General features: G+C 31.5%; 51 protein-coding genes and 1 tRNA gene (2 of these 52 only partly in view). 34 read left to right on the forward strand and 18 right to left on the reverse strand.

Annotated features, from left to right (window positions below):
* The 4 genes from ACFQ0S_RS11250 to ACFQ0S_RS11265 form a co-directional block, all read right to left on the reverse strand.
* Positions 1–1,775 carry the 5' portion of a Tex family protein gene (locus ACFQ0S_RS11250; RefSeq protein WP_379757758.1) on the reverse strand. Its footprint begins 382 nt before the window's first position, so only the first 1,775 of its 2,157 coding nucleotides appear in the window; it begins with the start codon at positions 1,773–1,775; the stop codon falls past the left edge of the window.
* Between the two features lie 67 nt (positions 1,776–1,842).
* A complete protein-coding gene (locus ACFQ0S_RS11255) occupies positions 1,843–2,730 on the reverse strand; it encodes a cation diffusion facilitator family transporter (RefSeq protein ID WP_379757924.1) in 888 nt (295 codons plus the stop codon).
* A 335-nt stretch (positions 2,731–3,065) separates the two neighbouring features.
* Complete coding sequence (rpiB, locus tag ACFQ0S_RS11260; RefSeq protein WP_379757761.1) at positions 3,066–3,494, reverse strand: ribose 5-phosphate isomerase B; 429 nt, start codon at positions 3,492–3,494, stop codon at positions 3,066–3,068.
* Between the two features lie 668 nt (positions 3,495–4,162).
* On the reverse strand, positions 4,163–4,396 hold the full coding sequence (locus tag ACFQ0S_RS11265) for a DUF2007 domain-containing protein (protein WP_379757764.1): 234 nt from the start codon (positions 4,394–4,396) through the stop codon (positions 4,163–4,165).
* Between the two features lie 111 nt (positions 4,397–4,507).
* On the opposite strand from ACFQ0S_RS11265, the gene rnr reads away from it, so the two are divergent.
* The 4 genes from rnr (at position 4,508) to ACFQ0S_RS11285 (ending at position 9,809) form a co-directional block, all read left to right on the forward strand.
* The gene (gene rnr / locus ACFQ0S_RS11270; protein WP_379757767.1) at positions 4,508–6,688 is read left to right on the forward strand and encodes a ribonuclease R; all 2,181 of its coding nucleotides are present in this window, start codon (positions 4,508–4,510) and stop codon (positions 6,686–6,688) included.
* A 2-nt stretch (positions 6,689–6,690) separates the two neighbouring features.
* Entirely contained in the window at positions 6,691–7,359 is a 669-nt protein-coding gene (locus ACFQ0S_RS11275) for a head GIN domain-containing protein (RefSeq protein ID WP_379757770.1), read from the forward strand.
* 35 nt (positions 7,360–7,394) lie between these two features.
* Complete coding sequence (locus tag ACFQ0S_RS11280; RefSeq protein ID WP_379757773.1) at positions 7,395–8,069, forward strand: LysE family translocator; 675 nt, start codon at positions 7,395–7,397, stop codon at positions 8,067–8,069.
* 192 nt (positions 8,070–8,261) lie between these two features.
* The gene (locus tag ACFQ0S_RS11285) at positions 8,262–9,809 is read left to right on the forward strand and encodes a retropepsin-like aspartic protease family protein (protein WP_379757776.1); all 1,548 of its coding nucleotides are present in this window, start codon (positions 8,262–8,264) and stop codon (positions 9,807–9,809) included.
* 392 nt (positions 9,810–10,201) lie between these two features.
* Here ACFQ0S_RS11285 and ACFQ0S_RS11290 read toward each other — a convergent pair.
* Positions 10,202–10,272: transfer RNA gene (locus ACFQ0S_RS11290), tRNA-Cys, on the reverse strand.
* Between the two features lie 117 nt (positions 10,273–10,389).
* On the reverse strand, positions 10,390–10,749 hold the full coding sequence (folB, locus tag ACFQ0S_RS11295; protein WP_379757779.1) for a dihydroneopterin aldolase: 360 nt from the start codon (positions 10,747–10,749) through the stop codon (positions 10,390–10,392).
* A gap of 119 nt (positions 10,750–10,868) precedes the next feature.
* Here folB and ACFQ0S_RS11300 point away from each other — a divergent pair, with 119 nt between their 5' ends.
* The 4 genes from ACFQ0S_RS11300 to ACFQ0S_RS11315 all read left to right on the forward strand — a co-directional run bounded on the left by ACFQ0S_RS11300 (position 10,869) and on the right by ACFQ0S_RS11315 (position 14,273).
* Positions 10,869–12,965 carry a glutamine--tRNA ligase/YqeY domain fusion protein gene (locus ACFQ0S_RS11300; RefSeq protein WP_379757783.1) on the forward strand — a complete coding sequence of 699 codons (2,097 nt, stop codon included), beginning with the start codon at positions 10,869–10,871 and terminating at the stop codon, positions 12,963–12,965.
* A 304-nt stretch (positions 12,966–13,269) separates the two neighbouring features.
* Positions 13,270–13,599: a YtxH domain-containing protein gene (locus ACFQ0S_RS11305; RefSeq protein WP_379757786.1), complete on the forward strand. Its 330-nt coding sequence runs from the start codon at positions 13,270–13,272 to the stop codon at positions 13,597–13,599.
* 41 nt (positions 13,600–13,640) lie between these two features.
* Entirely contained in the window at positions 13,641–13,991 is a 351-nt protein-coding gene (locus tag ACFQ0S_RS11310) for a competence protein (RefSeq protein ID WP_379757789.1), read from the forward strand.
* A 3-nt stretch (positions 13,992–13,994) separates the two neighbouring features.
* A complete protein-coding gene (locus ACFQ0S_RS11315; protein ID WP_379757792.1) occupies positions 13,995–14,273 on the forward strand; it encodes a DUF6327 family protein in 279 nt (92 codons plus the stop codon).
* 29 nt (positions 14,274–14,302) lie between these two features.
* Here ACFQ0S_RS11315 and ACFQ0S_RS11320 read toward each other — a convergent pair whose 3' ends face one another.
* A complete protein-coding gene (locus ACFQ0S_RS11320; RefSeq protein WP_379757795.1) occupies positions 14,303–15,280 on the reverse strand; it encodes an SPFH domain-containing protein in 978 nt (325 codons plus the stop codon).
* Positions 15,281–15,357: 77 nt separating this feature from the next.
* Here ACFQ0S_RS11320 and ACFQ0S_RS11325 point away from each other — a divergent pair, with 77 nt between their 5' ends.
* Complete coding sequence (locus ACFQ0S_RS11325) at positions 15,358–16,002, forward strand: outer membrane beta-barrel protein (protein ID WP_379757798.1); 645 nt, start codon at positions 15,358–15,360, stop codon at positions 16,000–16,002.
* Positions 16,003–16,035: 33 nt separating this feature from the next.
* Here the strand turns inward: ACFQ0S_RS11325 and gltX are convergent, their stop codons facing one another.
* The gene (gltX, locus tag ACFQ0S_RS11330) at positions 16,036–17,541 is read right to left on the reverse strand and encodes a glutamate--tRNA ligase (RefSeq protein WP_379757801.1); all 1,506 of its coding nucleotides are present in this window, start codon (positions 17,539–17,541) and stop codon (positions 16,036–16,038) included.
* A 152-nt stretch (positions 17,542–17,693) separates the two neighbouring features.
* Between gltX and ACFQ0S_RS11335 the strand changes: the two genes are divergently transcribed.
* From ACFQ0S_RS11335 to ACFQ0S_RS11365, 7 genes are all read left to right on the forward strand, one after another.
* Positions 17,694–21,053, forward strand: a complete 3,360-nt coding sequence (locus ACFQ0S_RS11335; RefSeq protein ID WP_379757804.1) for a hypothetical protein — start codon at positions 17,694–17,696, stop codon at positions 21,051–21,053.
* Entirely contained in the window at positions 21,046–21,471 is a 426-nt protein-coding gene (ybeY, locus tag ACFQ0S_RS11340) for an rRNA maturation RNase YbeY (RefSeq protein ID WP_379757807.1), read from the forward strand. Before ACFQ0S_RS11335 ends, ybeY begins: the two co-directional genes overlap by 8 nt.
* A gap of 116 nt (positions 21,472–21,587) precedes the next feature.
* On the forward strand, positions 21,588–23,459 hold the full coding sequence (gene mnmG / locus ACFQ0S_RS11345) for a tRNA uridine-5-carboxymethylaminomethyl(34) synthesis enzyme MnmG (protein WP_379757810.1): 1,872 nt from the start codon (positions 21,588–21,590) through the stop codon (positions 23,457–23,459).
* Complete coding sequence (locus tag ACFQ0S_RS11350) at positions 23,460–23,978, forward strand: hypothetical protein (protein ID WP_379757813.1); 519 nt, start codon at positions 23,460–23,462, stop codon at positions 23,976–23,978.
* Positions 23,978–24,832 (forward strand): class I SAM-dependent methyltransferase, encoded by an 855-nt coding sequence (locus tag ACFQ0S_RS11355; RefSeq protein ID WP_379757816.1) that lies wholly within the window; start codon positions 23,978–23,980, stop codon positions 24,830–24,832. The genes ACFQ0S_RS11350 and ACFQ0S_RS11355 overlap by 1 nt, the downstream gene beginning before the upstream one ends.
* Positions 24,833–25,077: 245 nt before the next feature.
* A complete protein-coding gene (locus tag ACFQ0S_RS11360) occupies positions 25,078–25,647 on the forward strand; it encodes an OmpH family outer membrane protein (RefSeq protein ID WP_379757819.1) in 570 nt (189 codons plus the stop codon).
* A 140-nt stretch (positions 25,648–25,787) separates the two neighbouring features.
* Positions 25,788–28,064: a helix-turn-helix domain-containing protein gene (locus ACFQ0S_RS11365; RefSeq protein ID WP_379757822.1), complete on the forward strand. Its 2,277-nt coding sequence runs from the start codon at positions 25,788–25,790 to the stop codon at positions 28,062–28,064.
* 5 nt (positions 28,065–28,069) lie between these two features.
* Here ACFQ0S_RS11365 and ACFQ0S_RS11370 read toward each other — a convergent pair whose 3' ends face one another.
* Together ACFQ0S_RS11370 and ACFQ0S_RS11375 are read right to left on the reverse strand one after the other, a co-directional pair.
* Entirely contained in the window at positions 28,070–28,453 is a 384-nt protein-coding gene (locus ACFQ0S_RS11370) for a DoxX family protein (protein ID WP_379757825.1), read from the reverse strand.
* Between the two features lie 5 nt (positions 28,454–28,458).
* On the reverse strand, positions 28,459–29,607 hold the full coding sequence (locus ACFQ0S_RS11375; protein WP_379757828.1) for a DNA polymerase III subunit: 1,149 nt from the start codon (positions 29,605–29,607) through the stop codon (positions 28,459–28,461).
* A 195-nt stretch (positions 29,608–29,802) separates the two neighbouring features.
* On the opposite strand from ACFQ0S_RS11375, the gene ACFQ0S_RS11380 reads away from it, so the two are divergent.
* The 5 genes from ACFQ0S_RS11380 to ACFQ0S_RS11400 all read left to right on the forward strand — a co-directional run bounded on the left by ACFQ0S_RS11380 (position 29,803) and on the right by ACFQ0S_RS11400 (position 36,768).
* On the forward strand, positions 29,803–31,500 hold the full coding sequence (locus tag ACFQ0S_RS11380; RefSeq protein ID WP_379757831.1) for a hypothetical protein: 1,698 nt from the start codon (positions 29,803–29,805) through the stop codon (positions 31,498–31,500).
* A gap of 86 nt (positions 31,501–31,586) precedes the next feature.
* The gene (locus ACFQ0S_RS11385) at positions 31,587–32,774 is read left to right on the forward strand and encodes a phosphoglycerate kinase (RefSeq protein ID WP_379757834.1); all 1,188 of its coding nucleotides are present in this window, start codon (positions 31,587–31,589) and stop codon (positions 32,772–32,774) included.
* 236 nt (positions 32,775–33,010) lie between these two features.
* Positions 33,011–35,287, forward strand: coding sequence for a LysM peptidoglycan-binding domain-containing protein (locus ACFQ0S_RS11390; protein WP_379757837.1), 2,277 nt, complete (start codon positions 33,011–33,013; stop codon positions 35,285–35,287).
* 49 nt (positions 35,288–35,336) lie between these two features.
* Positions 35,337–36,317 (forward strand): DUF4837 family protein, encoded by a 981-nt coding sequence (locus tag ACFQ0S_RS11395; protein WP_379757840.1) that lies wholly within the window; start codon positions 35,337–35,339, stop codon positions 36,315–36,317.
* A gap of 4 nt (positions 36,318–36,321) precedes the next feature.
* Positions 36,322–36,768 carry a GNAT family N-acetyltransferase gene (locus ACFQ0S_RS11400; protein ID WP_379757843.1) on the forward strand — a complete coding sequence of 149 codons (447 nt, stop codon included), beginning with the start codon at positions 36,322–36,324 and terminating at the stop codon, positions 36,766–36,768.
* Here ACFQ0S_RS11400 and ACFQ0S_RS11405 read toward each other — a convergent pair whose 3' ends face one another.
* The 3 genes from ACFQ0S_RS11405 to rnpA form a co-directional block, all read right to left on the reverse strand.
* Positions 36,769–37,584 (reverse strand): OmpA family protein, encoded by an 816-nt coding sequence (locus ACFQ0S_RS11405; protein WP_379757846.1) that lies wholly within the window; start codon positions 37,582–37,584, stop codon positions 36,769–36,771. It lies immediately after the preceding gene.
* On the reverse strand, positions 37,584–39,221 hold the full coding sequence (locus ACFQ0S_RS11410) for a S41 family peptidase (protein WP_379757849.1): 1,638 nt from the start codon (positions 39,219–39,221) through the stop codon (positions 37,584–37,586). The genes ACFQ0S_RS11405 and ACFQ0S_RS11410 overlap by 1 nt, the downstream gene beginning before the upstream one ends.
* A 117-nt stretch (positions 39,222–39,338) precedes the next feature.
* Positions 39,339–39,731 carry a ribonuclease P protein component gene (gene rnpA, locus ACFQ0S_RS11415; RefSeq protein WP_379757852.1) on the reverse strand — a complete coding sequence of 131 codons (393 nt, stop codon included), beginning with the start codon at positions 39,729–39,731 and terminating at the stop codon, positions 39,339–39,341.
* A 327-nt stretch (positions 39,732–40,058) separates the two neighbouring features.
* Here rnpA and ACFQ0S_RS11420 point away from each other — a divergent pair, with 327 nt between their 5' ends.
* Complete coding sequence (locus tag ACFQ0S_RS11420) at positions 40,059–40,796, forward strand: hypothetical protein (protein WP_379757855.1); 738 nt, start codon at positions 40,059–40,061, stop codon at positions 40,794–40,796.
* A gap of 523 nt (positions 40,797–41,319) precedes the next feature.
* Here ACFQ0S_RS11420 and ACFQ0S_RS11425 read toward each other — a convergent pair.
* From ACFQ0S_RS11425 to ACFQ0S_RS11435, 3 genes are all read right to left on the reverse strand, one after another.
* The gene (locus ACFQ0S_RS11425; protein ID WP_379757858.1) at positions 41,320–43,209 is read right to left on the reverse strand and encodes a M1 family metallopeptidase; all 1,890 of its coding nucleotides are present in this window, start codon (positions 43,207–43,209) and stop codon (positions 41,320–41,322) included.
* A gap of 58 nt (positions 43,210–43,267) precedes the next feature.
* Positions 43,268–44,869, reverse strand: a complete 1,602-nt coding sequence (locus tag ACFQ0S_RS11430; RefSeq protein ID WP_379757861.1) for a S8 family peptidase — start codon at positions 44,867–44,869, stop codon at positions 43,268–43,270.
* A 67-nt stretch (positions 44,870–44,936) separates the two neighbouring features.
* Positions 44,937–45,803 (reverse strand): MBL fold metallo-hydrolase, encoded by an 867-nt coding sequence (locus ACFQ0S_RS11435; RefSeq protein WP_379757864.1) that lies wholly within the window; start codon positions 45,801–45,803, stop codon positions 44,937–44,939.
* A gap of 205 nt (positions 45,804–46,008) precedes the next feature.
* Between ACFQ0S_RS11435 and ACFQ0S_RS11440 the strand changes: the two genes are divergently transcribed.
* The 5 genes from ACFQ0S_RS11440 to sufD all read left to right on the forward strand — a co-directional run bounded on the left by ACFQ0S_RS11440 (position 46,009) and on the right by sufD (position 50,514).
* Entirely contained in the window at positions 46,009–46,338 is a 330-nt protein-coding gene (locus tag ACFQ0S_RS11440; protein WP_379757866.1) for a HesB/IscA family protein, read from the forward strand.
* Positions 46,339–46,417: 79 nt separating this feature from the next.
* Positions 46,418–47,866, forward strand: a complete 1,449-nt coding sequence (gene sufB / locus ACFQ0S_RS11445) for a Fe-S cluster assembly protein SufB (RefSeq protein ID WP_379757869.1) — start codon at positions 46,418–46,420, stop codon at positions 47,864–47,866.
* Positions 47,867–47,930: 64 nt separating this feature from the next.
* A complete protein-coding gene (sufC, locus tag ACFQ0S_RS11450; RefSeq protein ID WP_379757872.1) occupies positions 47,931–48,683 on the forward strand; it encodes a Fe-S cluster assembly ATPase SufC in 753 nt (250 codons plus the stop codon).
* A gap of 82 nt (positions 48,684–48,765) precedes the next feature.
* Positions 48,766–49,155 (forward strand): four helix bundle protein, encoded by a 390-nt coding sequence (locus tag ACFQ0S_RS11455; RefSeq protein WP_379757875.1) that lies wholly within the window; start codon positions 48,766–48,768, stop codon positions 49,153–49,155.
* A 42-nt stretch (positions 49,156–49,197) separates the two neighbouring features.
* Positions 49,198–50,514, forward strand: coding sequence for a Fe-S cluster assembly protein SufD (sufD, locus tag ACFQ0S_RS11460; RefSeq protein WP_379757878.1), 1,317 nt, complete (start codon positions 49,198–49,200; stop codon positions 50,512–50,514).
* A gap of 77 nt (positions 50,515–50,591) precedes the next feature.
* On the opposite strand, the gene ACFQ0S_RS11465 is transcribed toward sufD, so the two are convergent.
* Complete coding sequence (locus ACFQ0S_RS11465; RefSeq protein WP_379757881.1) at positions 50,592–51,932, reverse strand: serine hydrolase domain-containing protein; 1,341 nt, start codon at positions 51,930–51,932, stop codon at positions 50,592–50,594.
* Between the two features lie 123 nt (positions 51,933–52,055).
* On the opposite strand from ACFQ0S_RS11465, the gene ACFQ0S_RS11470 reads away from it, so the two are divergent.
* The 7 genes from ACFQ0S_RS11470 (at position 52,056) to ACFQ0S_RS11500 (ending at position 56,555) form a co-directional block, all read left to right on the forward strand.
* A complete protein-coding gene (locus ACFQ0S_RS11470; protein ID WP_379757884.1) occupies positions 52,056–53,270 on the forward strand; it encodes an aminotransferase class V-fold PLP-dependent enzyme in 1,215 nt (404 codons plus the stop codon).
* Between the two features lie 10 nt (positions 53,271–53,280).
* Positions 53,281–53,715: a hypothetical protein gene (locus tag ACFQ0S_RS11475; protein WP_379757887.1), complete on the forward strand. Its 435-nt coding sequence runs from the start codon at positions 53,281–53,283 to the stop codon at positions 53,713–53,715.
* Positions 53,715–54,137, forward strand: coding sequence for a SufE family protein (locus tag ACFQ0S_RS11480; RefSeq protein ID WP_379757889.1), 423 nt, complete (start codon positions 53,715–53,717; stop codon positions 54,135–54,137). Before ACFQ0S_RS11475 ends, ACFQ0S_RS11480 begins: the two co-directional genes overlap by 1 nt.
* A gap of 31 nt (positions 54,138–54,168) precedes the next feature.
* Entirely contained in the window at positions 54,169–54,582 is a 414-nt protein-coding gene (locus tag ACFQ0S_RS11485) for a GxxExxY protein (protein WP_379757892.1), read from the forward strand.
* Between the two features lie 120 nt (positions 54,583–54,702).
* Positions 54,703–55,026, forward strand: coding sequence for an SUF system Fe-S cluster assembly protein (locus tag ACFQ0S_RS11490; RefSeq protein WP_379757895.1), 324 nt, complete (start codon positions 54,703–54,705; stop codon positions 55,024–55,026).
* A gap of 15 nt (positions 55,027–55,041) precedes the next feature.
* On the forward strand, positions 55,042–55,551 hold the full coding sequence (locus tag ACFQ0S_RS11495) for a DUF2480 family protein (protein WP_379757898.1): 510 nt from the start codon (positions 55,042–55,044) through the stop codon (positions 55,549–55,551).
* Between the two features lie 77 nt (positions 55,552–55,628).
* The gene (locus tag ACFQ0S_RS11500; protein ID WP_379757900.1) at positions 55,629–56,555 is read left to right on the forward strand and encodes a DUF3078 domain-containing protein; all 927 of its coding nucleotides are present in this window, start codon (positions 55,629–55,631) and stop codon (positions 56,553–56,555) included.
* A 60-nt stretch (positions 56,556–56,615) separates the two neighbouring features.
* On the opposite strand, the gene hflX is transcribed toward ACFQ0S_RS11500, so the two are convergent.
* Positions 56,616–57,671: the 3' portion of a GTPase HflX gene (gene hflX, locus ACFQ0S_RS11505; protein WP_379757903.1), read on the reverse strand. Its footprint extends 171 nt past the window's final position; only the last 1,056 of its 1,227 coding nucleotides appear in the window; the start codon falls outside the window, past its right edge; the stop codon is at positions 56,616–56,618.

Genomic DNA, 57,671 nt, shown 5'->3' on the forward strand with positions numbered 1-57,671 from the left:
GCTGTATTGGCAATTAAATTATGAACCGATAATTGTAAATCTTTTGCCATCTTTTCAACAATTCCGTAGGCTTCAGGATGAACAGCAGAATTGTCTAATGGGTTTTTTGCATTTGATATTCTTATAAAAGCTGCTCCTTGCTGATAGGCTTTTTCGCCTAAACGAGGCACTTTTTTAAGTTGTTTTCTATCCAGAAAAGGACCATTTTCAGATCGGTATTGCACAATATTTTCGGCAAGCTTCTCTCCTATTCCGCTTACGTAGCTCAGTAAATGTTTACTTGCCGTATTAATGTTTATTCCAACAGAGTTTACACATCGAATAACTGTTGCGTCTAATTCTTCTTTTAACTTATTTTGGTCTACATCGTGCTGGTACTGCCCCACACCTATTGCTTTGGGATCTATTTTTACTAATTCTGCTAAAGGGTCAGATAATCGTCTTCCAATAGAAACCGAACCTCTAACCGTAACATCGTAGTTCGGAAACTCTTCTCTTGCAATTTTTGATGCTGAATATACTGATGCGCCAGCTTCTGAAACTACAAAAACTTGAATTGGATTGGCTTCGCCCTGTTCGCCTTTGGCTCGAGTTTCAAATGCTATTTTCTTTATAAAAAATTCGGTTTCTCGACTGGCAGTTCCGTTACCTATAGCAATAGCATCAATTTTATACGAATTGACCATAGATCGTATTTTTTTCATCGCCATAAGATCTTCTTTTTGTGGCGCATGCGGATATATAGTTTCGTTGTACAACAAATCGCCTTTCTCGTCTAAACAGACTACTTTACAGCCCGAACGAAAACCAGGATCAATGGCTAAAATTCGTTTCTCACCTAAAGGCGGTGCTAACAATAATTGACCAAGATTTGTTGCAAAAACATGTATTGCCGTAGCATCTGCTTTCGCTTTAGCTTCTTGTAATGTTTCATTAGCAATTGCAGGGTGAAGTAATCGTTTGTAGGAGTCTTCGATGGCTAATTGCATCTGTGAGAATGCGGGAGAGTTGCCATTTTTTATGATAATTTCGTCTATCAAATCATACCCTTCATCGCTATCTACATCAATTTTTAGTTTCACGAAACCTTCATTTTCTGCACGAAGCATGGCTAGTAATCGATGTGATGGAGCTTTGCTTAAATTTTCGGACCAATCAAAATATTGAGAAAATTTTTGCGCTCTTTCGTCTTCAGCTTTCTTTTTTACAACTTTTGTTTCAATATTGGCTTTACGTTGATACAATCTTCGTAATTGCTTTCGAACATAAATATTTTCGTTAATCCATTCGGCAATAATGTCTCGAGCGCCCTGTAAAGCTTCGTCTTCATTTCGTACTTTTTCATTCAAATATTTCGATGAAATAAAATCAACATCGTCATTATTTTGAGCCATTATGATCTTTGCTAAAGGCTCTAATCCGTTTTCACGAGCGACATCGGCGCGCGTTTTTTTCTTCTTTTTATAGGGTAAATAAATATCTTCTAACTCTTGCAAATCGAAGCATTCGGTAATTTTTTTAGACAAATCTGGTGTTAATTGTCCTTGCTCGTCAATAGTTTTTAAAATGCTTTCTTTTCGCTTTATAATTTCATCATAGAGTTTAGAAAGTTTTGCAATTTGTTCAATTTGAACCTCATCGAGATTGCCCGTCGTGTCTTTTCTGTATCGAGAAATAAACGGAATGGTACAATCTTCAGAAAGTAATTGTACTGTATTTTTAATGTTTATTGCAGCTGTTTGAACAGTTTTGGATATGAATTGTATGTTGGTCATTTGGTTTATTTTAATCTCAATATTTGCCTTAGTGTTGTTGAATAAATTTATAAAAATTTAGCAGTACTTAATCCTGAACAATACTATCTTTTGAGTCTTCTTTCTTAAATTCGGGTTGAATATTAATGTGGTTGATATGGAATTTTTCATATAATACGAGTTCTATTTGATGAAGTAAATTGTTGAATTCACTCATTTTAATATCGTTCGAACAATCTAAATGCGCTTCAAGATGTAATTCTTCGTCATTTAAATTCCAAACATGAATGTGATGCAACTTCCCTACTCCTGAAATTTTGTGTACTTCACTTACTATTTCTTTTATATTAATGTGATCTGGGGTAAAAAGCATCAGCATTTTTGTAGAAGTTCTCAATAAATCTATACCAACAAAAATTAAATAAACTGCAATTAGAATAGTCATCACACTATCGACCCAAAACCATTGGAAATATTTCATCAACAACCCTCCTATTAACACCGCAACTGATGCTAACATATCTGTAAACAAATGCAAATAAGCCGACTTCATATTGATGTTATGCTCTGAATCTTTCTTAAGAATAATTGCTGAAATTCCGTTGAAAACGATTCCTAAAAAAGACAATCCTATTACTAAATTAGAACTAATAATAATGGGATTAGTGAAACGAATGAAAGCTTCATAAATAAGGAAAATCGCTACTATAATTAAGGTTATCGAATTGACAAAAGCGGCAATAATTTCGGCACGTTTGTAACCAAAAGTTCTATTCTCATTAGCATCTTTCTTTGATAATCGATGTGCAAAAAGACTAAGCACCAGAGAAATTACATCACTGAAATTATGCAAGGCATCTGATAGTAAGGCTAAACTTCCTGAAAGTATTCCACCAATTACTTGTGCAACCGTAATTAAAATATTCAGTAAAATAGAAAAAAGTAGATTCTTATCTTTTACTTCGTGGGTGTGTATGTTAGACAATTGAAGATGAAATTAAATGATATATTTTAAACCCTAAATCAACATATAAAAATCCAATAGGAATATTAAGAAAAAGTAAAAAAAGTGCCGCTAATATTGGCTTTCTATAATCCTTATTATTGCTATAACTAATCAAAAGTTGAATTGTAAAAAATGTATTTATAAAAAATGCACTTACCATAAATAAAAGTGAAAAATATATAGTTCCGTGAAAATGTGTAAGATAATAAAGTAATAAAATAATGCTTCCTATAAGAAAAGTAAAAAAAGCTACTCGCTTACTTATATAAATTTGAACTTTACAATCTTTAGAAAAAAAATCCATTTTAACAACTTATTTTATCCACTCTATTTTGATGCCTTCCGCCCTCAAAAGCAGTACTTAAAAACGTTTCCACCATTTCAACCGCCTGAGGAATCGATGTAAAACGTGCAGGAATACTTATAATATTGGCATCATTATGCTGACGTGCTAAAGCTGCAATTTCTTTGGTCCAACATAAGGCAGCGCGTACTTTAGGATGTTTATTTACCGTCATAGCAATTCCGTTTCCGCTACCGCAAATTACTATACCAAAATCTACTTTCCCATCAGAAACATCATTTGCAACAGGATGTCCAAAATCTGGATAATCAACACTATCTACTGTATCGGTTCCGTAATTTGTTATTTCGTATCCTTTTGCCTTTAGCATATTTACAATGGCTATTTTATAATCTGGACCTGCGTGATCGTTTCCTATAGCGATTTTCATTTTATATTTTTTAAGTTGTGCTATGCAAATTTACCAAAACTAATTTGTTTATTTCGATTACCAAAAACAAATAAACAAAAGGAAAATTTAACTTTCTTATAATAAGCGTAATAGTATCTTTAATGTATTTACATTTAAATATAAAACTCTATAAATCAATAACTTGAAAATTTTAAAATTCGTTATGTTAACAATTAAAACTAATTACTTGATAATCAGTTAACTTTAAATTAACATTATATGTTAACAACTTTAGATAGAATTTTAGAACTATTTCTTGTTTGTATCGGTTTAAATTGTAATCCAAAACCGAGATGAAAAAACCTAATTTAGTTTCTTGAATTTTTATAAAAGTTATAAGCTGTTTTAAAACATTTGTTAACAAAAAAGAGGTGTTGAACTTATTTACAAAAGGAATGTTTTTTCATTTATTAACAGTTGTTAATTGTTTTTTGAAATGACTTTGAAATGAAGCTTTTAAACTAAAATAAGTATGTTAACAAGTCTTTATAAATAAGTATAACTATAAAATCACTATTTTAAAATTAAAGTTATTGTACCTATTAACAAGCTATAATAACCATTATAAATTAATTTAAAATTCAATTTTCTTTTTATTGTTTTTAATAGATGTTGAAAACTTTACATTTTAAATATTATTTACAATTTCAAACAATATCTAAATTAGTATTCATTTGATCTAAAATTTCTTGAACTTGTAAAACATCGTTTGGATGCACTTGTAAATCAATTCCGCCGTAAGCAAAACTTGCTAATGGATCTATAGCAACTAAATTCTCATTTTTTAAAAAATACGGAATTCCTTCCCGTTCTAAAATAGATTTTAAAACAATAGTTTCGTGTGCAAAATTAAATGTGGCAATCGTTACAAATTCATTCATTTTTATTTTTTTATAAAGATAGTTAAATGTTACTTTTTAGATAAATCTTAAAACTAAATACTTTTATCTTAATACTTCTTCGTAATTTTAAACTTTATTATAAAAAAGATTATGAGTAAATTCCCAAAAAAGTTTGGAAAAAAGGAGAAAACCTTCTCTGAAAAGATTTTAAAAATACTATCACAAAACGCAAATAAACCATTCAATTACAAGCAAATATGTGCCGTTCTAGAATTAGACGATACTAAAAGCAGAAACGAAATCATTAAAGATTTAAAAATTCTTGCAGCACAAAAAGTGATTATTGAAAGTGAACCAGGAAAATATTTAGTAAAAGCCATTTCGCAAGATTATTTCGAAGGCACTATCGATATGACTTCAAGAAGAACTGCTTATTTTATTTCTCCTGATATTGAAGAAGATGTTTTTATTCCTACCAATAATTTAAATCATGCACTAGATAAAGATAAAGTTAAGGTATATGTGTACAATAGACGTCGTGGTAAAAGACCTGAAGGTGAAGTTATTGAAGTTTTAGAACGAAATAAAACAGAGTTTGTTGGAGTTATTGACATTCAAAAGAATTTTGCTTTTGTAACAACTGCAAATGCTAAAATGTATACCGATATTTTTATTCCAAAAGATAAATACAACGGTGCAGAACAAGGTGATGTTGTTGTGGTTAAAATTGAAGATTGGCCTAAAAAAGCCGATTCACCATTTGGTTCAGTAATTAATGTTTTAGGAAAACCTGGAGAACACGATACTGAAATTCATGCTATTCTTGCCGAGTATGGTTTGCCTTATGATTTTCCGGTTGAAGTTGAAGTTTTTGCACAAAAAATAGATACAACAATTCAAGAAAGTGAAGTGGCTAAACGTCGTGACATGCGAGATACGCTAACGTATACAATAGACCCAAAAGATGCAAAAGATTTTGACGATGCACTATCTTTTAAAAAATTAGAAAACGGAAATTACGAAATTGGTGTTCATATTGCCGATGTTTCGCATTATTTACAAGAAGGAACCATTCTAGATGATGAAGCATACAATCGAGGTACTTCGGTTTATTTAGTAGATAGAGTGGTACCAATGTTACCTGAAGTTTTATCAAATTTTGCTTGTTCGTTGCGCCCTAATGAAGAAAAATATACATTTTCAGCCATTTTCGAAATAGATGAAAAAGCTACTGTTAGAAACCAATGGTTTGGAAGAACAGTGATTAATTCTGATCAACGGTTTTCGTATGAAGAAGCACAAGTAATTATTGAAACAAAAGCGGCTATAATTCCAGCTGAAATTTCTCTTACTGGTGCAACATACAGAGCATCGGATGAAATTACAGAAGCGACTTTAAAATTAGATGAATTAGCTAAAATTCTTAGAAGAAATAGAATGAATAATGGCGCAATATCTTTTGATAAAGTCGAAGTAAAATTCAATTTAACAGTAGAAGGCGAGCCTGAAGGCGTTTATTTTAAAGTTTCTAAAGATGCTAATCACTTAATAGAAGAATTCATGCTTCTTGCTAATAGAAAAGTAGCTGAATATATCGGAAAACAAAAGAAAACTTTCGTGTATAGAATTCACGATGAACCTAACGAAGACAAGCTTTTTGCCATGCAAGCGTTGATTTCTAAATTTGGTTACAAGATTGATTTAAGAGATAAAAAGGATATTTCAAAATCGTTAAACCAATTAATGTCAGATGTAAACGGTAAGAAAGAACAAAATTTAATCGATACTTTAGCAATTCGAACGATGAGTAAAGCCAAATATTCGACAGAAAATATTGGTCACTACGGTTTGGCTTTCGATTACTACAGCCATTTTACATCGCCAATCAGACGTTATCCAGATGTAATGGTACATCGATTACTGCAATATTATTTAGATGGTGGAAAAAGCGTCGATTCAGATGTTTTTGAAGAAAAATGCGTTCATTCTAGCAATATGGAAAGTCTAGCTACAAATGCCGAAAGAGATTCTATAAAATACATGCAAATAAAATACATGCAAGACCACAAAGACGAAGAGTTCTTGGGTGTTATTTCTGGTGTAACCGAATGGGGAATTTATGTAGAAATCATCTCGAATAAATGCGAAGGAATGTGCAGAATTCGAGAAATAAAAGACGATTATTACACCTTTGATGAAAAGCAATACGCATTAGTAGGAGAAATTTCTAAGAGTATTTTACAATTAGGAGACGAAGTTTACGTTAAAGTAAAAAATGCCGATTTGGTTAAGAAACAATTGGATTTTACTTTTTTAAGAAAAAACGAATAAATATGAAAAAGTTAGTTTATTTTTTATTGTTAATCACTTCGATTTCATTTTCACAAACTGAAAAAGAAGTTGGAGATTTCAACAAAGTTACGTCATTTGATAAAATAGATGTTGTATTGGTGCCTTCATCTGAAAATAAAGTGTTACTGAACGGTTCAGGTTCAAATGAAGTAGAATTAGTCAATAAAAACGGAGAATTAAAAATAAGATTACCATTAACGAAGTTATTATCTGGTGATAACATTTCGGCAACCGTTTACTATAAAAATATTGATGCAGTAGAAGCTAATGAAGGCTCAAGAATTTCAAGCGAAGCTACTTTTAATTCCACAGCTTTTGATATTATTGCTAAAGAAGGCTCAGAAATTAAAATTAAAATTGCGACAGAAAGAGTAACCGTAAAAGTCTCCAATGGTTCTAAAGTAGAATTAGAAGGCAAAGCAACAAATCAAGACGTTCTTATTAATTCTGGAGGTATTTATGAAGCTGAAAAATTAATTACTAATCAAACCATAATTACTGCAAATGCTGGTGGAGAAGCTACTGTTTATGCAACTGATTTTGTAGATGCAAAAGTTCGTGCAGGTGGCGATATTACCATTTACGGAAAACCTAAACAAATTAATCAAAAGATAGTTGCAGGCGGTAGAATAGAAGAAGCTAAGAAATAATTCCTTATTTTTGGTTTTGTTTTAAATAGTAATAAATGATTGAAGATATTTTATCAGGAATACCATTAGGAATTTTTTTAAGTTTAATGGTAGGTCCTGTTTTTTTTGTGTTATTAGAAACCAGTGCTGTAAAAGGATTTAGAGCTGCTTTTGTATTTGATTTAGGAGTGGTTTTAGCCGATATTGTTTTTATTTCTATTGCTTATTTTAGTAGTTATCGGCTCATTCAAACCATAAAAAACGATCCTGCAATTTATATTTTTGGTGGAATATTAATGTTTACTTATGGCATAATTTCTTTATTAAAAATACATAAAACGTCTAAAAATCTAGATAGAAAAACCATAAACGAAATATTAAAAAAAGATTATTTAAGTTTATTTATCAAAGGGTTTTTATTAAATTTTATAAATGTTGGGGTATTACTTTTTTGGTTTTTAATACTCATCACAATTGGACCAAAATTACAATTAGAAACCCCCAGAATGATTGTTTTTTTCTCCACAGTAATTGCTAGTTACCTCATAATAGACATTGGAAAAATTATATTAGCCAAGCAATTAAAACACAAAATGACACCAAACAACATTCTTAAAATAAAAAAGCTTATCAGTATTTTGTTACTTATTTTCGGAATGGTTTTAATGTTTCAAGGTTGGTTTCCAAGCGAAAATAAATTGGCTAAAAAGGTCTTGGAGAAGATAGAGTAGGAGGTTCTAAAATAGTTTATAACTATAACTACTTTTTAAAGAAGTAGTGTTTAATGAATTATATTTGGAATAGTAAATAAAGTCAGATGTTTATCGGACCTAATCTCATGAAATTTCAGGGATAATCATTATTTTGTTAGATTTATAAACGATTTAGGAGCAACACGTAAAATTTACAATAATATTCAAATTATGAAATACTTAAAATCACATCTTTTTCTTGTTCTTATTATACTAGTGCTTGCATCCTTTGCTATTGCGGTTAATTATTCGACACCGATGAAAGTTAGAAAGATTTCATTGGCGGATAATGAAATTTATCCTCAAATTGCCCAAGATAAATATTATTATCATAATGCACCTTACGATTGGCTAAGTGAGAGTGGGAAATATGTTTCTTTTTCTGATACTCAAAAAAAATATTATTACGATTATCCAGAAATTGGAGTAAAAAAAGAAGATCTAGAACCTAATTCGCCAATTTTATTGAGGAGTATGGAAACAAGTGAATATACATTTAATGATTTAAGTAATAGTTGTTTATTAATGGTTAGTGATTTATGGTTACCTATTCAATACGATAGAATGGGTAGTTATAATATAAGTAGCTGGGATTTAGAGCAAGTTGCTTTAGAATATGTAAATAATATATTTTCTTCTAAAACAGCGAGAAAAGAATTATTTAATTACGCTATTCGAAATTTTAAAAGAATTGAAAATAAATATCCAAATTCTTGGAAACAAAATATGATTAATAAAATTGACGAATGTTTTTTATTTACAAAAACGTATCAAACTAAAAGAAGCAATTACATTAATCTGTCAAAAATGGAATGGTGTGGCGAGAACCCCAATGGACAAACAATGAATGGAGATGGGTACAATAATTTTGCTTATAAAATTGGTTATTATGAAGCATTTATTTTTAGACGTATTGAGTTTAATAAAATTCCAATACAAGAAATTAATTCTTATTTAATGATTATGAAAAATACCTTGCTTGAATCAATGAGTGAAAAAAATTATTCAAATTTCAAGGATATATATATCAATAACGAGGAAATTATACTATCTGATTTAATTGTCAACGGTAAAGGCGTAACAATTAAGGTTTGGAATAAAGAAACAAGTAGAGAACTTATTTTCTCCTCCTTTTCACATATTAAATGTTTAAAAGATAATGGTGAAAACTATTATATGATATATCAAAATGGCAAAGGCACACTTATTAATTCCAAATTAGAAATTGTAAATGAAATAACTACAAAAGAAAGTTTAGATAGGGAAATGTTACTTGATATATATTCTCCCATTGGTGAAGTAGAAATTATTAGTCCAGATGAAAATAATAAATCAGTCAATAGCATTATTATGACAAAGAAAAATGGTGTTTACTATATTCCTGCAAAAGTAAATGGTGTTCCTATGCAATTTGTATTAGACACTGGAGCATCTGTCGTCTCTATTTCAATTACAGAAGCTTTATTTCTATATAAAAATGGAAAACTGTCAAAATCAGATATTTTAGGAAAGCAATATTTTACAGATGCAAATGGAACAATTTCAGTAGGAACGAAAATTATTTTAAGAAACATTAAAATTGGAAATAAAATTATTCAAAATATTGAAGCAAACATTGTGCACAATACAAATGCACCTTTATTAATTGGACAGTCGGTTCTTGAGAGACTTGGAAAAATTACTATTGATACTAATAATAAAACTCTATCGTTCGAATAATTGATAAACTTATCAACTAACAGATCTAGCTTTTGCTCATCTATCCTAAAAAACAATCCCGATGCTTCGTAATCAAATAATTATAAAAAACAACCTCGTTTAAGCCTATTTAAGCGAGGTTTGTTTTTGGGTGTAGTCTAGTGTTGTCTGATGCTTGACTGAATCGAGTATCTAGATAAAAAAAAAGAGACACATTGCTGTTTCTCTTTCAGAGGCATCGTCCGGATTAGAACCTAATCTTTACCTAATTTTTTCTAAAAATTTCCCATAAAAAAAACCTCTCACTTGGAGAGGTTCATTCAGAGGCATCGTCCGGATTCGAACCTTATCTTTACTTAATTTTTCTTAAAAATTTACATAAAAAAACCTCCAAGTTTCCTTGAAGGTTTCAGAGGCATCGTCCGGATTCGAACCGGAGTAGGAGCTTTTGCAGAGCCCAGCCTAGCCGCTCGGCCACGACGCCAATTATTTAATTGGATTGCAAATATAAGTAAAAGTTTAAAAGTTTAAAGTTTAAAGTTTAAAAATTTCTGTTTTCTAAATTCTTCAATCAGAAATCTAAAATCTGCAATCTAAAATCTCAATTCCTGTATTCTTCTAATTCAATGGTAACCGCTTCAACATCACCACCAATAGGAGGATTAAGCTTCGAAACTTCTAATGTTATTCTAGAAATAGAAGGAATTGTAGCAAAAATTCGCGTAATTATTCTATGTCCAACATGCTCTAAAAGTTGCGAACGAATTTCCATTTCTTCTACAACAATTTTGTTTAGTAGCACATAATCTACCGTATCCTTCAAATCATCTGAAATACATGATTTCCTCAAGTCGGTTTTAACCTCTAGATTTACTGAATAATCAGAACCTATTTTTCCTTCTTCGATCAAACAACCGTGATAGGAAAACGTTCGAATATTTTTAAGTTTTATAATTCCCATAAATTTTTTATTCAAAGTTTAAAGTTTCAGGTTTAATCTTAGCTCGATTAACTTTAAACCTGAAACTTTAAACCATTTTAAACTAGCTTTTTTTATCTTTGCTAAAATTAAACAAAAATATGTCAACCGAAGAAAAATCACTTCATTTTATAGAACAAATCATAGAAGACAGTTTAGCAAGCGGTTTTCCTCAAAATAAATTACGATTTCGTTTTCCGCCAGAACCTAATGGCTATTTGCATATTGGTCACGCCAAATCGATTTGTTTGAATTTTGGTTTAGGTTTAAAGTATAATGCACCAGTTAATTTACGTTTTGACGATACCAATCCGGCAAAAGAAGAACAGGAATATGTAGATGCTATAAAAGAAGATTTACAATGGTTGGGGTTTAATTGGGCTGAAGAACGCTATGCTTCTGATTATTTTCAACAATTGTACGATTGGGCTATACTTATGATTAAAAACGGAAAGGCTTATGTAGACAGTCAATCCTCTGAAGAGATGGCAATTCAAAAAGGAACTCCAACCCAACCAGGAGTTGATGGACCTTACAGAAATCGTTCGGTTGAAGAGAATTTAACCTTGTTTGAAGCCATGAAAAACGGCGAATTTCCTGAGGGAAGCCACGTTTTGCGGGCTAAAATTGATATGGCTTCTACCAATATGTTAATGCGTGATCCGTTGATGTATCGTGTTTTGCATCGCCATCATCACAGAACGGGAAATGATTGGAAAATCTATCCCATGTATGATTATGCTCATGGCGAAAGCGATTATATGGAACAAATTTCGCATTCTATTTGTACTTTAGAATTTGTAATGCACCGTGAATTGTACAATTGGTTTTTAGATCAAATTTATGATGATACTAAAGTAAGACCCCACCAATACGAGTTTGCTCGTTTGAATTTGAATTATACCGTAATGAGCAAACGAAAATTATTACAATTGGTTCAAGACAAAGTGGTTAATGGTTGGGACGACCCGAGAATGCCTACCATTTCAGGGTTAAGACGACGTGGGTATACCGCAGCTTCTATTCGTAAATTTTGTGAAACCATAGGAGTTGCCAAGCGTGAAAATGTTATAAATGTTTCTCTTTTAGACTTTTGTTTGCGTGAAGATTTAAACAAAACCGCACCAAGAGTAATGGCAGTTTTAGATCCTGTAAAGCTGGTAATTACGAACTACCCTGAAGGTAAAGAAGAAGGATTAGAAGCCGAAAACAATCAAGAAGATGAAAGTGCAGGGTATAGAAAAGTACCTTTTTCTAGAGAATTGTATATCGAAAGAGATGACTTTCTTGAAGTGGCGCCAGCTAAATTTTTTAGATTAAGTATCGGAAACGAAGTGCGTTTAAAAAACGGATATATTATTAAAGGCGAAAGTGTTACTAAAGATGCAAACGGAACAATTACAGAAATTCAAGTAACTTACGATGAAGATTCTCGTTCTGGAAGCGGAAGTGAAGCCAGTCAACGGAAAGTAGCCGGAACCTTGCATTGGGTTTCCATTCAACACGCAATTGAAGCTGAAGTTCGTTTGTATGACCGATTGTTTATAGACGAAGCTCCCGACAGTCATAAAGAAAAAAACTTCTTGGATTTTATGAATAAATCATCGTTAGAAGTTGTTAATGGTTTCGTAGAGCCAAGTCTAGCAGATGTAAAAACAGGGGATAAATTCCAGTTTCAGCGTTTGGGTTATTTCAATGTAGACAAGGATTCGACCGCTTCTAAATTAGTTTTTAATAGAACAGTAGGACTAAAGGATGCTTGGGAAGAAAAAGGGAAGAAAGAAGAAAATCTATTAATGGCTACGCAAAAGGAAATCAATAGATATGTGAAAGAAAAAGATTCAACTGCTGCCAAAATTATTTTACAACCTATTATTGAAAATATTGAAAGCATTGATAATTTTAGTTTATTGGTACAAACAATAACAAAAAACATTAAAAATGACAATAATTCATTACTGTTTTCTAATTTAATTTTGAATTATTCAAGTAATGTTTATTCAAAAGATATTGAGCAAGAGTCGTTATCAAAATTATACGCAATGTCATTAAAAAGTCAATTAGCTGTTGTTCGAATTTTAGCCATTCAAAACTTAAAAAATGACGCTAAAAATTGGAGTGATTTTCAAACACAATTAGCAGAGTTGAAAAATTCAGAAAAAAACGAACAAGTTTTAGAATTGATAAAAACGATTTAAAATCTCAACTATAGATTTTAATAATGAAAAGCACCCTAAAAAGGTGCTTTTTTTGATCATTGCAGAATCTTATAAAAAGCAGAGAAAAGATAGAATTTATCAATTAAAAACAGCTTCTATAAATTGTTTTTAAGACGTTTTTTAATTTTTTACCATAAAATCTATATTTATTATTTTTTCGTTAATTTAAAACGCTTATTTTATGTTTTAGTGTTTTAAATTTAATTTATTTAACGCCTCATTAACTATCTAAAGTTACTTTATTTTGTAACTTTAGACTAGTATTAATTTAAATAATAAAGTCATGTCAAACAACACAGGAAATGTACTGATAGCTCTTTTAGCAGGAGCTGCAGTTGGAGCAGGAATAGGAATTTTGTTTGCTCCCGATAAAGGTTCAAGAACCAGAGAAAAAATAAAAAACGGTTATGATGATGCTAAGGACAACCTAGCACACAAATGGGATGATGTATCTAGAGAGATTAAAAGAAAATTTTCTAATCGTAAACACGATTTAGAAAAAACGTACGAAGATTTGGTTGAAAGTATGAACGATAAAAACGGAGATGTCATTTCTTTTTTAGAAAAAAAATTGGCTGATTTGAAAGAGCAAAATGCTAAACTTCAAAATTAGTAGGTGTTTATAGTTAGGTTTCAAAATTTAAATAACAAACTATGGCTTTTGAAGAATTAAAAGAGCATACCGAAAATATTCAAGACCAAGCTCAAGCTTTTTTTGAAAATAATGTAGCGTATTATAAATTATGGGGTTTTAAAGTAGCAATGAAATCTACAACCATGATTTTTAAATTTACACTTATTTTATTGTGCTTGAGCATGGTCTTGTTGTTTTGTTCCATTGCAGGAGCCTTTGCTATTGGTAAAGCATTAGACAATTATTCATACGGATTTTTAATAGTAGGAGGCGTTTATGTCTTTTTTACGGGAATTCTATTTCTGATTAAAGATAAAATAATAGAAGGACCAATTTTAGAGAAGTTTTCAGAAATCTATTTTAATGACTAATGTATGGCAACTAAAAAATATTCTTCTTATGCACAAATAGATGCTGATTTAGAAATCTTAAAATTAGAGAAAGAAATTCATTATCAAAAAATGATTCTGAGTCTTCAAAAAACGAAAGAAATACTAACACCAAATGCTATTGTAGGCAATATAATAAGTTCTACCAATTCTATTCTTTCAAGTCCATATGGAGTGATGATTAAAATGGCAGTACCTTTTATATTAAACAAAGCAATCCCTTTTATTACAAAATGGTTTTCAAAAACAAAAAGAGGCAATTAAGCCTCTTTTTTAGTATTAAAAGTTTATATTTATTCTGGATTTGAAGTATCACTAGGATTAAAATCTGTCGATGTGTGATCGTCTTTCTTTTTTGTACGTTTAGGCTGGTTTTTCATAGTTTCTCCAATTTGATTGCTTGCAGAAAAACTAGCCACCATATTATTTAACATATCACTTCCGGCTTGTGGAGAATTTGGTAACAAAATTAAATTAGAATTTGTATCGGCACCTATAGCTTGTAACGTATCATAATGTTGTGTAACTACAATTAATGCGGAAGCTTCTTGTGAGTTTATGCCAACTTTGTTCAAAACATCAACACTTTCTACTAATCCGCGAGCTATTTCTCGTCGCTGGTCAGCAATACCTTGACCTTGTAATTTTTTACTCTCAGCCTCCGCTTGGGCTTTAGCAACAATTCGAATCCTTTGAGCTTCTGCTTCAAATTCAGCTACCGTTTTTTCTCTATCGGCAGCGTTAATTCTGTTCATAGCATTTTTTACCTGAATATCAGGATCAATATCAGTAACCAATGTGTTTATAATGGTGTAGCCATAGGTAGTCATTGCTTCGTTTAATTCTCTTTTTACCGCAATGGCAATATCGTCTTTTCTTTCAAAAACATCGTCTAGTTTTAACTTTGGAACTTCGGCACGAACTACGTCAAAAACATAAGATGTAATTTGGTCGTGAGGGTATTCTAGTTTGTAAAAAGCATCATAAACGGTTTCTTTTACCACCATAAATTGAACAGAAACTTTAAGTTTTACAAAAACATTGTCTTTAGTTTTGGTTTCTATGATGACATCCAATTGTTGAATTTTAAGATTTACACGACCCGCAATTCTGTCAATAAGCGGTATTTTTAATTGTAAGCCTGAGTTTCTGACGCTCAAGAATTTTCCAAAACGCTCAATAATTACTGACGTTTGTTGCTTTACGGTAAAAAAAGAAGATAGAAATACGAATATTCCTAAGAATAAAAAGATAATTAAGGAAATGTCCATGTGTTTTAAATTAAGTTGTTTAATTACCGTCAAATTACAAAATTTATTTTAGGTTTGTTGATGATTAACATTATTATATGAAAAATAAATTTCTAACAGCGGTATTTGTTTTAATTTCTATTACTGCTTCAGCGCAATATAAATACAGAGACTCAAACCGGATTGGTATTATTTTCGGATTAAATCAAATCAATTTAAATACGGATGATTTCACAGTAAATCCTGAATTAGGTTGGAATGTAGGGCTTTCTGTTCGTGGAAATTTCTATAATGATTTTGATATGGTGTACACCATGCAGTTCAGCGAAAACAAATTTACGGTGCCAACAACCAACTTTTTTTCAAAAAAGGAAGGCGTTGAGTATAAATTACCGTCAGCTCAAATTTCGTTGATGTTGAGTTATAAAATTGTTGAAAATCATTTAAGTGTCGAATTTGGTCCTCTTGTTCAAGTAAATGGAAAATTTGTTATAGATTCAACTGAGGAAGACAACAAAATTTCTGGAACTACCTTACTAGCTAAAGATATTGTAGATATTTCAAAATTCAACTTTTATCCTGCAATAGGAATCACAGCAGGAGTAAAGCATGTAAGAGCTAATATTCAATACCAATACGGAGTAACCAATTTGCTTGGAAACTTAAACGGACAGGAAGGAATTAGCACTAATTTCAAATCATATCCAGGCATTATAAGCGGAAATATTATTGTTTACCTATAAAAAAAGCTCCTAAATTCAGGAGCTTTTTTGTTTTTATAAAGTAGTTATTGCTTTCTCAATTCGTTTAATAGTTTCTTCTTTTCCAATCAACTCCACAATATCAAAAAGATGCGGCCCTTTTAAAGCACCAACCAAACTCAAACGAAAAGGTTGCATGACTTTTCCCATTCCTATTTCGTTTTTGGTCATCCAGTCTTTGACGATGATTTCGATATTTAATGAAGTAAAATCTCCTATGTTTTCTATAACTGAAATTAATTCTTGCATTAAAGCAGGTGTTTCTTCTTTCCAGTTTTTTGCTGCTTTTTCATCATAAGAGGTTGGAGCTTCAAAGAAATAATTTGATAATTCCCAAAATTCAGAAACGAAATGTGCACGTTCTTTTATTGCTGAGACAATAGTAATCAGCTTGTTCATTTCAACATTAATTCTTTTTTCAGCTATAATAGGAGCAAAGGCTTTTGCTAAACTTTCATCACTTTGCTTTTGTAAATACTGATGATTGAACCATTTGTTTTTTTCAGGATCAAATTTAGCTCCAGCTTTATGAACACGATTCAAATCGAATTTTTCAACTAATTCTTCTAAAGAAAATAATTCTTGTTCGGTTCCGTCATTCCAGCCTAATAAAGCTAAAAAGTTGATAACAGCTTCTGGGAAAAATCCTGCTTCTTTATATCCTTTCGAAGTTCCTTCAGCAGCCGTCCAATCTAACGGAAATACTGGAAATCCTAATTTATCACCATCGCGTTTGGATAGTTTTCCGTTCCCAATAGGTTTTAAAATCAATGGCAAATGCGCAAAATCAGGAGCTTCCCAACCAAATGCGCGATACAACAAAACGTGCAATGGCATTGATGGCAACCATTCTTCACCACGAATCACGTGAGAGGTTTCCATTAAATGGTCATCAACAATGTTGGCTAAATGATAGGTTGGCATTCCGTCGCTTTTAAACAAAACCTTATCGTCTAATAAATTGGTTTCAAATTTAATATCGCCACGAATGATGTCATGTAAATGCAAGGTTTCATTAACAGGTGTTTTAAAACGAATCACATATTCTTCGCCACTTGCGATTCTTTTTACGGTTTCTTCTTTAGAAAGCACTAAAGAAGTATCTAATTTATCCCGATTATGATGGTTATAAATAAAAGTTTTTCCTTGTTCTTCGTGTTGTTTTCTATGTAAATCTAATGATTCAGCGGTATCAAAAGCATAATAGGCATTTCCAGAATTGATTAATAAATCGGCATATTTTTGGTACAACTGTTTTCTTTCCGATTGACGATATGGACCAAATTTTTCGTTTTTGCCAACTGTTTCATCCGGAGCAATTCCTAGCCATCCTAATGCTTCTAAAATATATTCTTCGGCACCTGGAACAAACCTATTCTGATCAGTATCTTCTATTCTTAAATAGAAAACACCGTTGTTTTTTTTAGCAAAAAGGTAATTAAATAATGCTGTACGAACACCGCCAATATGTAAAGGTCCTGTAGGACTTGGTGCAAAACGCACTCGAACTGGTTTAGACATGGTTATGAATTTTATGCAAAGATACGTTTTCAATATGTCAATTTAAAAAGCTAACTATCCTTTTTGAAACTATAAAAGTTTCAGATTTTTTTAACGTTTTGTAATTCAGATAAAATCGTACTTTTATCGGTTATTAAAATAAATTAAAATCATTGGAATCTTCGAGTATTATTTATCAGAAATTAGAAGCTTTTATCAAAAAATATTATACAAATGAACTATTAAAAGGAATCATTTTTTTCCTTGGTTTAGGATTATTGTATTTCTTGTTTACACTTTTTGTTGAGTATTTCTTGTGGCTTAAGCCAATGGGAAGATTATTCTTATTTTGGTCATTTATTGGTGTTGAAGCCTATCTTTTGCTACGGTTTATAGGGTTTCCAATATTTAAATTATTTAAACTTCAAAAAGGAATTGATTATAAAGAAGCATCAACTATTATTGGAAATCATTTTTCTGAAGTCAGCGATAAACTCACTAATTTTCTTCAATTATCTGAAAATAAAAATCAATCTGAATTGTTGCTTGCATCGATAGACCAAAAAGCAAATGCTTTGCAACCTATTCCTTTTGGTAATGCTATTAATTTTAACTCCAATAAAAAGTTTTTACCATTAGCGATTCTTCCAATTTTGTTTTTCGCTTTCTTTTATTTGTCAGGTAATAGCAATTTAATTTCTCAAAGTTTAAATAGGGTAGTGCATTTCAATTCAGCATTTACTCCACCGGCACCTTTTAAGTTTATAGTAATAAATGATAATTTACAAACCGAACAAAATAAAGATTTTACTCTTATAGTAAAGACCGAAGGAAAAGTTATTCCAGAAAATGCTATGATTTTTATTGATGACGAAAGTTATTTTATGGAGAGTACTAAGCCTGGAGAATTTCAGTTTAAAATAGAAAAACCTATTTCTAACATAGCGTTTCATGTAGAAGCAAATGCAGTTTCTTCACCAGAATATGAGTTGAAAGTCGTTACAGTTCCTTCGATTTCTAATTTCGAAATGGTTTTGAATTTTCCATCTTATTTGAATAAAAAAGCGGAAATAATAAAAGGAACCGGTAATGCAATTATTCCTGAAGGAACAACTGTCACGTGGACAATGGATACGCAAGCGACTCAAAATGTAGATTGGACAGATTTGAAATTTAATTTTCCTTTTTCAAAATCGGAGAACACATTTGTTTTATCTAAAACTATTTCTCAAAATATAGAGTATCAAATTCGTACATCAAACGAGAAAGTAAAGCATTATGAGAAATTAAATTATCAGATTTCGGTTATTAAAGATCAATTTCCCACAATAAATGTAAATAATGCTCCTGATAGTTTAAAAGTCGATAAAAGTTACGTTTTAGGGCAATTATCAGATGATTATGGTTTGTCTAAACTTCATATAGTTTATTATGAAAAAGACAAACCTCAAACCGCTAAGAGAGGAATAATTGCAATTAAAACGGCTAATTATGATCAGTTTGTTTTTGCTTTTCCGAGTACGTTGCCTGTAGTAGAAGGCGTTTCATATGACTATTACTTTGAGGTTTTTGATAATGATGCTCCACATCATTTTAAAAGTTCTAAATCTTCTGTTTTTTCTAACAGAATAGCAACTGAACAAGAAAAAGAAGATTTGGTTTTACAACAACAAAACAATAATATAAACAGTCTACAAAAATCGTTAAAGAATCAAGATAAGCAAATTTCTGAATTAGAAAAGCTTCAAAAAGCAGGTAAAGAAAAAGACAATTTAGAATTTAAAGATCAGCAAAAAGTTAATGATTTCATTAAGCGTCAAAAACAGCAAGACCAAATGATGAAAGAGTTTGCTGAGAAAATGAAAGACAATTTAGAGAAGTTAAAATCAGATAAAAAAGATGACTTTAAAAAAGAATTAGAAAACCGTTTAGAAAAAGCGGATAAAGATTTAGAGAAAAACCAAAAGCTTTTAGATGAATTAAAAGAATTGAATGATAAAATTAAAAACGAAGAATTACTTGAAAAATTAGACCAATTTAAACAAAATAGCAAAAATCAAATTAAAAACTTAGAGCAACTTGTAGAGCTTACTAAGAAATATTACGTGGAGAAAAAGGCGGAGCAAATAGCCGATAAATTAGAAAAACTTTCTGAAAAGCAAGATAAATTAGCAGACAATGAAAAGGAAAATAAATCGGAGAATCAAGAAGAAATAAACAAACAATTCGATGCTATTCAAGAAGAATTAAAAGATCTTGATAAAGAAAACAAAGATCTAAAATCACCAATAGATATACCTAAAGATGTCGATAAAGAGAAAAGCATTGATGAAGATTTAAAGAAGGCTTCTGAAGAATTGCAAAAAGAAAACAAAAGTAAAGCAAAACCCAAACAAAAAAGTGCTTCTAAGAAGATGAAGGAAATGTCTATGAAGATGAGTGAAAGTATGGAAAGTGCCGAAATGGAAGAGCTTGAAGAAGATGTGAAAATGTTGCGTCAAATTTTGGATAATTTATTAGCATTTTCGTTTTCTCAAGAAGATTTAATGACTGAATTTAAAGGTTTAAAACGCGGATCACCGTCTTTTAATAAAAATTTAAAAATTCAACAAAATTTAAAACAGCAGTTCAAGCATGTTGATGATAGTTTGTTTGCCATGTCATTACGAAACCCAAAAATAGCAGAGAATATTACTAAAGAAATAGGTAATGTTCATTATAATATAGAAAAAGCAATCGAGAATTTAGTTGATGCTCAAATAGCAAAAGGATTATCACATCAACAATATACTATTTCAGCATCTAATAAGTTGGCTGATTTTTTAAGTGACTTATTAAATAATATGCAAATGTCTATGTCTAAAATGGGCTCCGGAAAACCTAAGCCCGGAAAAGGCGATGGTCAGGGTATGCAATTGCCAGATATAATAAAAAAACAGCAGGGTTTAGGCGATAAAATGAAAGAGGGAATGAAAAAAGGAGCTAAACCAGGAGAAGGGAAAAAGCCCGGGGAAGGAAATAAACCAGGTGAAGGTGAAAAGGGTAAATCTGGTAAAGACGGAAAAAGCGGAAATGGAGAAGGTCAAGGAGGAGAAAACGGAGAGAATGGTCAAGACGGTGAAGGTAATGCAAAAGCTATTTTAGAAATTTATAAAGAGCAAAAGCAACTTCGAGAAGCCCTACAGAACGAGCTTAATAAAAAAGGAATCGGAGGAAACGGTCAAAGCACCATTGACCAAATGAAGGATATAGAAAAGCAATTATTGAATAAAGGTTTTAAAAACGAGGTTCTACAAAAAGTACTCAATATAAAACAAGAATTACTAAAATTAGAGAAAGCCATTCAAGAGCAAGGAGAAGAACAAAAGCGACAATCTCAAACCAACAAGAAAGAGTTTAACAATCAAATTAAGGTTTTACCCGACAGCCTTCAAGATTATTTAAATAGCATCGAAATTTTAAACAGACAAAGCTTACCTTTGCGCTCTAATTTTGAGCAAAAGGTTCAAGAATATTTTAAAAGCAATGATTAGTTTTAATTATGAATCCGATTTCGAATTGCCAAATGAAGATGAAATTTCAAATTGGTTATCTTATATTATTTTAAGCGAAAATAAGAAGGAAGGAGATATTAACTATATATTCTGTGACGACGGCTATTTAGTTGAAATAAACCAACAATATTTAGCTCATGACACCTTAACCGACATCATTAGCTTTGATTATTCTGTAGGAAATGAACTACACGGTGATATTTTTATTTCTATTGAAAGAGTTCGTGAAAACGCCCAAGATTTTAAAGTTTCTTTTGAAGAAGAATTAAAAAGAGTGATGGTTCACGGAATTTTACATTACTGTGGTTATAAAGATAAATCTTCTGAGGATGAAATAATGATGCGTGAAAAAGAGGACGAAAAAATTAAATTGTTCCACGTGAAACAAAATAAATAGTTTTTAAAAATGTAAAATTAAAATTGTTTCACGTGGAACAAATAAATTAAACAATGATTTAGATTTTAGAAATAAATCCGAAATCAAAAATCATTAATCAAAAAAATCAATAATAAATGTTTCAAGATTTATATGACGTAATTGTTGTAGGAGCGGGACACGCAGGTTCTGAAGCAGCTGCTGCTTCGGCTAATTTGGGCGCAAAAACCTTGTTGGTAACTATGAGTTTGCAGAATATTGCTCAAATGTCATGTAATCCCGCTATGGGCGGAATTGCAAAAGGACAAATTGTTAGAGAAATTGATGCGCTAGGTGGTTATTCAGGAATTGTTTCTGACAGAACAGCTATTCAGTTTAAAATGCTAAATAAATCGAAAGGACCTGCAATGTGGTCGCCAAGGGTTCAAAGCGACCGAATGCGATTTGCTGAAGAATGGCGATTGATGTTGGAGAAAACTCCAAACCTTGATTTTTATCAGGAAATGGTTAAAGGTTTAATTATCGAAAACGGAAAAATAAATGGAATTAAAACTTCTTTAGGAATAGAAATTAAAGCTAAATCAGTTGTTTTAACAAATGGAACTTTCTTAAACGGATTAATCCATATTGGCGACAAGCAGTTTGGTGGAGGTAGAGCAGGCGAGAGTGCTGCATACGGAATTACAGAAGATTTGGTTAAAGCAGGTTTTGAATCGGGCAGAATGAAAACAGGAACACCACCGCGTGTTGATGGACGTTCGTTAGATTATTCGAAAATGAATGAAGAAAAGGGAGATGCTAAGCCAGATAAGTTTTCATATTCAGATGTTACATCGCCATTAGTTCATCAAAAATCGTGTTTTATGACTTATACTTCGTTAGATGTACATGATATTTTAAGAGAAGGATTTGATCGCTCTCCTATGTTTAACGGAAGAATTAAAAGCCTTGGTCCAAGATATTGTCCATCTATTGAAGATAAAATTAATCGTTTTGCTGATAAAGAAAGACATCAATTATTTGTAGAGCCTGAAGGCTGGAATACTTGCGAAGTATACGTAAATGGATTTTCTACATCTTTACCAGAAGACATACAATTTAAAGCTTTGCGATCAGTTGCAGGTTTCGAAAACGTGAAATTCTTTCGTCCAGGTTATGCAATTGAGTATGATTATTTTCCGCCAACACAATTAAAACACACTCTTGAAACCAAGTTAGTTGAAGGTTTGTATTTTGCAGGACAAATTAATGGAACCACCGGTTATGAAGAAGCCGCCTCTCAAGGATTAATGGCAGGTATAAATGCAGCTTTAAAAGTTCAGGATAAAGACGCCATTATTTTAAAACGAGATGAAGCCTATATCGGAGTTTTAATTGATGATTTAATTACAAAAGGAACAGAGGAACCTTATAGAATGTTTACTTCTCGTGCAGAATACAGAACACTTTTACGTCAAGACAATGCTGATTTTAGATTAACACCTATGTCTCACGAAATAGGTTTAGCCTCAGAAAAAAGACTCCGTAGAATGGAATACAAACTCAACGAATCTGAGAAAATGGTTGCCTTTTTTAAAGAGACTAGTGTAACACATCAAGAAGCTAATCCTATTTTAGAAGCAAAAGAAACTGCTTTAGTGAATCAATCGGATAAAATGTTTAAGATTTTTTCTCGTCCTCAAATTGATTTAGAAGATATGATGAAATTTGAAAAAGTAGCTTCGTATGTTGAAGCCAATAATCTAGATCAAGAAATTTTAGAGCAAGCCGAAATACAAGTTAAATATTCTGGTTACATCGAAAAGGAAAGAAACAATGCTGATAAATTGACTCGGTTAGAAGATGTAAAAATCCCAGAATCGTTTGATTATAATAAAATAAAATCAATGTCGATTGAAGCAAAACAGAAGTTAAGTAAAATTAGACCTATAACAATTTCTCAGGCTTCAAGAATAAGTGGTGTATCACCAAGTGATATTTCGGTATTGCTAATTTATATGGGAAGATAAATGTTTCACGTGGAACGAATTGTAAAAAGCATTATATTTAAAGGTTTAACAACTTTTTTATTGCCTTTTTTTTTATTACTTAGTTGTGTGGGATTGCAACAAAGAGTTCCAATTAGCGATTATGTTATAGTTACTAACGGGAAAGAAGTTTTAGGAAATAAAAACCTAAGTGCTTTTATTTTTGAAAACAATTTAAAAAAACTGCCAATAGAACAATTTCTTGCTGCGAAATTCAACACCAATAGTTATTCGCAAACCGAGTTTTGGATAACTATTGATAAGAACAAATATCAGATTATGATTTACGATAAAGCAGATTATGAAAAGTATTTTATAAGTTATAATTTTGCTGTAATGAACTTTGAACCTGAAAACGCAAAATCAAATGATCAAAGAACATTTATTGCAATTTCGATGATTAATTCAAATAATGAAGATTGTCTTAATGACAATTCCCTTTACCAAAACATCGCTGTAAACTATTTAAAGCAATTAAAAGAAGAATTTTATAACCAATAATGGAATCTAAAAAACATAAACTATTTCTTACTATTAAAGATCACTCGGTTTCTAAAGAATCATTCGAATTGTATCGCGACGAAACGCTCGATTTGGTATATACTCATCCGCAACCAAGCGAAAAAGTATTGCCTAAATATTATGAAAGTGAAGATTATATTTCTCATACGGATGGCAAACGATCGCTATTTGAAAAAGCCTATCATTTTGTGAAAAATATTGCTTTAAAAAACAAACTTCAATTAATTAATGGTTTACATAAACAAAAAGGCGCACTTTTAGATATTGGTGCTGGTACAGGCGAATTTTTAAGCGTTGCAAATGAAAACGGATGGAACTGTTTTGGAGTAGAACCTAGCGAAAAAGCAAAAGCAATCGCATTAAAAAAAGGAGTTACTTTTGCCGATACTACGCTGCAATTAGAAGATCATTCTTTTGATGTAATTACAATGTGGCACGTTTTAGAACATGTTCCTAATATCGAAAACCAAATTAAAGAATTGAAACGATTATTAAAACCAAAAGGAACAATTATAATTGCGGTTCCTAATTTTAATTCGTTTGATGCAAAACAGTATGGAGTTTTTTGGGCCGCTTATGATGTGCCTAGGCATTTATGGCATTTCTCAAAAACAGCTATAAAATTACTTTTTCAGAAACAAGGTTTAGAATTAACACAAATTTCACCCATGAAGTTTGATGCATTTTATGTTTCTCTTTTATCTGAAAAATACAAAACAGGAAATATGAATTTTGTGAAAGCTTTTTTTATAGGATTACAATCTAATATAAAAGCCAAACATAGTTTAGAATATTCATCGCATATTTATGTGATAAAAAACGCTAAAAACTAAAATAATAAATAACGCTGAATGATTTAGACTTCAAATGGGTTTAGATATTAAAAAAAGTCAAATACCTCTTAAAACGCCTTATTTTAATTCAATATACATCAATTTTAATTATATACTCTTTTAAATCAATAAGAATTTCTTATAATAAATAAAACACAATAAATTTCAAAAGTTTAAGTTTGAAATTCTAGCAAAAAGTTTTATACTTTTGAAAACGAAAAAAATTAATTTCTTAAAAACACCAAATGAAAAAATCAATTGCAATTCTAGTTTTAGTATTATCTCTAATTTCATGTACCAATAAATCAACAGAAGTTAAAGAAGTAAAAACGGCTTATGTAGACACTTCAAAATTATTAGAAGAATATAATGAAGCTAAAGATATCGATGCAAAATACAAAGCCAAATCGGAAGTAATGGGAAAAGAATTGGAAACCGAAATAGCACGATTTAAATCTGAAGCTTCAAATTTTCAAAAAAACGCACAAGCAAATGGTCAGGCTTGGGCACAACAAAAAGGAGCTGAATTACAAAAAAGAGAACAAGAATTAAGTTATGCGCAACAAGGAATGTTACAACAATTACAACAAGAGAGTGGAGCAGAAATGGATAGTTTAGCAAAAAACGTTAAAAAATTTATTAAAGATTACGGCAAAGAAAAAGGATATTCTTACATATACGGAACAGGTGAAGCGAATACAATTTTATATGCTGAAGATAAATATGATATTACTAAAGAAATTGTAAAACTTTTAAATGATAAATACAAATCAGGTTCCAAAGTGGTAGGGAAGGATGATGCAAAAAAGAAATAATATTAAATAAATTTCAGATTCTAACTTCTATAAAACCTTCAACTGAAAATCGGTTGAAGGTTTTTTATTTATAAAAATTTATTCTTAAACAATTTCATTACAATTATTTTCAATATTTTAGCTTCATATATACACGCCAAATGGAAAATTTATCAGAAGAAGCCAAATACACTTTACAATTCATCAATCAAACCCATCGTTCTATTTTCTTGACCGGAAAAGCAGGAACAGGAAAAACCACACTTTTAAAAGAAATTATTCAGTCTACACACAAAAATGTAGTTGTTGTTGCACCAACAGGTATTGCAGCTTTGAATGCTTGTGGTGTAACGATTCACTCTATGTTTCAGTTGCCTTTTGGTGGATTTATACCAGATTTTATTGCGCCTAATTTTTCTGATTTTGTTAAGTTTGAAAGCAAAAACACTTTAGTCAGACACTTTAAAATGAGCGGTTTAAAGAAATCGGTCATTAAAAACATGGAATTACTGATTATTGATGAAGTGAGTATGCTTCGTGCTGATTTATTGGATGCCATGGATTTTATGATGCAAACTGTTCGTAAAAATAAAATCCCTTTTGGCGGTGTTCAGGTTTTGTTTATCGGCGATTTATTGCAATTACCACCCGTAATTAGGGAGGAAGAATGGCGAACGTTAAAAAATTATTACAAAGGAAAATTCTTTTTTCATTCGCATGTGGTACAGCAAAATCCACCGCTTTACATTGAGCTTTCCAAAATTTTTCGTCAAACGGATGATGTTTTTATTTCTATTTTGAACAACCTAAGAAACAATCAAATTTCGCAAGTTGATATTCAGAATCTAAACCAGTATGTTCAACCTAATTTCGATTTAAAAGCAAATAAAGGATATATCACTTTAACAACGCACAATGCTAAAGCCGATGCAATGAATGCACAAGCGCTTCAAGATTTAGAAGGCAAATTAGTACAATACAAACCTGAAGTTGTGGGTGATTTTCCAGACAAAATTTTCCCTGTTGATGAAACTTTAGAGCTGAAAATTGGTGCTCAAATTATGTTTGTAAAAAATGATTTGTCTTTTGATAAAAAATATTTCAATGGCAAAATGGGAATTATTAAATCACTTTCTGCAGAAGAAATACTTGTGTATTTTCCTGAAGAAAACAAAACTATCGAAGTCGAAAAATACGAATGGCAAAATATTCGGTACAAAGTAGACGAAATGACTAAGGAAATTGAAGAAGATGTTATAGGAACTTTTGTGCATTATCCAATAAAATTAGCTTGGGCAATTACGGTTCATAAAAGTCAAGGTCTAACTTTTGATAAAGCAGCGCTTGATGTTTCGCAAGTTTTTCTTCCAGGACAAGCGTATGTAGCATTATCGAGATTACGGTCGTTAAATGGGCTGATTTTACTTTCTCCGCTAAGAATGAATGGTATTTCGAACGATCAAGACGTGATGGATTATGCTTTGAACAAAGCCAGCGAAGAACTTTTAGAAAATGCCTTGCAACAAGAAACTAAAAATTTTATTCATTCCTATTTAAAAAACGCATTTGATTGGAGTGATTTAGCTCAAGAATGGCGCAATCATCAGTTTAGTTATGGGGAGAAATCTGAAAATTCTGAGAAATCAAAACACGCTATTTGGGCAAAAAAAAATGCGGAAACCATTGGCGATTTAGTAGAACCAGCTAGGAAATTTCTTTTACAATTAGATAAACTTTTTACATCAGAAACCTTTGATATTAGTTTTGTTTCAGAAAGAATTCAAGCGGCTTATGATTATTTCTTTGTTCCGATGGATAATTTGGTAAATGAAATTCTGTGGAAATTAGAAGAGATTATTCGCATCAAGAAAGTAAAAGGATTTTATGAAGAAATAATTGCTTTGGAAGATATTCAAACCAAAGCTGTTTTGCTATTAATGAAAGCTAAATTATTGATAAAAACAATTGCTTCAAATGAAACGATTTCAAAAGAAAAATTAGTATCTGATGAAATTAAATACTATAAAATCAATAAATTAGAACGCATTCGAGAAGAATTCAAATCAGTAAATGTCACACTTATTGAAGACGAATATGATCTTGAACGCTATACCTCGTCTAAAAAATCTAAAGAAAAAGCACCTAAAAAATCTACTGTTCGGGAAACGTACGAATTGTGGCAACAGAAACTTTCTATCAAGGAAATTGCGGAACTTAGAGTGTTAACCAAACAAACAATCAGCGGACATCTAGCGAAATTAATTGAAGCTAAAACCATTTCAATATCAGAAGTTTTAACAGATGATAAAATTCAGGCTTTGGCAAAAGCTTTTGACGGTTATACTGAAGCTTCCTTAAATCCGTTGAAAGAAAAACACGGAGATACTTTTACTTGGGACGAATTGAAATTATTTAAGGCGAGTTTAAATTCAAAATAAAATCTCTAACTCAACCAATACACCACCATTACTGCAGGAATAAAATAAAGTATAATGGTTCTAGCGCCGTCATAATCTTTGGCTAATCGTTGTCCAAAAAGCAACATGATTAAGGTTATACAAGAAAAAATTCCGGCATAAAGACCAAAAGTTCTGCCATTATTTATCATCAATTGTACACAACCTACTACAGCTAAAATACCCGAAATGAGTTCTAAAACAAGAATATGAAATAAAGCTAAAGGCACATGGTTTTTGAGCCGCGTTTTTTCAAAATGTGATTTTAACCAAGTAAGATTGTCTTTCCAATAAATTGCTTTATCATAACCTGATTGTATAAAAGTTACTGCAAGCAGCACCAAAACTAAAATAGAAGCAATATTCGACATAAGTGTTATTTTTTATGAATTAAACGAGTCAGTTTTATAGACAAATCAGTCAAAATTATTTTTGCATTTCCGTTGCGCTCAATGTGATACATCGCATCCGAAAGTTCTTTAAAGATATTGTGAATATTGCTGCCGTTTACAAAAGGCGCAAAATTCTCTAGTTTAAATTTTTCAATTTTGGGTTCCATATACACCAAACTTGTGGTTTGATAATTTAGCAACAAAGCTTGGCGAAACATATCGATACAATAATGCAGGAATTTTTTTTGTGTTTCTCTTCCCAAACCAGCAATTTGTTCGCTCCAGATTATCAAATCCTGAATCGCAGCTGCATTTCCTTTGGCTCTAAAAGCGGCTCGAACCCAATCGACAAAATGTTTTTCAAAAAAAGAATCCTCCCCATTTTCTTCCAAAAATTGCAAGGCCTTATTATAATTACCTTGTGCTTGATGTGCAATTTTGGTAGCCATTCTAGCATCGATATCTTTTTGAGCAATTAGTGCTTCAACAATCACTTTTTCGGGCAACGCGTTGAAATGCAATACTTGGCAACGAGAACGAATGGTTTGAATGATGTCTTCTTCATTTTCTGATATTAGAATAAACAACGTTTTATCTGTAGGTTCTTCTAGTAATTTCAATAATTTATTTGATGCTGAAATATTCATTTTATCAGCCATCCAAATAATTATGATTTTATAACCACCTTCATAGGATTTTAATGCTAAAGATTTTAAAATCTCTTGCGCATCTTCTACACGAATTTCACCTTGCTTGTTCTGAACGCCAAGAACTTGATACCAATCAAATAAACTTCCGTAAGGGTTTTCGATAATAAACTGTCTCCAATCAGCAATAAAATCAATACTTTTTGGTTTTGTTTTTACATCTTCCGTGGTTACTGTTGGATATATAAAATGCAAGTCAGGGTGCGAAATAGATTGAAATTTTAAGTTACAAGATTCATTTCCACCTCCATTTTCATTATATACATTGTTACATAAAATATATTGCGCATAAGCTATTGCAGTAGCTAAAGTACCTGACCCTTCTGGCCCAACAAATAATTGAGCATGGGGGATTCTACCAGAGTTGGCGCTGTGAGTCAAATGACTTTTAATGTGTTCTTGACCTAATATTTTTGAAAATAGCATGAAGCAAATATAAAGTTTTTTAGACAATTCAATTGAGTGAAATTTCTATAAAAAAAGAAACTATAAAACTAAAAGTAAACCAAAATTCTTATTTTTTTTTGTTCAATTAAAAAAATTAAGATACATTTGTTAGTAAATATGGGTGTTTCAAATAAAATACAGTAATTAATTTGGAATTAACAAAATATTAATTTAATGAAAAAAATTTATTTCCTACTTGCAATTTTTTCGTTTTTAATTTCTTACTCACAATTAACTACTCCTTTTAAATTACGATACAAAGCCTCTCTTAAAGGCGATATGACGGTAATTTCAAACAACATTACCAATAGAGTTGAAAAAGGGACTTCGAATATTGCTTATAATACTTTAAACATAAATTCTTCAAAACACAATGATGAATTTGTAATGGGTTATATTGATATAGATAATGACTCAAGTACTTTTTCTTCTAGTAGCGCAGACTTAATTTTAGAAAACAAAGAGGCCAAAAAAATTATTTATGCAGGTTTGTATTGGTCAGCTACTTACAAATATAATAGTGGAGAGTTAACCAAAAAAGGGGAATTTTTAGCCCTTGATCCAACAAGAGAAAACTTTAATGAAATTAAAATTAAACTTCCCAATCAAGAAAAATATATAGACATAAAAGGAGAAGTTATTTTTGATGGGTTAAATCTTAGAAGTTTCAAAGAGACTTCTCCTTATGCAGTTTACGCAGATATTACTAAAGAGGTTGTCAAATTATCAAATCCTTTTGGGACTTACACGGTTGCAAATATCAAATCTACAATTGGTAAGATTAAAGGAGGGGTAGCAGCAGGTTGGACAATGCTTGTAGTTTTTGAAGATTCAACGATGAAAGAAAAATCTATAACGAGTTTTGATGGTTTTGCGGGAGTTACTAGTAAAGCAATGAATATTAAGTATTCTGGATTTCAAACTTTACCAAAAGGTCAAGTAAATGCAAAAATTGCAATTGCTGCATTAGAAGGAGATTCTAATCTAGTTGGAGACCAAGTTTTATTTAAAATTTCAAATAAAGACAATTACATTCCAATAAGTAATTTATTACGAAAAGAAAACAACTTTTTTAATAGTACGATTTCTATTGAAAACGAGCACTTTTTAAACAGAGAGCCTCAAAGTAAAAACACTTTAGGTTACGATTCAAGTCTTATAACTATTCCAAATCCTGATAATTCAGTTATTGGTAATAATAGTAAAGAAGCAACAATTCGTTTAAAAACATCTGGAGATCGATACTACTTGTTTTTCACCGCTTTTAATGTAGAATGTATAGAAACTAAAAACACCGAAAAAACAGAAGAAATAAAAGAAAACCCTACTGCTTTATCTACAACTGTTATTGAAAACACTACTACTACAGTTAATTCATTAGCTACAACATCTGTTATAAATACTCAACAAATAAAAGAGCAAGCAAAAGAACCTATATATAATAATACACCAAAACCAATTGAAGTAAAAAAAGAAGAAAGTATTTCAATTACAACTAACATTGCTCCAACACCAGCTGTTAATGAAATTTTTAATTATGATATTTCTGGTCAACCTAAAGGATATTATATTATAGTTAATGTGTTTGCAAAACAAAGAAACAGCGCTAATTTTATAAAATTCCTTAAAAGTAAAGGGATTAATGCAGCTTACTTTTTTAATCCACTAAAGAAATATTACTACGTTTATATTGTAAAAAGCAATAACAAAGAAGAAGTAGAGAGTTTAAAGGCTTCAAAATTCAACAATACTTATACCGCAGATATGTGGGTATTATCAGTAAATAATTCGAAACAATCCACTTCTATTGCGCAAAAAAGCTTTAAAAAAGGAATAATTGTAAAAAACAGCCTATATAAAAAAGAGGCTTAAACTATTTTTCAGTGTTTTCAAATTATTTTTTTAGAAAAAAACAAAGCCCTATCTTTGCATAATAAACAATTATATAAATACTAAAAATGAAAACACTTCAAGATTTCAATTTCAAAAATAAAAAAGCTTTAATTCGGGTTGATTTTAATGTTCCGTTAGACGAAAACTTTAATGTAACGGACGCCACTAGAATAGAAGCCGCTAAGCCTACAATTGACAAAATTTTAGCAGATGGAGGAAGCGTGATTTTGATGTCTCACCTTGGCAGACCTAAGGGAGTTGAAGAAAAATATTCATTAAAGCACATTTTAAAAACGGCTTCTGAAATTCTTGGAGTTCCTGTAAAATTTGCTGAAGACTGTATTGGAGCTGTAGCAAAAAACGCTGCTGAAAATTTAAACCCCGGAGAAGTTTTATTATTAGAAAACTTACGTTTTTATAAAGAAGAAGAAGCTGGGGATGTTCCTTTTGCAAAAGAATTAGCTTCTCTTGGAGACATTTATGTAAATGATGCATTCGGAACGGCTCATAGAGCTCATGCTTCTACAACCATAATTGCACAATTTTTCCCTAATGATAAATGTTTTGGAACATTATTGGCTAAAGAAATAGAAAGTTTAAACCGTGTACTTAAAAATAGCGAAAAGCCAGTAACAGCAGTGCTTGGAGGTTCAAAAGTATCTTCAAAAATTACAGTTATCGAAAATATTTTAGACAAAGTAGATCACATGATTATTGGTGGCGGAATGACTTATACTTTTGTGAAAGCATTAGGAGGCACCATTGGTGATTCTATTTGTGAAGATGATAAGCAAGAATTGGCTTTAGACATTTTGAGATTGGCAAAAGAAAAAGGCGTTCAAATTCATATTCCTGTTGATGTTGTTGCAGCAAATGCTTTTTCAAATGATGCTCAAACACAAATCGTTGATGTTACTAAAATTCCTGATGGATGGCAAGGTTTGGATGCAGGTCCTAAGTCATTAGAAAATTTCAAAAAAGTAATTTTAGAATCAAAAACCATACTTTGGAACGGACCTTTGGGTGTTTTTGAAATGCCAACCTTTGCAAATGGAACTATAGAATTAGGAAATTATATCGCCGAAGCAACTGAAAAAGGAGCCTTTTCATTAGTAGGTGGTGGAGATTCAGTTTCTGCGGTAAAAAAATTTGGTTTAGAAGATAAAATGAGTTATGTTTCAACAGGTGGAGGGGCTATGTTAGAAATGTTGGAGGGAAGAGTTTTGCCAGGAATTGTTGCTATTTTAGAATAGAATCAATCAATATTTAGTTAAAAAATGCATTATTAACAATATTTAGGACAAATTTAAGTTATAGTATTGACTTTTATTCCTTTAAGATTCTTATGTTTGCAAAAACACAATTGTTTGAAAGATAGCTACTTGTAAATAAAGTTTCGTTTTGTGCTTTATTTTATAGCTTTTTATGCCAAATGAAAGTTTAAAAATAATATTGTTTTTACCTACTAGAAGCAATTAAAACTCAATATATGAATTTAAGAAAAATCACCTTAACTGTTCTTTTGCTTATTGCAGGAAACACTTTTGCCCAGAGTATTTCCAGTAATTTAGTTAGAAGTCAATCTAATCTAGCTTTTTTAGATTCCATAAAAAGAACATTTGTAAATGACAATCTAGCCTCACGTGTAGATAGCCTTTGGCTTAAAGAATTAACCAGTTTAGACATTTACAATGATCTAGAGTCTGATATTAAATCAATAAATCTAGACGAAAAAGTAGATTATGAATTGCCTACTGAATTGTTGAAAGCCAGATTAGCCGCCATGGATGCTAAATCGCCATTTAATATAGAGTACAATCAAGGGCTAGAGAACATTATCAAATCATTTCTTAAGAATAGAAAAAAGTCTTTCGAAAGATTAATGGCTATTTCAGAGTACTATTTTCCCATTTTTGAGGAAGCCTTGTCTAAACAAAACGTTCCTTTAGAAATTAAATATCTTGCGGTTGTTGAATCGGCATTAAACCCTAAAGCCGTTTCGCGTGTTGGCGCTACAGGACTTTGGCAATTCATGTATCAAACCGGAAAGCAATATAATTTAAATATTGATTCTTATGTAGATGATAGAAGCGATCCGCTTAAAGCAAGTGCCGCCGCTGCGCAATACATGACTAATATGTATAAAATATTCGGAGATTGGGATTTGGTTTTAGCTTCATATAATTCTGGTCCTGGTAATGTATCAAAAGCAATTCGTCGTTCAGGAGGTCAACAAAATTACTGGAATATAAGGAAACATCTTCCTCAGGAAACTCAAGGTTACGTTCCGGCATTTTTAGCTACAATGTACATTTACGAATATCATACTGCTCACGGAATTAAACCTGAAAGAGCTAAAGTAAAACAATTTGCTACAGATACTATTATGGTTAAGAAGCAATTGAGTTTTAAACAAATTTCAGATTTACTAGACATTCCTGTAGCTCAGTTGCAGCTTTTAAATCCACAATACAAGTTAAATGTGGTTCCTGCTTACAATGACAAAAAACATTTCTTGACTTTACCTTCTCAAAAAATAGCTGTCTTTACCTCAAATGAAGATAAAATTTATGCTTATGTTCAGAGAGAGTTAGACCAAAGAGAGAAACCATTTACGAGACAACAACACGCATTTGCTTCTAGAGATTCTTTAAAAATAGGTGATGGCCCTATTGTTTCTAAAACGAAGTATCATAAAGTAAGGCGTGGCGATAGCTTAAGCGAAATTGCTGACAGGTATAGTGTTACCATGTCTGAAATAAAAAAATGGAACAGACTAAATAATAATAAAGCGCCTTTAGGAAGAAACTTGAAGATTATTACTTCTGAAAGTATAGCATACAGAGAAAAGAACGAAAAAAAGGACACTATTTCGGTTGTTAATAAAGTAGACACTGTTGCCACTACTGCTGTTGCACAAGTTCAAACTAAAGAAATAAAAAACCCTAGGGAATTAAAAACGTTTAAAGAAGAAAAAGTAATTTCATTTAAAGATGTTACTAAACTACATAAAGTTAAAAAAGGGGATAACCTTGGTGAAATTTCAGATAAATATGGTGTAACTGTAGCTGAAATTAAAAAATGGAATAAACTTAGAAGCAACAATATTCCAGTAGGAAAAAGCTTAAAAATTATTAGCAACGAAAGAGTTGTAACAACTATTAGAAAAGAAGTTAAACCGGCAGAAAGTATAGCTTCAACTGATAAAGAATCAGATTTTTATGTAGTACAACAGGGAGATAATTTAAGCACTATTGCTAAAAAATATAATGTCTCAATCGAAGATTTAAAACAATGGAACAGTCTTTCAGATAACAATATTCAATTAGAAAGTAAATTAAAAATTGCAGACCTCATCAATAAACAGGAAGAAACACCTGCTGCTCCTAAAACTGAATTTAAAAATACAGAATATACGGTTCAAAAAGGAGATAATTTAGGAAGTATTGCTAAGAGAAATAATGTAACAGTAGCTGATATAAAAACGTGGAATGATTTATCAGAAAATACTATTCAATTCGGACAAAAACTGATAGTTGCAAAAACTTTAGTTCTTGATGATAATAAAGCAGTTGCAGAAAAAAGCAACAAAAAAGACAAAAATAATGTTAGAGAAAAAGAAAATCATTATTTTGTTAAAAAAGGAGATTCTTTATTTAGCATTGCCAAAAAATACCCTGGAATTACGATTTCAGACATTAAAAAATGGAATGGAATTAGCGGAAATGAATTAAAACCAGGAATGCGTTTGAAAATAAACGGATAATAAAAAAAATCTACATAAATTTAGGGCTTATTTCATATTGAATAAAATTATGAAAAAAGCCCTTTTTTTATTGCTTTTTATTTCCATACTTTTTTTATCCTGTACTAAAAAACACGATAAAGAAACAGAAAAAACTACAGGAAAAATCAATACAATTTCAGTCATTATTGATGATCAGCTGTGGAACGGAGAAGTGGGCGACAGTATTAGAAATAAGTTTGCTGCTCCTGTTTTAGGATTACCTAAAGAAGAACCACTTTTTAACATCAATCAATATCCCGTAAAACTATTAGAGGGATTCGTAACTAAAACAAGAAATAGTGTTGTTATAAAAAAAGAAGCTAAAAACAGCTTTGAAGTTATTGAAAATGAATACGCATCGCCTCAAAATGTGTTTCATATTTCAGGGAAAACTACCTCAAGTATTTTAGCTTTAATAGAAAAAAATGCCCCTGAGATTATTAATAAAATGCGTCAAACTGAGATTGAAGAAAATCAGAGAATTATAGACACTGCCAAAATTGAAACCCAAAAAATTCAAAAAAAATTCAACATCAATCTTCGTATCCCAAAAGGTTATAATTATGTTTTTCAAAGAAGAAAATTCATTTGGTTAAAAAAAGAAATAACGAGTGGCAACACAAGTATTTTAATATATCAATTGCCTTTTCGTACCATAAAACCGAACACGAATATTATAAAAAAAATTATTAGAAACCGAGATTCTATAGGTAGATTATACATTCGTGGTACTATTCCGAGAACGCATATGATTACAGAAGATTCGTATTCACCTTATTTATTTCACATTAATTTAAACGGAAAAGAAGCCTACGAAACTAAAGGAACCTGGGAGCTAAAAAATGATTATATGTCAGGTCCATTTATAAATTATACGATAATCGATAGAACCAATAAACGGATTTTAGTTTTAGAAGGATTTTGTTATGATCCATCAAAAGAGAAAAGAGATTTAATGTTTGAATTGGAATCTATAATAAAATCAGTTGAATTTTTAAAGAAAAAATAAGCAGATGTCTATACAATGGAAAATAAAGCCATTTAAAGCACTTTCAGTAAGCGAAATGTATTCTTTGCTGCAATTACGAAGTCAAGTCTTTGTCGTGGAGCAAAACTGCGTCTATCAGGACATTGATGGTAAAGATTACAAAGCATTGCATCTCATAGGAGAATACGATGGTAAAATAGTAGCCTATTGCCGGCTTTTTAAATCAGGCGATTATTTTCAGGAAGCCTCCATAGGAAGGGTCGTTATCGATGCCAATTACCGTGACAAAAAATGGGGACATGAGATGATGAAGCAAGCAATTGCTGGAATTGAAACCCATTTTAAGGAAATTAAAATCATTATTTCAGCACAATTGTACCTGCAAAAATTTTACGAAAATCATGGTTTTGTGCAAACCAGCGAAATGTATTTAGAAGACGATATTCCGCACATAGAAATGAAAAGGGAGTAATTAGATTTTCGTAATCACCAATTCCACTCGTCGGTCATATTCTGAACCTTTTCCTAAAGGAACCGTATTGCCGTACCCTTTAAAAGTCATTCTGGTTTTAGAAACTCTCTTAAAAATTAGATATTTATAAACCGATTCTGCACGATTTTGAGACAAATTTCGTTTTCTTGTTTCTCGATCTATTGCTTCTTTTTGAAAAGGAGGCGTGCAACACACATGACCTTGAATTTCGAATTCTAAATTTTTATATTTAATCAATAATCTCGAAATTTTATCCAATTGGGTTTTGGCTTCAAATGTAAGTTTACTGCTGCCACGTTCAAACAAAAGGTTTTCTAAATAAACGTGATCGCCAACAATATGTTTTTTTTGTATGGTATTATAAAAACCAGGGATTTCAATTTTAGGCAGTGGTTTTAAATTCAAAACCACATCAACCCGTCTATTTTTAGAACGTCGTTCTGGAAGATTTTCTACCACATCATCATCAATAAGAATGCGTCCCTTACCTTCTATGGTTACAATAATTTTATTTTTAATACCATTAAAAGTGAGTTTTTCTCTAATGGCATTGGCTCTATTGGTAGACAATTTAAAATTGTACGCTTCTTTACCAACATCATCGGTATAGCCAAAGATTTGTATCGATTCTATTCGTGTAGAGTCTGTTTTTTTTATAAAATCAACTACCGTATTTCCTTGCTTTTCATCTAAACTAAATTTATCAAAATCAAAATAAACCGATTGTACGACTTCTTCCTGAGCATACACTATTCCACAAATAAAAAACGAAAATATTTTAAAAAATCGAATCATTATTGTTGTAATATTTTTTTGTATTCCGAAGGGTTATTCAAAATTGAAGTTGCTTTTTTAATCTCGGAATTGTTTTTAATATAATACTCATACAAACCCTCCTTATATTGATAGCGTTTGATAATTTCTTCTAAAATTAATTTCTTAATTTCTTTCTGATTTTGATTCAATTGATTCTCTTCGCTTTTTTGCAAAGCAGTCAATAATTGTTGGTATTCAGCAGCGATTGAACCGTCAATTTTTTCTTTTTTGGCAGCAGCCAAAGTGTTTTTTAGCGCCACTTCAGTTTCAGTATCAAAATTAAAATTTTGCTTTTTTAAGAATCTTTTAAATGCCATAAAATCAGCATCAGAAATGGTTGGAATTGCAGTTCCTAAATTCGGATTTTTATAGTAATAGTCGGTCACATAATTAAAAATTCCGTCATTTTTCAGTAAAGCTTCGGCAATAGCACTCGTTTTTGATTCTTCTATCACTTCATCAGGCAAAACACCACCACCATCATAAACAGGTCTTCCTTTTCTGGTTTTAAAAGCATTATAGTTTTGAGATACCGTTCGTATTGCTTTTCCGTCTTTGTCTTTATGCGAATAATCTAAAGCTTGAATACAACGGCCAGAAGGCGTATAATAGCGTGAAATTGTAATTTTTATTTGTGTTCCGTAGGTTAAATCTACTGGGCGCTGTACCAACCCTTTTCCAAAACTTCGACTTCCAACAATTACGGCGCGATCTAAATCCTGTAATGCCCCCGAAACAATTTCTGAAGCAGAAGCGCTTTTTCCGTCTACAAGAATTACTAAAGGAATTTCAGTATCTATAGGCTCTCGCGAAGTTTTATACGTATTATTATGCTTTTCGATTTTCGATTTTGTAGTTACAATTACCTCATCTTTTGGCACAAAGAGATTGCAAATATTTACAGCTTCACCTAGCAAACCTCCCGGATTGCCTCTTAAATCTAGAATAATTTTTTCTGCACCCTCTTTTTTCAGTTGTTCTAAAGCTTCTTTGGTTTCTAAAGATGCTTTTTTGTTGAATTGAGACAAAACGATATAACCGGTTTTATCATCTACTTTTCCGTAAAACGGAACTGCTTTAATCTCAACTTCATCAAGAACCAATTGCGTTTTCAACGTTTTACCTTGACGCAAGTAAGTAATATCTACTTTGGTATTCTTCGATCCTTTTAGCAATTGCGAGGCATCTTCTTTAAAATCAATTAAATTGACATCGCCTATTTGAACAATCTCGTCGCCTGCTTTTAATCCTGCTTTATCAGCTGGAAAATTTTTATACGGTTCTTTTATGATGAGTTTTCCGTCTTTTCGGGTAATTAAAGCGCCAATTCCCGTGTATTCACCTGTATTATTGATTTTAAATTTTACAACATCTTGTTCGTTAAAATAATTGGTATACGGATCTAAATCGGCGAGCATGCTTTTTATGGCTTTGTCCATCAAATCTGCTGGATTCGTATCGTCTACATAATTAGCATTGACGGCTTTAAAAAGCGTAGTAAAGATTTCTATTTGTTTGGCAACTTCAAAAAAATCTTGGTTAAAACTAACGCCAACAAACAAAAAAGCACTTGCTACAACAGGAATTACCACTCTTTTTTTAAGAAATGAATGCATGACTTTAGGATTCTTTTTTAAATTATTACAAACGAAAATACGAAATAAGTTCAAATATAGCTGTTTATACGAATAGTTTTAACCTATTCTAAAATTCTTAACGAATTGTATTCGTTTTTATTTTTCCTTTTTTATCTGAACCAAAAATTTTTCAAACAATTGAATCGTTTTTGTCTCAATTTCTTGATAGGTTAACCGCTCTTTGGTTTGATAAAAAAACATAAAGGCATACGGTTTATCTAAATTTTCTGTAAGTAAATGTTTGTTTAAGCGATAGGTTTCTCGCAACACGCGTTTAAAATAATTTCTATCAACAGCGTGTTTGAAATATTTTTTAGAAACCGAAACCCCCATTTTTATTTTCTGTTCTGAATCTGTATCAATACCATAATCGCTTTCTATATACACCAATCGCAACGGAAATTTCGACACTGATTTCCCTTCAGAAAAAAGTAAATCGATCGTTTTTTTGCTTTTGAGTTTCTCCGATTTTGGATAGGTAAAGTTCATTTCTTGTTATTAGTGCTAAGTGGGTAAAGGTACAAAATTGAAGAAACAAATTTTTAAAGAGGTTTACGTTCCACTGCCACAGGACTGTCGCAGCTAAGTAACTGATTTTTTCTATTTTAGAAAAAACGAATATAGTAAAAAAAAGCGTCCCGAAACCGAATTCTGGTGATTCGTTTGATAGACGTTCTTTTTAGTTGCTTTAAAAGAATAGTCCCAATTCCATTTTCTAAACTATTTAACTTTTTGTCTTGATTAATCATTATTTGAATAATTCCATTTGATATTCTTTTAAAAAGTGTATATTTACTTTTACTTAAAAGTTAGCTTATGAAAGGTTTAATATCTTTTTTCAGTATAAGAAATAAGCGTTTGTTTATTTTTCTTACTATTTTCATAATAAGTTGCAGCAAAGATACTATTTGTAAATTGCCTACACCTGTAGTAACAAGCAATTCACCAGTAAATATTGGGTATCCCATTAACTTAGAAACTCCGGAAATGACAGGTTATAGTTATTATTGGACAGGTCCTGCAGGATTTATTTCTGAAGAACGAAACCCAGTTATTAATTACGCTAGTTCGTTCACTTCGGGAAGTTATAATTTAACAGTAAAAAAGGAGGATTGTACTGTTGATCCTGTAAGTTTAAATGTTATTGTCAATCCGATTTTAAATCCATGTAATAATCAATGGACCAATTATTTTGGCGGTTTTAATGGTAGTCTTAGTGGTAGTGTCTTAAATGCTTACTTAAGTTCAGAAGGTCAAACGCTGTATGTTAACTTTGACTCAAAGGGCAATCGAATTCCTGGTCAGATGACAATGTATTTTACAGTGAATTCTACTAATGCTGGCATCTATACAACTGGAGTTGATTGCGGTGTTAGTCTTCAGAATGATGGTAGTTGTGGACGTAATATAGATAAAGGACAATCAGTGTTTGTAGATTATAATAGCGATGGTAAAATGGTTGTTTCTTTTTGTAATTTGTTGGGTACTTATTCTTGTGCAAGTATCAATTATAGAATACCAATTTCAGTTTCGGGAACGATTACAGAGTTTTAATCAAATCATCATGATTTTAAACAATTTTGTGAAGTCATTAAAAAAGCAACTAAATAGTTGATTTACATCAGAATACTTTTAATAAAAATAACCTTTATAAAAAATAATATTTTCTATCAAAGATATATAAAGTCAAATTTTTTTTTCTAAACTTTCATTAGGTATATAGGCAATAACTTTTTAAATATTTTATTTGTTAAAGCAGTTTCAAAGATGTGTTAATGTTTCAGAAATAATTTTTATGTTATTTAATCAAACCAAATTTAGAACATATACTTTAGTTTGTAATGTTAATCTCTCAAAAATACACTTTTATTGGTCACAAAAATAGTTAAAACTATGTACTTTAGTGCATTCCCCTTTCAGGTTCTAAAAATGTTTTTTAACCGCAGATTCAAAGATTTTAAATCATTTTTAAAATCTTTGAATCTGCGGTTAAATTTCACGAATTAAATTATAAAGTTCAGCCTGAGAGACTTTCAGTCTGCAAAACCAAATCTATGGACTTTTAGTCAATAGTGGTTTAATTTTTTACAATCTCTACAGGATAACTATTGTTATTTTTATTCACATCCGCTATTAAACCGCTTTCGTCAATAGTGATTTTTTTGATGTTTGTTTTGTCAATAGTAAAAGTATAAATAGGATTCGCCCAAGTCCAATCGGTTAAAACAATTCTAGGAATTTCTGTCCCGACGCTTCGGGATGGGTTTTCTTTCTCAAAACTCATCATTCGTAACGGGATGTAAAAACTTTGTTTTGTACCGTCAGTATATTCTACTACTAAATCAATAGGCATGGGCATTCTACCTATTCGTTCTAAAGTGATTGTTGTTTTTTCGCCTGAAGAAACCTCTTTTATACCATAATCAATCGTATTTGTAGTTTGTGTCCAATCGGTTAAATACCAATCTAAGTTGGCTCCCGAAACGCGTTCGGCAGTGCGCTTAAAATCATTTGGTGTTGGATGTTTGAATTTAAAATCAGCATAATATCTTTTCAGCGTTTTCATCAAATTGTCTTTCCCAATGAGGTATCCCAATTGCGCTAAAAACACGTCGCCTTTACTGTAAGAGGAAATACTATACACTTGGTTTATATCGTACCGATCAGAGTGTGTACTTTGAGGCAGTTCTTTCCCTGATTTTACCAAATAATAATAGTTGTCATAGGATCCTTCATGCGGATTTTCTAATTTTTTTTCGGCGATTTCATTTAAACCCAAATCCTCTAGAAAGGAAGTAAATCCTTCGTCCATCCAGGAGTGTTTGCTTTCGTTACTGGCCAAAACATGCTGAAACCAAGAATGTGCCATTTCGTGAGCAATAACTCCAATTAAGCCTTCGTAAGTGCCTTCGCCAAGAATTAACGTACACATGGCATATTCCATGCCGCCATCGCCACCCTGAATAACAGAATATTGATTGTACGGATATTTACCAACGGTTTTGTTGTAAAATTGCATCAATTGAACGGTTTCTTTTTGTGCTTTTTTCCAATTATCAATAATTTTCGGGTTGTTTTTGTATAAGAAATGTAGGGTTGTGCCAAAATCAGTTTCAACTACATCATGAATGTAATTTTTATCGGCAGCAAACGTAAAATCATGCACGTTTGGCGCTACAAAATGCCAAGTCAGGTTTTTAGTTTTCTTAGGATGCGAAACGGAAATTCCAGCATCTTGATACCCGTGACCCATTTCGTTTTTGTTCTGCAAATAACCACTTCCTCCTAAAACATAATCCTTGTCGATGGTGATGTTGACATCAAAATTCCCCCAAACGCCATGAAATTCGCGAGCAATATAAGGATCGGCATGCCAACCTTCAAAATCGAATTCGGCCATTTTTGGATACCATTGTGCCATCGAAAATTCTACTCCTTCAGCATTATTTCTTCCGGCTCGACGAATATGAACAGGAACTTGTCCGTCAAAATCTAAAGTAAAAGTGGCTTTTGTATTAGGTAAAAGAGGCTTTGCTAAGGTGACTTCGAGAATAGTTCCTACTTCTTTGGCAAAGGCATCAACGCCATCTTGTTTGAAATTCGAAATTTTTAAATAGCCTATTTCATTGGGTTTTAGTTTCGAAATTCGACTTTCTTTTACTTCTTTTCCGCCAACCTTTCTTTTATTGACCATTCTTCCGTCTGGGTCGGCAATATTTTGCAAACGAGCATCCATTTCGCTACCAGGCTGAAAAGCATTGAAGTATAAATGATAAAAAACACGTTTTAAAGTGTCTGATGAATTATTGGTATAAACTAATTCTTGTTTTCCTTTGTATTGGTAGTTTTTGGTATCCATAACCACATCCATTTTATAATCGACATGTTGTTGCCAATAACAAGTGTTTTGGCCAATTACGGTTTCGAAACTTAGCAAGGTAAAAGCGAACAAAAATAGTTTTTTCATATGTTGAAAATAAAAAATGGAAGAACCTAAATTCTTCCATTATTGAATTAAAGCGAATTTATTTCTTTTTAGTCATTTTTTCAGCCATCAGTAATGCATTGTAAGCATTTACCATTTTTCCTGATTTTGATGCATTTGTAAACGGACGTTTCTCGTCATTTTCTCCTAACAAAACGGTTACGTTTAATGCTGTTCCAGAATCCATAAGAATTTGTTTTACTTGAGCTGCTGTTAAACTAGGATAGTAAGAACGCAGTAAAGCGGCTACACCTGCTACATTTGGAGATGCCATTGAAGTTCCTTCTAAAAACTTGTATTTGTTATTGGGCACTGTAGCATAAATTTCTTTTCCTGGCGCAAAAACATCAACATTAAAACTACCGTAATTCGAAAAATTAGCCACTAATCCTGAACCATAAGTAGTGTTTAATGCGCCTACAGTTATCATATTATTAGCAATTTCTGATTGAATGTCTTCAGCATCATTAGGATAATTTTTATTTTCGGGTAAATCAATATCAAGACCATCATTTCCTGCGGCATGAACAATCAGCACATCTTTACTAGCCGCATATTTTATAGCATCAAAAACCCATTCTTTGTTAGGAGAAAAGCTTTTTCCAAAACTACCGTTAATTACTTTTGCACCATTGTCTACAGCATAACGAATGGCCAGCGCAATGTCTTTATCATATTCGTCTCCGTTAGGAACCGCTCTTATTGCCATGATTAGTGCATTGTTAGCAACACCATCACCACCTTTTTTATTATTACGAACTTGAGCAATGATACCAGCAACGTGGGTTCCGTGTAGTGCATGCTCTTTATCTGGTCCGAACACAATATTGTTTCCGTAATTTTTGTTGTTTATATCTTCAGGATTATCACCAACGGCTTTTCTTCCGTTAAATTCTAAATTTAAATTATAATTTAGCATGTCATAAACCTGCTCTTTAAAATCATTGATATCGTCAATAAAATCAGGTCCGGTTTGACCAATTATACTAATCATTACTTGCTTGCTTTGTAACAATGTAGCATCTACTGCTGTAATGGCTTTTAATTCAGCAAGCGTATATTTTTCTTTTTTTAAATGATCGGTTATTGTTTTATGCGCTTTAAAAATAAAATCTACTTGCTCTTTACTACTTAAGATTTCTTCTTTCTTTTTATCATAAGCAATTTTTGCGTTTTTGTAATTTTCTGAACCATCATCCTTTTTTTTGAGGATGCGCGTCATTTCTAGATTTTCATTTAATGAATTTCCAAGAAAATTCCATCCATTAATGTCATCAATAAAACCATTTTTATCGTCGTCAATTCCGTTTTTAGCAATTTCTTTTGGATTGGTCCATATTACCGATTTTAAATCTTCGTGGTCAATATCAATACCAGAATCTATAACTCCAACAATTACTTTTACACCTTTTTTGCTTTTTAATAATTCGGCATAAGCCTTGTCTACACTCATTCCGGGAATGGTGTCTTTAGTTAAATCTAAATGACTCCAACGCTTTAAATCAGATTCTTTTATTGGACTAATTTTGAGAGGGGTTTTGTCGATATTAGCAACATTTGTAGAAATCATTTTCGAAGTTCCGCAACTGGACGCGATTAAAAGCAAAGAAAATGCTACGCAAATGGATTTTGTTATTCTCATAAGGAATTGATTTTTATTTATTTTAGGCGACTAAATTATATTTTTTTTGCAACATCAGGCTTTAATGTTAACGGTATTTTAAGATTTCGTTTGCTTTAAAAATTTCTTTCAATCGAACGCCTCTATCGGTTTTTTCAACAGTTATGATTTCGTTGTAAGCATCGTGTTCTAGGAACAAAAAATAATTATTGTCAGCAGCCGTAGTAAGAAATTTGGATTTTTCAGGCATTGTCAATAGCGGTCGCGTATCATAGCCCATAACATAAGGAATAGGAACATGACCTGCTGTTGGTATCAAATCGGCACAAAAAACAATTGTTTTGTCTTGGTATTGAATATGTGGGAGCATTTGTTTTTCAGTGTGACCATCGGCATAAAAAATCCCGAATCCCATTTCTTCCGAAAAGGCAAAATCACTTTCCGGATTGGCTATAAAATGCAATTGTCCACTTTCTTGCATAGGTAAAATATTTTCTGAAAGGAAAGAAGCTTTCTCTCTAGCATTGGGTTTAGTAGCCCATTCCCAATGGTTTTTGTTGGTCCAAAATTTAGCATTTTTAAAAGCAGGTTCGTATCCTGACTTATTTGAATTCCATTGAATACTTCCGCCACAATGATCAAAATGCAAATGCGTCATAAAAACATCGGTTATGTCGTCGCGATGAAAACCATATTTTGCAAGTGAAGCATCCAATGAATGTGATCCCCAAAGCGAATAATACCCAAAAAACTTCTCCGACTGTTTGTTTCCCATTCCTGTATCAATGAGTATTAAACGGTTGCCATCTTCTATTAGCAAACATCTTGCGGCAATGTCTATTAAATTATTAGCATCGGCCGGATTGGTTTTGTTCCAAATTGTTTTTGGAACCACTCCAAACATGGCGCCACCATCAAGTTTAAAATTTCCAGATTCTATAGGATAAAGTTTCATGATTATTTAGCATAGTGTTGCAACAAAGTTATACAATTACTATACTTTTTGACACGGATTATAAACTTTTTCTATGTATAGATTTGTTATAAAAATGTTATCAATTAAGAAAAAAAGATATTTATGCACTATCTTTGCGGTTAATTTAGACAAAATCAAAATAAGAATATTTATAAAATGTTTAAAATCAAATACAATTAACAACATGATACAAGTTTCTGAATCAGCGAGCAAAAAAATTGTCGATATGATGAAAGACGATGGTTTTGATGCTACAAAAGATTATGTTAGAGTTGGTGTAAAATCAGGAGGATGTTCTGGTTTGTCATACGACTTGACTTTTGACAATAAAATAGGAGAGAACGATAAAGTTTTTGAAGATAATAACATTAAAATTGCAGTGGAGAAAAAATCGTTTCTCTATTTAGCCGGAACTATTTTAGAATTCTCTGGCGGATTAAACGGGAAAGGTTTTGTTTTCAATAACCCAAATGCAAGCAGGACTTGCGGATGCGGGGAAAGTTTCTCGCTTTAACTAAAACGAATAAATAAAAAGATTTTAACCATTAAGTTAGTTAAGCCATAATTTCTTAATGGTTTTAAAAAATAAAAAAATGTCAAAATACACCGAAGACGATTTAAAAATCGAATTAGAAACCAAAGAATACGAATACGGGTTTTATACCGATTTAGATTCTGAGACCTTTCCTATTGGTTTAAACGAAGATATCGTTCGTGCGATTTCTAAGAAAAAAGAAGAACCTCAATGGATGACCGATTGGCGTATTGAGTCGTTTCGTGCTTGGCAAGAAATGGTAGAGCCAGAATGGGCAAATGTTCGTTATAAAAAGCCCGATTTTCAAGCCATATCTTATTATTCAGCACCAAAAAAAGCCGATCCAAACAAAACGCTCGACGATGTAGACCCTGAACTTTTAGAGATGTATAAAAAGTTAGGAATTTCTGTCGATGAGCAAAAAATGATGAATAATGTTGCTATGGATATTGTTGTCGATTCGGTATCAGTAGCTACAACATTTAAAAAGACATTAGCCGAAAAAGGAATTATTTTTATGAGCATCTCTGAGGCTATTAGAGAATATCCTGATTTAGTGCGTAAGCATTTGGGTACCGTTGTTCCTCAAAAAGATAATTTTTACGCCGCTTTAAATTCGGCTGTTTTTTCTGATGGAAGCTTCTGTTACATTCCAAAAGGAGTACGTTGTCCAATGGAATTATCCACTTATTTTAGAATTAATCAAGCTGGAACAGGACAATTTGAAAGAACATTATTAGTTGCAGATGAAGGAAGTTACGTTTCTTATTTAGAAGGGTGTACGGCTCCGTCACGCGACGAAAATCAATTGCATGCTGCGGTTGTAGAACTAATAGCTTTAGAAGGAGCTGAAATTAAATATTCTACAGTACAAAACTGGTATCCAGGAAACAAAGAAGGCAAAGGAGGCGTTTATAATTTTGTGACCAAAAGAGGTTTGTGTGAAAACAAGGCTAAAATTTCTTGGACACAAGTGGAGACAGGTTCTGCAATAACATGGAAATATCCATCAGTCGTATTAAAAGGAGATAACTCAATAGGAGAGTTTTACTCGATTGCCGTTACTAATAATTTTCAACAAGCCGATACGGGAACAAAAATGATTCACTTGGGTAAAAATACTAAGTCTACCATTATTTCTAAGGGAATATCGGCAGGTAAATCACAAAACAGTTACCGAGGATTGGTTCAAATAAGCGCTAGAGCTGATAATGCTCGAAATTTTTCTCAATGTGATTCTTTATTGATGGGGAATAATTGTGGCGCGCATACTTTTCCGTACATAGAAAGTAAAAATCCATCTGCAAAAATAGAACACGAAGCTACTACCAGTAAAATTGGTGAAGATCAAGTATTCTATTGCAATCAGCGTGGTATTCCAACCGAAAAGGCTATTGCTTTAATCGTAAACGGTTTCAGTAAAGATGTCTTGAACAAGTTACCCATGGAATTTGCTGTAGAGGCACAGAAATTATTAGAAATTTCGTTAGAAGGAAGTGTTGGATAATCTTTGGTTTAAATAGAAAACTTAATGAATCTTAATACCTTAATGGTTTAAAAAATAATTACAAATGTTAAGCATAAAAAATTTACATGCCTCAATAGGCGATAAAGAAATTCTTAGAGGAATAAATCTAGAGATAAAAGCAGGAGAAGTTCACGCTATAATGGGACCAAATGGTGCTGGTAAAAGCACCCTTGCTTCGATAATTGCTGGAAACGAAAACTATGAAGTAACAGATGGTGAAATTCTTTTGGAAAACGAAGATATTTCAGAATTGGCTCCTGAAGAACGAGCTCATAAAGGTGTTTTTCTGTCATTTCAGTACCCAGTTGAAATTCCAGGAGTTTCGGTAACTAACTTTATGCGAACTGCTATTAACGAAACCCACAAAGCAAAAGGTCTAGAAGAAATGCCAGCCAACGAAATGCTGAAATTAATTCGAGAAAAATCGGAATTATTAGAAATAGACAGAAAATTTTTATCTCGATCTTTGAACGAAGGTTTTTCTGGCGGGGAGAAAAAACGAAATGAAATTTTTCAAATGGCAATGTTAGAACCAAAAATTGCTATTCTAGACGAAACCGATTCAGGATTAGATATAGATGCATTAAGAATTGTTGCTAATGGTGTAAACAAACTTAAAAATAAAAATAACGCCGTTTTAGTCATTACACATTACCAACGTTTACTAGATTATATCGTTCCAGACTTTGTTCATGTTTTGATGGACGGAAGAATTGTTAAATCAGGCGCTAAAGAGCTGGCTTACGAATTGGAAGAAAAAGGATACGACTGGATTAAACAAGAACAAGAAGCGTAACGTTTGTTTAAAGTTTAAAGTTTTTTTAGTTCCAAGTTTTGGAACCTTAAACTTGAAGCTTAAAACCTAGAACAAATAATAAATGGCTACAATAAATAGATTTGAAGATTTAGAGATTTGGCAGGAAGCAAGAAGGTTAGCAAAAGAAATACATATTATCTCTATTGAAACCGGATTGAAATTAGATTTTAAATTTAAAGAACAAGTTAAATCTTCTTCAGGTTCTGTAATGGATAACATTGCTGAAGGATTTGAAAGAGATGGAAATATGGAATTTAGACAATTTTTATCTATTGCAAAGGGTTCTGCTGGAGAGACAAGATCGCAATTATACAGAGTTTTTGATTTTGAGTATATAGACGAGCAAAAATTCGAACTTTTAAAAAAAGATTATGAAAATTTAAGTGGTAAAATTAAAAACTTTATCACTTATCTAAACAAGAAGGACTTCAAAGGAAATAAGTTCCAATAGGTAAAATCTGAAACTTTAAACTTTAAACCTGAAACAAAACCAATGGAATTGAAAGAAAAATTACTATCTTCATTTATGGCTTTTGAAGAGCGCATTGATGTTCATTCAGAGCTTCATGATGTAAGAACTAATGCTATAAAAAACTTTGAAAGCAAGGGATTTCCAACTAAAAAAGAGGAAGCTTGGAAATATACTTCGCTAAATACTATTTTAAAAAATGACTTTACTGTTTTTCCAAAAACAGAAAATACCATTCAATATAGCGACGTAAAAAAGTACTTTTTACATGAAATAGACTCTTATAAAGTAGTTTTTATTGATGGTGTTTTTAGCTCTTTTTTATCATCAACAACACATGATGGAATAGATGTTTGCTTGATGTCATCGGCATTAACCAAGCCAAAATACAAAATGAATATTGATAATTATTTTAATAAAGTGGCAAGTAAAGACGAAAGTTTAACGTCTTTAAACACTGCGTTTGCCAATGAAGGAGCCTATATTAATATTCCGAAAAGTAAAGTAGCTGATAAGCCTATTGAGATCATGTATTTCTCTACAGGAAAGGAAGTAGCTTTACTAGTTCAGCCTAGAAATTTGATTATTGTTGGTGAAAATTCGCATGTTCAAATTATAGAAAGGCACCAAAGTTTGAATGACAATGCGGTTTTAACCAATTCAGTTACTGAAATTTTTGCTCAAAAAAGAGCTATTGTCGATTATTATAAAATTCAAAATGATAATCTCGAAGCTAATTTGATAGATAATACGTATGTTTCTCAAAAATTAGAAAGCACCGTTTCTGTAAACACTTTTTCTTTTGGAGGTAACTTAACCCGAAACAACTTAAACTTCTATCATTTAGGCGAAAGAATTGTGAGTAACCTAAACGGTATTACCATTATTGGCGATAAACAACACGTAGATCATTATACACTAGTACAACACGCACAACCCAATTGTGAAAGCCATCAAGATTATAAAGGTATTTTTTCTGATCGTTCTACTGGAGTTTTTAATGGAAAAATTTTCGTAGAAAAAGAAGCTCAAAAAACAAATGCTTTCCAGAAAAGTAATAATATTTTATTAAGCGATAAAGCAACAATAAATGCAAAACCACAGTTAGAAATATTTGCTGACGATGTAAAATGTTCACACGGTTGTACTATTGGTCAACTTGATGAAACGGCTATGTTTTATATGCAATCACGTGGAATTCCTAAAAAAGAAGCCAAAGCGTTATTGATGTATGCTTTTTCTAATGTCGTTATAGAAAGTATAAAAATCCCTGAACTCAAGCAACGAATTACCACTATTATCGCTAATAAGTTAGGGGTTAAATTGGGATTTGATTTGTAGAAATTACTAAGAACACAAAGTTTGTTTATTAGATTTTGTGTTCTTTGTGGTTTTACTTTTTTACTTTGTGGTTGAACTTATTTCTTTAAACTCCCCACAATCCCACTCAAAAAACCATTAAAATCAAAATCTTCACTCAATCCCATTCGTACCACTACTAAATCAGCCGAAGGGACAATAAAAATCATTTGTCCTTGATACCCGCTGCATCGATACATGTCTCTTGGCACATCAGGATAATCACCTCCAGCATTAAGCCAAAAGTGACCACCATATATTCCGTTAGAGGTATTGGTAGGAGTAGCCACATATTTTGCCCAACTTTCGTCAAAAAGTTGTTCGCCGTTCCAATTGCCTTTGTGTAAATAGAGAAGTCCAAATTTTGCCCAATCACGTGTTGTTGCCCAACCGTATGAAGAACCCAAATAATTACCTGCCATATCCGTTTCTACAATCATAGAATGCATTCCAATTTTATCAATTAGCGCCGTGTACCAAAAATCGAGATATTCTTGATGTGTTTTAAATTGCTTGCGTAATATTCCAGATAATAAATTGGTTGTGCCCGATGAATAATTCCAATGCGAATTGGGTTTGTATTTTGCTGGTTTTTCTATTTGTGATTGCGACATATCTTCGGCTTGAAAAAGCATTTTAGTTACATCTGAAATTTTGCCGTAATCTTCTTCCCATTCCAATCCAGAATTCATATGAATCAGGTCGTTAATAGTAATTTTTTTGCGTTCATCATTAGCCCATTCTTTTATTGGCGCAGGCTTATAAATATCAATTTTCCCTTGTTTTTGCAAAACACCAAAATAGGTTGCTGTTAGACTTTTTGTCATTGACCACCCTAAAATTCGCGAGTTTTTAGTAAAACCATCCGTATATTTTTCGGCAATAATTTTGTCTTTATAAATTACAAGTACTGAACGGGTTCGTTTTTTAATTTCACCTTTTTTATCAAAAGCATTTACAACGATACTATTTAATTTTTCATAATTAATAGTTGAGAAAATAGTATCTTTTGGTTCTAAATTTCCATAAGGAAAAGGTAAATTCGTATTCTTTTTGTTTCGTTTAGGAACTTCATAGGGTTTAGTTACATCAAAATCATCATTAATCAAAGTAGCTCCCAAGCCTTCACGGTAAATTGCTTTTCGTTCTTTTAAGCCATAAACAGATGCGGTAACAAACTTTCCGTTGTCATCAATCTTATTTTTAGCTAAATCAATCAAATCAATATCATTATCTCCTTTTTCAACTATTTCTTGTGAACGGTTATCAATAAAATGTCCAGAAGCCACACTTTTAGCAGAGAAACCAGAGATTAAATCCAATTTCGGATAAGTAGTATAACCATAATAAACCACAAAAGTCAATAATGCAATTCCTAGAAATTTGAAGATTTTTTTCATAAAAAACGGAGTAAATTATTTTTATAGTAAATGTAAAAATTTAAACTAATTATTAACAAGTGTTTGGTAAATATAGCATCGTATTTTATTACTTTTGTATTTAGAAAAATTCTAAATAAAGAAATGTTAGATATACATAAAATAAGAACTGATTTTCCTATACTTACACAAAAGGTAAACGGAAAGCCTTTAGTTTATTTTGATAATGGGGCTACATCACAAAAACCACAAGTGGTAATTGATGCAATTTCTAATTATTATAAAGAAATAAATGCTAATATTCATCGCGGGGTACATACGTTAAGCCAACTGGCAACCGATGCTTATGAAGCTTCTAGATATAAAATCCAAAATCATATTAATGCTAAGTTTTCTCACGAAGTAATTTTTACTTCTGGAACCACACATGGTATTAATTTAGTTGCTAATGGTTTTGCTTCTATTTTAAAACTTGGAGATGAGGTTTTGGTTTCAGCTATGGAGCATCACAGTAATATTGTGCCTTGGCAAATGCTGTGCGAAAAAACAGGAGCTATTTTAAAAGTAATTCCAATGAATGATAAAGGCGAATTGATTTTATCAGAATTTGATAAACTGCTTTCAGAAAAAACTAAAATAGTGACCGTGAATCATATTTCGAATGCTTTGGGGACTATTAATCCTATTAAATACATCATAAATAAAGCGCATGAAATTGGAGCGGCAGTGTTTATTGATGGAGCTCAAGCCGTGTCTCATCTCAAACCAAATGTTCAGGAATTAGATTGCGATTTTTATGCTTTTTCGGGTCATAAAATGTTTGGGCCAACAGGAACAGGTATTTTATACGGTAAAGAAGCTTGGCTCAACACACTTCCACCCTATCAAGGTGGTGGTGAAATGATTAAAGAAGTTACTTTCGAGAAAACTACTTATGCCGAACTGCCTCATAAATTTGAAGCTGGAACACCCAATATTGCTGATGGAATTGCTTTAGGAACCGCAGTTGATTATATAAATTCGATAGGAATAGAAAATATTCAAGAGCAAGAAAAAGAATTGTTAGAGTACGGAACCAAAAGATTATTAGAAATTGAAGGGTTGAAAATTTTTGGAACTGCAGAGGCAAAAACTTCAGTAATTTCGTTTAATATAGAGGGTATTCATCCGTATGATATTGGTACAATTATTGACAAGTTAGGAATAGCAGTCCGAACAGGACATCATTGTGCGCAACCCGTTATGAATTTCTTTCAAATTCCTGGAACGATAAGAGCAAGTTTTGCTTTTTATAACACCAAAGAGGAAATAGATATTATGGTTGAAGCCATAAAAAAAGCGAAATTAATGTTATCTTAACAACTGTAATATGAAACTATTGTCTTTATTTTTCTTGACTATTTTTTTAGGAAAAGGCTGTGATGCTCAAAAACAGCAGGATTTACAAACTACTGTTATCGAGTATGTCGCTAATACTAGAGGGTTTTATAAAAAAATAACGGTGCAAAATCAAACGGTTTTAGTATCTAAAGATAGAAAGGGTAACGACAAACCAGTTCAGATTAAAATTTCTGATTCGGATTGGAAGAAACTAATTGCTGATTTTCAAGAAATAAATTTAGATGAGGTGCCAAATTTAAAAGCGCCTTCTGAGAAACGATTTTATGACGGGGCAGCTATAGCTAATTTGAAAATTATACATAAAGATAAAACATATGAGTCAACCAATTTTGATCATGGAAACCCTCCAGCCGAGATTAAAAAATTGGTTGTTCTAATAAATGAATTGGATAAAGAAAAGTAATGAAAATAAAAGAAATACAAGACGAAATTGTCGATGAGTTTTCGATGTTTGATGATTGGATGCAGCGTTATGAATACATCATCGAATTAGGAAAAAACCTGCCTTTAATAAAAGAAGAATTCAAAACAGACGACAATATCATTAAAGGATGTCAATCAAAAGTTTGGCTCAAAGGAGAACAAAATGACGATAAAATTATTTTTACTGCCGATAGCGATGCTATTTTAACAAAAGGGATTATTGCCATTTTGATTCGAACTTTTTCAAACCAAAAAGCAATGGATATTCTTGAAGCCGACATGAGTTTTATTGACGAAATAGGATTAAAAGAACACTTATCGCCAACACGAGCTAATGGCTTAGTATCGATGATAAAAAACATTAAAATGTATGCTTTGGCATTCAATTCAAAAAATAATTAACCATATAAGCCATATAAGTTTTTATTAAGATATGATTTTAACTAGAAGTTATCTAACAGATTTGGTTTATCAAGTTAATGGAGCTGCAATTGAAGTTCATAAAAGAATAGGGCCAGGTCTATTAGAAAATGTTTATCATCAATGTTTAAAAAAAGAATTAGAATTAAGAAAAATAAATTTTATATCTGAACTCCTTATTCCATTAAACTATAAAGGATATGAGTTAGAGTCAAAACTAAGATGTGATTTACTTATAGAAAACATTCTTGTAGTAGAATTAAAATCTGTAACTGAAATAAATCCTATTTTTGAAGCACAATTGCTTACTTATATGAACTTATTAAAGGCTCCAATAGGTTTGTTAATTAATTTTAATGTGAAAAACATTTATTATGAAGGTCAAAAAACAATGGTTAATGAATATTATCGAATACTAGAAGAATAACATTTTAAAACATAAAAGCCATAGAAGTAAATCAATTAAAGAAACTTAAATGAACTTATATTCACTATTTATATCAATTAAAAACCTTATATGACTTATATGGTTTAAAAAATTAAAATTATGGAACAAGTAATAGACACCAACTTATTAGGAGAAGAAATCGTAAAAAAATTAAAAACCATTTACGATCCAGAAATTCCTGTTGATATATATGAATTAGGTTTAATTTATGATGTAATGGTAAATGAAGATTATGAAGTTAAAATCTTGATGACATTAACTTCTCCGAATTGCCCCGTTGCCGAAACCTTACCTCTTGAAGTGGAAGAAAAAATAAAATCGATTGAGCAGGTAAAAGATGCTGATGTTGAGATTACATTTGATCCGCCATGGAGCAAAGATTTAATGAGTGAAGAAGCAAAATTAGAACTTGGAATGCTTTAGATTTCAGATTTAAAAATGGAAGAAATAGTAAATAAAGTAGCGAATTCTGCACTTGAAGTTTTTGATTTAGAAGATTATTATCCAAAAGGGATTCGAACACAAATTGACATAGCGCAATGGTTAACTGAAGGTTTTTTATTGAAAGAAAAAGACTTTCGAGAATCTTTAAAAAATCACGATTGGCATCAATATCAAGACCAATTTGTTGCCATACATTGTTCAACCGATGCAATTCTACCGGCTTGGGCTTCCATTTTAGTTACTATTCAAGTAGCTCCTTTTGCAAAAAAAGTGGTTAATGGAACTTTAGAAGAATTAGATACCGCATTGTATCAGGAAATTTTACCTACTCTTGATTATTCTATTTATCAAGACAAACCAGTTATCATAAAAGGATGTTCTAAAAAACCCGTACCTATTAGCGCCTATGTTTTGGCAGTTCAAAATCTGCAGCCTTTTGCAAGAAGTATTATGTACGGCGAAGCCTGTTCAGCAGTTCCTTTGTATAAGGTTTCTAAAAAATGAATTTAGCATAAATATTCTAAAAATTTAGGTTTTAATTGTTTTACTATATTTACAACTTAATTTTTTAAAATAAAAAAATGAAAAAAATTCTATTATTTGTATTATTCTTAATGTTTGGTTTTGTTCTAAATGCTCAAAACTCAGAGAAGGAATTAATACAGAACACAGAAGCTGCAGTAAAAAAAATAATTGATACTTCAGGAAACGGTTGGAAAAAATTTGGAAATGTTTCTTTTCTTTTTAATCAATCAACTTTTAACAACTGGATAGCTGGAGGAGAAAATAATATTTCCGGAAATTTAGGAATCAATTATGATTTTAACTACAAAAGAAACGATTTAACTTGGGACAATAAAGTATTAGCCTCTTACGGTTTACTTCAAACCAAGAATGCCGATTTTGAGAAAAAAACAGATGACCGTTTCGAATTTAATTCTGTTTTGGGTAAAAAAGCTATTGGAAATTGGTACTATTCACTCTTTTTAAACTTTAGAACACAGTTTACTACAGGGTATATTTATGGTAAAAAAGACGGAGTCGAAATTAGAACCGAGAATACTAATTTTCTTTCTCCGGGATATTTAACTTTTGGTCCAGGTATGTTTTGGAAGAAAAGTGATAAATTGAAATTTAATTTTGCGCCATTAACTTCTAAATTGACATTTGTAGATAAAAAGAATACAACCATTGCAGGTTATGTTGATGGAAGCTATTTTGGGGTAAATGCAGATAAAAGCATGCGTTATGAATTAGGGTTTTATGCATCAGGATATTATAAATTTGATGTTATTACTAATGTTTCTGCTGAAAATACTTTGAATTTATATACAAACTACCTTGAGGACCCACAAAATGTAGATTTAGATTACACTTTAGCCATTGTAATGAAAATTAACAATTACATGTCTACAAATTTTGTGTATCAAACAATTTATGATGACAATGCCTTTAGAGGTTTTCAAACAAGACAAATACTTGGTTTAGGAATAAATTATAAGTTCTAAACGGCTATTTCTATACTTTGTAAAAAAGGTCTTTAACTATAGCTAAAGACCTTTTTTGAGTTAATGTTCATTCTCAATTACATCTTTGTAATCAGGATATAAAAATTTGTTGTACGGAAAACGAGTGATGTGTATTTGTCTTACCGCCTCGTATACGCGCGCCCTAAATTCTTCAATATTTTCTTTATTAATTGCCGAAATAAATAAGGTATTTTCTTCGCCTACATTACTCATCCAGGTTTGTTTCCATTCTTGAAGCGTATAATGCCTTTTTGTTTTTTCGGTTATCAAATCGTCATCGTCAATGGTAAGATGTTTGTATGCATCTATTTTATTAAAAACCATTATAATTGGTTTGTTATTGCTTTTAATATCAACTAATGTTTGATTTACAGAAGCAATATGGTCTTCAAAATCAGGATGAGATAAATCGACAACATGAAGCAATAAATCGGCTTCGCGAACCTCGTCTAGCGTACTTTTGAAAGAATCTACCAGTTGAGTAGGGAGTTTACGAATAAATCCTACTGTGTCTGAAAGCAAAAAAGGTAGATTTTTAATAACTACTTTTCTAACAGTAGTATCTAAAGTGGCAAATAATTTATTTTCAACAAAAACCTCACTTTTGCTAATCACGTTCATTAATGTTGACTTTCCAACATTAGTATATCCTACAAGTGCAACACGAACCATAGCGCCTCTATTGCCCCGTTGAACCGACATCTGCTTGTCGATAACTTTGATTTTATATTTTAATAAAGCAATTCTATCTCGTACAATACGTCTGTCTGTTTCAATTTCTGTTTCTCCAGGACCACGCATCCCTATCCCCCCTTTTTGACGTTCTAAGTGTGTCCACATTCCGGATAGTCGAGGCAATAAATAAATACATTGAGCCAGTTCTACTTGAGTTTTTGCATAAGAAGATTCTGCTCTTTGAGCAAAAATATCAAGTATTAAGTTAGTTCGATCTAATACTTTACAATCTAAAATTTTAGTAATGTTTTTTTGTTGTGAAGGTGATAGTTCATCATCAAAAATCACGGTTGAAATACCGTTTTCTTTAACATAAAGATGAATCTCATCCATTTTTCCAGTTCCCAAAAACGTTTTTGG

The sequence above is a fragment of the Flavobacterium myungsuense genome (genome assembly GCF_042677265.1).
GTDB classification, from domain to species: domain Bacteria; phylum Bacteroidota; class Bacteroidia; order Flavobacteriales; family Flavobacteriaceae; genus Flavobacterium; species Flavobacterium myungsuense.

What these genes read in the sequence shown, in the direction of transcription:
- rpiB (WP_379757761.1), bottom strand. Translation starts at nt 3,494, where the DNA reads ATGAAAATCGCTATAGGAAACGATCACGCAGGTCCAGATTATAAAATA.
- ACFQ0S_RS11265 (WP_379757764.1), bottom strand. Translation starts at nt 4,396, where the DNA reads ATGAATGAATTTGTAACGATTGCCACATTTAATTTTGCACACGAAACT.
- rnr (WP_379757767.1), top strand. Translation starts at nt 4,508, where the DNA reads ATGAGTAAATTCCCAAAAAAGTTTGGAAAAAAGGAGAAAACCTTCTCT.
- ACFQ0S_RS11275 (WP_379757770.1), top strand. Translation starts at nt 6,691, where the DNA reads ATGAAAAAGTTAGTTTATTTTTTATTGTTAATCACTTCGATTTCATTT.
- ACFQ0S_RS11280 (WP_379757773.1), top strand. Translation starts at nt 7,395, where the DNA reads ATGATTGAAGATATTTTATCAGGAATACCATTAGGAATTTTTTTAAGT.
- ACFQ0S_RS11285 (WP_379757776.1), top strand. Translation starts at nt 8,262, where the DNA reads ATGAAATACTTAAAATCACATCTTTTTCTTGTTCTTATTATACTAGTG.
- folB (WP_379757779.1), bottom strand. Translation starts at nt 10,749, where the DNA reads ATGGGAATTATAAAACTTAAAAATATTCGAACGTTTTCCTATCACGGT.
- ACFQ0S_RS11300 (WP_379757783.1), top strand. Translation starts at nt 10,869, where the DNA reads ATGTCAACCGAAGAAAAATCACTTCATTTTATAGAACAAATCATAGAA.
- ACFQ0S_RS11305 (WP_379757786.1), top strand. Translation starts at nt 13,270, where the DNA reads ATGTCAAACAACACAGGAAATGTACTGATAGCTCTTTTAGCAGGAGCT.
- ACFQ0S_RS11310 (WP_379757789.1), top strand. Translation starts at nt 13,641, where the DNA reads ATGGCTTTTGAAGAATTAAAAGAGCATACCGAAAATATTCAAGACCAA.
- ACFQ0S_RS11315 (WP_379757792.1), top strand. Translation starts at nt 13,995, where the DNA reads ATGGCAACTAAAAAATATTCTTCTTATGCACAAATAGATGCTGATTTA.
- ACFQ0S_RS11320 (WP_379757795.1), bottom strand. Translation starts at nt 15,280, where the DNA reads ATGGACATTTCCTTAATTATCTTTTTATTCTTAGGAATATTCGTATTT.
- ACFQ0S_RS11325 (WP_379757798.1), top strand. Translation starts at nt 15,358, where the DNA reads ATGAAAAATAAATTTCTAACAGCGGTATTTGTTTTAATTTCTATTACT.
- gltX (WP_379757801.1), bottom strand. Translation starts at nt 17,541, where the DNA reads ATGTCTAAACCAGTTCGAGTGCGTTTTGCACCAAGTCCTACAGGACCT.
- ybeY (WP_379757807.1), top strand. Translation starts at nt 21,046, where the DNA reads ATGATTAGTTTTAATTATGAATCCGATTTCGAATTGCCAAATGAAGAT.
- mnmG (WP_379757810.1), top strand. Translation starts at nt 21,588, where the DNA reads ATGTTTCAAGATTTATATGACGTAATTGTTGTAGGAGCGGGACACGCA.
- ACFQ0S_RS11350 (WP_379757813.1), top strand. Translation starts at nt 23,460, where the DNA reads ATGTTTCACGTGGAACGAATTGTAAAAAGCATTATATTTAAAGGTTTA.
- ACFQ0S_RS11355 (WP_379757816.1), top strand. Translation starts at nt 23,978, where the DNA reads ATGGAATCTAAAAAACATAAACTATTTCTTACTATTAAAGATCACTCG.
- ACFQ0S_RS11360 (WP_379757819.1), top strand. Translation starts at nt 25,078, where the DNA reads ATGAAAAAATCAATTGCAATTCTAGTTTTAGTATTATCTCTAATTTCA.
- ACFQ0S_RS11365 (WP_379757822.1), top strand. Translation starts at nt 25,788, where the DNA reads ATGGAAAATTTATCAGAAGAAGCCAAATACACTTTACAATTCATCAAT.
- ACFQ0S_RS11370 (WP_379757825.1), bottom strand. Translation starts at nt 28,453, where the DNA reads ATGTCGAATATTGCTTCTATTTTAGTTTTGGTGCTGCTTGCAGTAACT.
- ACFQ0S_RS11375 (WP_379757828.1), bottom strand. Translation starts at nt 29,607, where the DNA reads ATGCTATTTTCAAAAATATTAGGTCAAGAACACATTAAAAGTCATTTG.
- ACFQ0S_RS11380 (WP_379757831.1), top strand. Translation starts at nt 29,803, where the DNA reads ATGAAAAAAATTTATTTCCTACTTGCAATTTTTTCGTTTTTAATTTCT.
- ACFQ0S_RS11385 (WP_379757834.1), top strand. Translation starts at nt 31,587, where the DNA reads ATGAAAACACTTCAAGATTTCAATTTCAAAAATAAAAAAGCTTTAATT.
- ACFQ0S_RS11390 (WP_379757837.1), top strand. Translation starts at nt 33,011, where the DNA reads ATGAATTTAAGAAAAATCACCTTAACTGTTCTTTTGCTTATTGCAGGA.
- ACFQ0S_RS11395 (WP_379757840.1), top strand. Translation starts at nt 35,337, where the DNA reads ATGAAAAAAGCCCTTTTTTTATTGCTTTTTATTTCCATACTTTTTTTA.
- ACFQ0S_RS11400 (WP_379757843.1), top strand. Translation starts at nt 36,322, where the DNA reads ATGTCTATACAATGGAAAATAAAGCCATTTAAAGCACTTTCAGTAAGC.
- ACFQ0S_RS11405 (WP_379757846.1), bottom strand. Translation starts at nt 37,584, where the DNA reads ATGATTCGATTTTTTAAAATATTTTCGTTTTTTATTTGTGGAATAGTG.
- ACFQ0S_RS11410 (WP_379757849.1), bottom strand. Translation starts at nt 39,221, where the DNA reads ATGCATTCATTTCTTAAAAAAAGAGTGGTAATTCCTGTTGTAGCAAGT.
- rnpA (WP_379757852.1), bottom strand. Translation starts at nt 39,731, where the DNA reads ATGAACTTTACCTATCCAAAATCGGAGAAACTCAAAAGCAAAAAAACG.
- ACFQ0S_RS11420 (WP_379757855.1), top strand. Translation starts at nt 40,059, where the DNA reads ATGAAAGGTTTAATATCTTTTTTCAGTATAAGAAATAAGCGTTTGTTT.
- ACFQ0S_RS11425 (WP_379757858.1), bottom strand. Translation starts at nt 43,209, where the DNA reads ATGAAAAAACTATTTTTGTTCGCTTTTACCTTGCTAAGTTTCGAAACC.
- ACFQ0S_RS11430 (WP_379757861.1), bottom strand. Translation starts at nt 44,869, where the DNA reads ATGAGAATAACAAAATCCATTTGCGTAGCATTTTCTTTGCTTTTAATC.
- ACFQ0S_RS11435 (WP_379757864.1), bottom strand. Translation starts at nt 45,803, where the DNA reads ATGAAACTTTATCCTATAGAATCTGGAAATTTTAAACTTGATGGTGGC.
- ACFQ0S_RS11440 (WP_379757866.1), top strand. Translation starts at nt 46,009, where the DNA reads ATGATACAAGTTTCTGAATCAGCGAGCAAAAAAATTGTCGATATGATG.
- sufB (WP_379757869.1), top strand. Translation starts at nt 46,418, where the DNA reads ATGTCAAAATACACCGAAGACGATTTAAAAATCGAATTAGAAACCAAA.
- sufC (WP_379757872.1), top strand. Translation starts at nt 47,931, where the DNA reads ATGTTAAGCATAAAAAATTTACATGCCTCAATAGGCGATAAAGAAATT.
- ACFQ0S_RS11455 (WP_379757875.1), top strand. Translation starts at nt 48,766, where the DNA reads ATGGCTACAATAAATAGATTTGAAGATTTAGAGATTTGGCAGGAAGCA.
- sufD (WP_379757878.1), top strand. Translation starts at nt 49,198, where the DNA reads ATGGAATTGAAAGAAAAATTACTATCTTCATTTATGGCTTTTGAAGAG.
- ACFQ0S_RS11465 (WP_379757881.1), bottom strand. Translation starts at nt 51,932, where the DNA reads ATGAAAAAAATCTTCAAATTTCTAGGAATTGCATTATTGACTTTTGTG.
- ACFQ0S_RS11470 (WP_379757884.1), top strand. Translation starts at nt 52,056, where the DNA reads ATGTTAGATATACATAAAATAAGAACTGATTTTCCTATACTTACACAA.
- ACFQ0S_RS11475 (WP_379757887.1), top strand. Translation starts at nt 53,281, where the DNA reads ATGAAACTATTGTCTTTATTTTTCTTGACTATTTTTTTAGGAAAAGGC.
- ACFQ0S_RS11480 (WP_379757889.1), top strand. Translation starts at nt 53,715, where the DNA reads ATGAAAATAAAAGAAATACAAGACGAAATTGTCGATGAGTTTTCGATG.
- ACFQ0S_RS11485 (WP_379757892.1), top strand. Translation starts at nt 54,169, where the DNA reads ATGATTTTAACTAGAAGTTATCTAACAGATTTGGTTTATCAAGTTAAT.
- ACFQ0S_RS11490 (WP_379757895.1), top strand. Translation starts at nt 54,703, where the DNA reads ATGGAACAAGTAATAGACACCAACTTATTAGGAGAAGAAATCGTAAAA.
- ACFQ0S_RS11495 (WP_379757898.1), top strand. Translation starts at nt 55,042, where the DNA reads ATGGAAGAAATAGTAAATAAAGTAGCGAATTCTGCACTTGAAGTTTTT.
- ACFQ0S_RS11500 (WP_379757900.1), top strand. Translation starts at nt 55,629, where the DNA reads ATGAAAAAAATTCTATTATTTGTATTATTCTTAATGTTTGGTTTTGTT.